This window comes from Microbacterium lacus (assembly GCF_039531105.1).
Taxonomy (GTDB): domain Bacteria; phylum Actinomycetota; class Actinomycetes; order Actinomycetales; family Microbacteriaceae; genus Microbacterium; species Microbacterium lacus.
Genome location: NZ_BAAAPK010000001.1, coordinates 114,029 through 171,699, shown reverse-complemented (window position 1 = coordinate 171,699; position 57,671 = coordinate 114,029). Strand labels below are relative to the sequence as shown.

Genomic DNA, 57,671 nt, shown 5'->3' with positions numbered 1-57,671 from the left:
TAGTACGACAGCCGGCCCGTCGGGCCGGGATGCGTTCTGTCCGCGCCTGCAGGCAAATCGACGGCGCCCGCAAGCCGGTGGCTTAGAGCACCTCAACTCGTCGAATATCCGTCTTGGACTCGCCGCCGCTGACCGTCACATCTCGTCGGTGCAGCCTGCCCGTTCCACAGAGATGCTCGCGATGACCTCAGGCTTGAACCATTGCGAATCCCAAGAGAAGTCCCACGCTTTGCCTGCGCCCTCGGCCGCTGCGGCGAGCTGATATCGCTTCAGCTCATCACCCGAAGCGTTTCGCTCAACGAAGGTTAACAGCGCATACGGATCGCAGCCGCTCTCCGACATCACAATGACCGACCAGCAGTCGAACAGGACGCCATCTCCGCACTCTGTGCCTCCGCGGACCGGCTTGGATACCCACAGATCAGGGACGTACAGATCATCGATCTCGAAACCGGGGGGCACCTCGACTGTTTCGGCTTCCGTGGTCGAACTCGGGTTGGAACACGCAGCCAGGATCAGGACGGGCAGGGTCCACACCGTGATCAGGAGGCGTTGGCGCATGGGCGAACTTTATCGTCGAGTGACGAAGTCTCGAAGCTAATCAAGCGCCTGACCGGGTACTCCAGTTGCCGCAGTCGGCACCCTTCGTGCACCAAACGGTGCCCGCCTGGGCACTTGCCGAACTGGCGGGAGCTGCCGCCGAACGACAAGACCTGCAGTTTGACAACTGCTTCCGCCGCGATCCTCCTCACGTGGAGCACGTCGTGTTCGCGGGTAGGAACGGCGATCATGTCTTGTCAGAGCCGGAGGAAGTTTCGCAATGCGCGCAGGGCGTCTTTTCTTTCGCCGGGCAAATCGGCGGGAGGCGTGTATTTGCGTTGTCGGCTCCAGTACTTGATGTGAGACAGGACAGGGATCTTCCGCATCCACCACGCGCGGCGGTTCGAATAGCTGAGCTTCACCGGTATGTCCCGCACCCCAGGACCGAATAGCGGCGCAAGTGGTCCGCCAACAAGATCACCTCCTGGCCACCACGTCATCGGAAAGTAGAGGTTCGTCCACCGGGTAGGGCCGAACACAGCAGCGGCATGAGGCTCCCAGCGGCGATCCGCATTCAGAAAGGCAGATCGAATCTGTGTCTGATCGCGTCGGTCGGCGTCACAACGCGGGGGGCACGCTGGAAACTCCCTCTCGTCGAGCTTCCGAGCGAACTCAAGGTCGCTCCGCGCCCAGAGGCTGTCGGCATGGGTCAATGGCGAACCGAAGGTCACGAAGTCCGTGATCAGCCAGTTGACACCAGCTCTCCCGAGCTCTTTCCCCAGTTGTGTTTGCAGCTCCTGAAATTTCTGTAGCTCTGCGAGCGTCGGTTCAGCGCGAAGTAGTTCCTTCGCTGACGCGTCAAAGCCGGCCAGCAACGGCTGAGGGGTCGCGTTACTCGGGTCCGGCTTGCGAGCCTCGTCCCAGTACAGGCGCAGGATGTCGTAGCCGATCACTGAACCGAGGCTGTGGCACGCAAGGATCACGCGATCGTAGTCGCCGCTCTTGTGGAGATTGCGGAGAAGATTCACTCCAGCGTCGCGAATCGCGTTCCGGCGGTCGATGTCTGGAGGTCGTGGCGCGAAGTAGCGTGACGCATCGGCCAAGTAGCCTGCGATGAAGTGATTGACGATTCCGGCCACGGCACTCGCGGCAAGAAGGATCGCCCCTGACCAAAGCGCGTTCAGGCGTGCGAAGTCATCCCACTCGTCGTAGAAGACGCCGGCGACGCCAGACACCACGAGCCATCCTGCGGCCACGACGATCACGCCGCTGAGAGCGCGCCCACACCACCAAGACTCGCATCTGTCGGTGGTGGTGCCGCTTGAGATTGATCACGTGCCCCAGCAGCCAGAACCAAACAGCCGCAACTCTTCCCTCGTCGAACTTGTTGGCCCAGTACAACTCGTAGAAATCGGTTGCCCGCCGATGCCGCGTGCGTGGCATGACGAGACGTCGTTGGTCCGTTCCCTCGGACAGCCGGTCCGGCTTGTTGTAAAGCAGTTCACCGTCGAGAAAGCTTCCCGCGAAGTCGCGCAGCGTCTCCATCGGGAGTTGCTCGCCAATGCCGTGAATCACGATCACTGCTTGTCGCTTGGTGGCAGCCATCGCTAACGGTCTCATTCCAGCGCTAAGTCGCGCAACGAGCTTCCTCGCCGATCACCGGCCGGGCCAGGCACGTTACGACCAATGGTCGCAGAGTTCGGCGCCGACGGCCGCTCAGGGGTGGGCGTCCGTTTGTGCACGGTCGCGAGCGGATTCGCTTTTTTGTCCGCAGGATGTCGTCGTCAGGAGACCCGCCCGCAACGATGCCCGGAGAGCGAGCGCCAATCGCAACCCCGAACACGCCAGTTGTGAGTCGGAGTCGCGGGCACGACCTAAACGACACAACAGCAATGCACGCAGGCACTTCCTGCAGAAGTCGTAGAGAGTTACGCAATTGTGGCGTAGCCTGAGCATATGCGCGGGGGGTTGGAGCGGTGGAAGCGGGGTGTTGCATCGCAGGGTGTCCGGCAAGCGCTCGCCTACGCATTCGATGGGTCCTGCGACTCCCGCCTGCGCACCCCGGCGGGCGTCGAAGCGTCGGCCGGGTATAGCGACGCGGACGCGGGGACGGTGACGCGGTTCGTCGTGGACGGCGGAGTGATCTCGTTGGATCTGCTCGACGAGGTTCAGTTGCGGCAGTGGGTGGACGGGCGTGATCCGCAGACTGGTGAGCTGCGGGGGCGGAATCTCAGCTCTCCGGATGCTGACCTTCTTCTGGATGGGACGATCAACGCTCCGAAGTCGTACAGCATCGCCGCGCTGATCAACGCGGACCTCGCGGACGAGTTTGAAGCATTGCAGGACCGGCTGCGCGACCGAATCGTCTTGCTGTGGCAGGCGGAGTTGAATGCGCGTCGCGGCGCCGGGGGCTGTTTCCGTGAGGCGCTGAAGCGGGTGGAGGTTGTCGAGTTGCGCCATGCTCGTTCGCGCGCGCTCGACCCGCACATGCACCGGCACCTCTGGTTGAACGTGAAGGTGCTCGGGGAGGACGGCAAGTGGTCCAACGTTGACTCGCGCGTGGCGATGAAGCTTCACACTGTGGTCAACGCGGAGGGGGAGCTCGCTGCGCGCACTGATCCGGGATGGATCGCTGCGCTCGCGCGACACGGGTACACCCTGAATGAGGATGGGGAGATCGCGGAGTTCGCCCACGTCGTTCGACCGCTGTCGCGGCGCTCCAACCAGATCGAGCGGAACCGCGCGGTACTGCTTGCGCAGTGGTACGAAGCGAACCCCGGTGGCGAGCCCTCGCCTGATGTCATGCACCAGATCGACAGGCGTGCGTGGGCCACCGGGAGGCCGAATAAGCCAGGGCTCATTGACGAGGCTGGCTGGGAGGAGATGATCCGCGCCGAGCTCGCAGCGATCGACCCGCACATATCCGCCCCCCGAGCCCGGGCTTGGCGATCCGGCCGTAGTCTCAATGGAGTCGATCGGCAGGTGCTGGCGGCGCGCGCGGTCGTGGACGCGGACGGGCGGTCGACCGCCTGCGGTGGACGATTTAGCCAGTTCGATCTGCGAGCCGGCGCGATCCGGGCCGTCGCCGGTTCTGGCGTCGTTGCCACGCGTGAGGAACTGCAGCCGCTGATCGATGAGGTCGTCTTGCGCGCTCTGTTCCTGACCGAGGATCTGCTGCCAGAGGTGCCCGATCGGCCGGACCACGTCAAGGGGTACATGGCATCGACAACTGCTCGGATGAAGGTGCAGCTCGCCGCACGGTTCGACGCCCTGAGCCGAAAGGGTACGCCCGCATCTGCGGGCTTGGTCCGGGCGGTTGGTCGCGAGATTCTCGATCCCGGCGTGGAGATGGCGGATCGGCAGGTCGATGCGGCCGCGGCGATCGCGGGTAGTGACCGGCTGGTTTCGGTGACGGGTCCCGCCGGCGCAGGGAAGACCACGATGCTCCGTGTCGCTAAGACGACCCTCGCCCTCGAGGGCCGCCGGATCATCGTGGTCGCTCCGACGAAGAAGGCGGCGTCGGTTGCCGGTCGTGAGATCGGAGCTCGAGCGTCGAGCTTGCACGCCCTCCTCGCCGACCACGGCTGGCGGTGGGGTCGCGACGACGCCGGCGCCGAGGTCTGGCACCGACTCGTTCAAGGTGAAACCGACGAATGGACCGGTGAAGCGTACGCGGGCCCCCGCTCGTTCCCGCTCCTGCCGGCGGACCGAATCGTGGTCGACGAGGCTGGCATGGTCGACCTGCATACAGGTAACGCCCTCGCCGAGCTTGCCGAGCTCACCGGAGCAGGGATCGCGATGGTCGGCGACCCCTTACAGGCAATGCCGGTCGGACACCGAGGTGCCATGGCAATCATGACCCGGCGCAGCACCGCCACTGTCGAGCTCACCGCCATCCATCGCTTCTTCGACCCCAGCTACGCCGACCTCACCCTCCGCATGCGCGAACCGCGAACACGAGAAGAGGCCCTCGCAGCGGCTTCTGAACTCGACGCTCGAGGGCAGATCCGCCGCGTCGCGAATCACACGGAAGCGCGCGACGCGATGGTTGACGCGTACTTCCAGTTCGCGGGGCGGCACAGCCGCGTCGCGCTTGTGACGAGTACGAACGAGGAGGCAGACGCGATTAACGATGCCATTCAGCAGCGGCGTCTGGACCGTGGCGAGCTGGGCCTGACCCGGATCGCTCTTGGTCGACAAGAACAGCGTCTCCTGGAGGGCGACGTGGTCCAGACCCGGCTCAACGACCAGCAGAGCGGTGTGGAGAACCGAGCGATCTGGACGGTACATCGAATCAGCGCAGCGGGCATCGATTTGGTCAGCGTCAACAACACTGGCGAGAGTTCTCGAGTCACGCACGCCTACGCTGCCGACCACCTTCATCTCGCCTACGCATCAACGGTGCACGGTATCCAAGGTGAGACAACCCAGGCGTCCATCGTGGGTCCGGGCGTGGACGCAGCAGGACTCTACGTCGGCATGACACGCGGCCGCTTTCACAATGAAGCGATCGCTGTCGCTTCCACAGACGAAGCAGCCCGCGCCGCCGTTGCCGACGCCATGCGGCGTGGTCAGCCCGAGCTGAGCGTCGAGGACTCGGAGCGCGCTGCCCGGGCAGAGCTCGACCGCGCCGCTCGACCGGCCCTACCGCTGTGGAACGATCGCGTCCGGCGGCCGCTCGGTCGCGTAGTTGACATACAGCAACTAGCCACCGCGCTCCAACGCGAAGCGAGCCAAGCAGCTCGGCAACTAGCACGCATCGACGAGTGGATGGGATCCACAGAAGGAATCCTGCTCGCGGCCGACGCGCGGATCGCAGGTGAGCTCACGAAGGCTCGTGATGGCAATGCAGCTGATGGGAGACGCGCCGAGAAGGTTGCCACACTACGAGCTCGATACGTGGCGCGACATTCCGAGCACTTTGCCTTCCAACGTACCCTGGCGGACCTGGTTGAAGCGCGCGACATCGCAGATGCAGAAGTGCTCACCCGCAGACTCCTGACCGCAGACGCAATCGCCTCAGAGCGCAGCCAGCGAGAAAAGAGCAGGGAGGCTTCGGCGCACGCGAACTCCGGCGAGCAAATCGGCATTGGAAGGTAGCCGGACAAGAGCAATTTCGGAGCATCATCCCGGCGACGGTTGATTGCGACAACGCTTCTCTGCGATGCACCGCCCTCCGTCGGTCGCGATCACTGGTCTTGGCCGAGTCCGCTACTCAGACTTGGACGTACCTCCAATCCGTATCTACGCGTAGGCTACCCGCGCGGTGCGGACCGTCGCGCCGCGCTCCGGTTGTCCCGGCAACGGAGCGTAACCGGCGCGCTCGGCGACGTCTGGTGGCGCCGCCAACGTGTCGGTCGGCGCAGGGGCGGCGTGAGAAGAGAGGAATCCTCTTTCAGCTCTATAGATCGAGCTTGATGGTCGCCGTGCACGCCCGTGAGACGCAGATCATCATGCATGTCTGGGCGCGCCGCTCCTCTTCACTGAGCACGCTGTCCCGATGCTCCGCTTCGCCCTCGAGGATGGGCGTTTCGCACGAACCGCACGTGCCTTCCAGGCACGACGTCACGACGTAAAGGCCCTCATCCTCCACGACGTCCACGATGGATCGATCGGGCGGCACCGTCACCCACTTGTCCAGACTGTCGATGTACAGGTCGAATGACGTGTCGCCCGCGGTATCGACCTGCATCGGCGCGAAGTGCTCGACGCGCGGAGCCGCGATGCCGAGCGCCTCACATCTTGCCGTGACCTCCTCGACGAGTCGGTCAGGCCCGCACACGTAAACGGCTGCACCTCGTGACGCAGCCGTCAGGATGGAAACGACAGTTGCCACTGGACCATCGTCTTTCGCCGCGATCGTCACCCCGGCTAGTGAGGCCAGCTCATCCGCGAAGGCCATGGATGACACCTCACGTCCGAAGTACGTCAAGGACGATCGCTTGCCCTGCTCGCGCACGGCCGTGAGCATCGGCACCATCGGTGTTATCCCAATCCCGCCCGCGATGAAGACGTACTCGTCCGCGTCAACCAGCCCGAAGTGGTTACGCGGCGATCCTGCGCGCACCGTGGCTCCAGGAACGAGGCCGTCGAAGATCGCCCGCGAGCCTCCCCTGCCGCCTTCTTCTCTGAGGACCGCGATCCGCCAGCGCTGGCGGTCCGCGGGAGAGCCCGAGAGCGAGTACTGCCGGGTCAGGCCATCGGCGATGTGGATATCGATGTGGGCACCGGGCGCCCATTCGGGCAGAGGGCTCTCGTCCGGCGCTCGCAGTTCCAGAATGGCAATGCGACCCCCTACGTCGCGGCGACTCACCACCTCGAGGTCGAGTCGGTCCTCGGTCATCGCACCGACAACTCCAGTCGAGCAGGCCCCCGGAACTGTACGCGCTCCTGCCACTCGATCGACGGCGGGTCTATCTCTGGCGACGGGAACGCATCGAACAGGGCCTCCAGCATGATCCGACCCTCCAACTTCGCGAGGGGCGCGCCGAGGCAAAAGTGGATGCCGTTGCCGAAGGTGACGTGTCCCTTCGGGTCTCTTTCGATCTCGAAAACGTCCGGGTTCTCAAACTTCGCGGGGTCGCGATTCGCCGACCCGATCAACTGAAACACCATCTCGTTCTCCGCAAACTCGACGCCCTCGAACACGTGGTCGCGCTTCACCCTGCGGAAATTGCGCTGCTTGGGGGCGTCGAATCGCAGTGTCTCCTCCGCGGCCAGAGCACGAAGCGCCGGATTGCCGCGCGCCGACCTCCAGCGCTCAGGGTCGTCCAGAAGGTGGAAAACCATCGAGCCAAGGAAATTTGTCGTTGTCTCGTGACCTGCGGTCAGGATGGTGTTGCACGTCGAGAGGAGCTCGTCGCGCGTGAGTCTGCCTCCTTCATCCTCCGCCTGCGCGAGCGCAGTGATGAGATCGTCGCGCGGAGACAGGCGCCGCGCATCGATGATCTCGCTCATATAGGCGAACATCTCGAGTAGCGCGTTCTGAGACGTCGACGCCGCGGCGAAAGTCGTGGTGCCCGTTCCTTGGAAGGCGAGGATGTCGGCCGACCACCGCTTAAAGAGGTCTCGGTCCTCGGAGGGGACCCCGAGCACCTCGGCGATGAGGACTACAGGCAGGGGGTGGGTGACGGAATCCACGAGATCGAATCGCTCGAGATCGGCGACGTCGGCGAGCAGCTCACCGACGAGAGCCTCGATCCGCGGGGTGAGTCCCGTGATGATCTGCGGAGTGAAGGCGCTTTGAACGAGGCGACGCATCCGCGTGTGATCCGGCGCGTCCGACCCGATCACATCCTTCTGCGCGAAGTAGTGCCGAAGGGGCTCGAGAGCCGCGCGCTCGTCTGCCGTGAGACCGTCAAACAGCAGACCCTGACGATCCTCGTTCGACAGATTCTCCCCATCGCGGAGGGACTTCGCAACGTCGGCGTGCCTGCTGATCACCCACGCGTTCCACGAATCGCTCCACGCGACGGGGTGCTCGCTACGCAGAGACCGGTAGATCGGGTACGGGTCGTGCATGATCTGCTCGTCGACGAGCAGGCTGTCGATCGCGGGATCGATCCTGGGGCGGGCGTTCATGGTGTCTCCTCGGGCGTTTACTCGACTCCACGCTAGGAGCGGTCAGGAGACGAAGTCGTCCACTAATCTGGCGACCACAAACATTTTTCTCTCTAAACCGAGAGGTTAACGATGCTCATAACACGAGATCCGGGGCTCAGGTCCGGATCGAACTACGTGCTCGAGCCTGATCGCTTCCCCGCCATCACTCATTGCGGAGAGGGCGAGGTGTCGGATCGACATCTCATCGCAATGCACACACACGCATCGACGGAAATCATGCTCGCGACGAGCGGCGCCTACACGTGGACCGTGGAGAGTCAGGAGGTTCGGCAGCGGGCGGGCGAGGTGATCGTCACTCTCGCGGGAGAAGTCCACGGAACGAGCGACCGGGGGCACCCGGCGTGTCGACTGCTCTGGGTCGGCGTGAATCTCGACGAATGCGGCGGTGACGGCCAACGGATGGGCGAACTCGTCTCCGCGCGAAACCCGCGGACGTCGATCACCTGCACCGCGGCGGAGCCCCTGATCCGCGGGATCGTCCTGCAGGTGATCTCGGACCGAGCCGGCGCGCGGGACATCGTCCGCGGGTACGTCGAGACGCTGGTGCGAGTGATATGCCAGCAATTGGATACCCCCTCTTACGGGAGTGAGCGCTCTCCCCTGGTTCTGGCGGCCATCCACATGCTTCGCAACAACCTGTCACGCAGGGTCTCCATCCGAGAGATCGCGCTTGCGTGCGGCGTCGGAGACTCGACTCTCGCCCGTCGCTTTGTCGAGGAGGTCGGGCAGTCCCCGGCCGCGTTTCATCGGCTCCTTCGACTGGATGCGGCCCGAGAACGGCTCGCCGCACGCGATGCGAGTGTCACCGACATCGCCCTGGCGTGCGGATTCAATTCTGCCCAACACCTCAGCACGGCGTTGAAGCGCGAGACCGGCTTAACCCCGAGTGAATGGAGACGCAATGCGAATGCGCACGTTCCTTGACCCGAGCGCCCTGGATCTTATGATGTGTGAACCGGTTCACTCAACGAAAGTCTCATGACATGGACAAGAAGCGTCGCGTACACATGATCGGGCACGCCCACCTCGACCCAGTCTGGCTCTGGCGTTGGGGCGAGGGAGTCGCGGAGACGCGAGCGACGTTCAGATCGGCGCTCGATCGCATGACGGAGTACGACGACGTGCGCTTCACGTCGGACCAGATTGTGATGCTGTCATGGCTCGAGGACCTGGATCCGGAACTCTTCGAGCGCGTTCGCGAGAGGGTGGCGGAGGGCCGGTGGGAGATCGCGGGCGGCTGGTGGGTCGAGTCGGACTGCAATCTCCCCAACGGCGAGTCCCTGGTCCGCCAGGGGCTGGTCGCTCAGCGGTATCTCGCCTCCCGCTTCGGCCGGATCGCGACCGTGGGCCTTAACGCGGACCCCTTCGGTCACAGCGCCGCTCTTCCCCAGATCTTGGTCGGCCAGGGCATGCGCGCGTACTGCTTTATGCGGCCTCAGCGCCATGAGACCCTGCTGCCCGATCGCCCGTTCCGCTGGAGATCCCCCGACGGAACAGAGATACTCGCCACTCGCATGCCGCGGGCGTACACGAGCCGCGGAATGGACATGTTCGAGCACGTCAGCGGAGCGGCAGACGAAACCGCCCCGGACATCGATGACATCGTGCTCTTCTACGGGGTCGGCAACCACGGGGGTGGCCCAACACGCGATAACATCGACGACTTTCATCGCTTCGCCGGCGAGTCGTCGGCGCTTAAGCCGGTGGCCAGCACGCTCGAAGCCTACTTCGACGCTGTACAGGATGTGAACACACCGGTCGTCGGCTCCGATCTGCTCAGCCACGCGCGGGGATGCTACACGACGCAGTCACGTGTGAAGGCGGCGATCCGACGGGCTGAGAAGCGCGTCCTCGAGGCAGAGCGCTGGGCCACGGTAGCCTCGGCTACGACCGCGCGTCCATATCCCCGCGAGGACCTTGAGAGAGCATGGGCGGCGCTGCTGTTCAACGACTTTCACGACATCCTTCCCGGGTCGACGGTCGAGTCAGCCACAGCAGACGCGCTCGCCGAGCTGGGGGGTGCAGCGGCGACGGCGGATCATGTCGTCGTGATGTCTCAGCAGTCGATAGCCCGCCGGGTCGACACCCGAGTTGGTCCCGGAGAACAACCCATCCTCGTGTTCAACCCCCTGCCTTACTCCCGCGTCGAACAGGTCGAAGTCGAGTTCGGGGGAATTGGCGAGCCGCTCGGCGGAGAACCTCTCGCCATCGTCGATTCGAGCGGGACTTCCATCCCGTTCCAGATCGTGGGCTCCGAGGCCACCGTCGGTGCTGACATCGGTCGCCGCCGCGTGGTGTTCTCCGCCGAGGTACCGGCTCTCGGCTATGCCATGTTCGCGTCCGTCCGCGGCGAGGCCAGTGCGGTGGACCCGATCGTCCAGAGTGACGAGATAAGGGTCGGCGCGCTATCCGTGCGAGCGTCCGTCGGCGGTGAGGTCACCGTCACTCAGGCCAGCCAGGGCGTCGATGTGCATCTCACGCCGCGCCTGGTCGCGGTCCAGGACGATAGCGACACGTGGTCGCATGACGTCGTCGCCTACGGTCGTGGCGGTCGCGCATTCGACATCGTTAAGGTGAGAGTAATCGAAGCGGGAGCTCTGCGTTCCGTCCTCCGCGTCTGGAGTGAGCACGCGGGATCCAGTCTTGTTCAGGACTTTGTGCTCCGCGTCGAGTCGCCGCGCGTGGAGGTCCGATGCTGGCTCAACTGGCAGGAGGAACTAGCCATCGCGAAGCTGCTCGTCCCCTTCGCCGCAGCCAGCGACTATCGGTGCGGCGCTCCGTTCGGATACGCCGAGCGGAGCACGGACGGAGCGGAGATGCCGTTCCAGCGATGGGTTGCGTGCCCCACCGCCGGCGGTGATCGCACTCTCTGCGTCTGGATTGACAGTGGGAAGTCCGGCGTTGACGTCGATTCGTCGGGCGTCGCGATCTCCGTCGTTCGGAGCCCGGTCGCCGCGTGGGACAATCACGCGCAACTCGACCTCGATTCAGCCCGTTATGACTACCTCGACAAGGGGGTTCAGCGTTTCACGTACGCCCTGCAATGCTTCGATGGTCCGCAGTCGAACGATCGGTTTGAGACGGTCGCGCAGGAAGCCGTCCACCCCCTCGAGGCCGTGCTCGAAGGGGCGCACGCGGGGGAGTGGCCGCGCTCGTGGTCCGCGATTGACATCGATCTGCCGTCGGTGCAGATTTCCGCGGTGAAGCTCTCGGAGGATCGATTGGACGTCATCACCCTCCGGCTTGTCGAGACGGCCGGATCTCTCAGCCGGGGCGAAATGAGGGTGCTCGGCCGCCCCGTGCCATACGAGATCGCGCCGTTTCAGGTCCAGACCGTTCTGGTCCCGCTCTCGAAGGATGAGGAGGTGCGCGCCGTCAGTCTCCTCGAATGGTCGGAGGAGGAGATGGCAGCGGTCGCGCTGCCTTGGAAGGACAGCAGCGTGTGACAAACGAGTCGCCGTCCCAGATCCCCGCGCGCCGCGCGGATCTGGGACGGCGACTCTCCGGAGCGAGCCGGTTCAGCGCGTCGACGTCGGCTGAGGCTCTAAAGCGGCTCCCACGGCGCCGATCGATCGATCACCCATCAGCGCCCAGTCATCGACGATCTCGCTGATCATGTGGAGCAGCATGACATGCACCTCCTGAATCCTCGCGGTATTCGATGACGCCACCCGCACCACGACATCGGCCACATGCTCGTCGACCGCTGACGAGTTGCCGGTCATCAGAACGGTTATCGCTCCTTTGCGCCGGGCGGTCTCGAGCGCGTCCACGACATTTCGGGATCTACCGCTCGTGGAGAAGGCAACCACCACGTCGCGGGGGCCGGCGAGAGCTTCGATCTGGCGGGCGAAGACGTCTTCGAATCGGTAATCGTTCGCTATGCACGAACTGACCACGCCGTCGGGCGATAGAGCCACAGCCGGAAGGGGCCGTCGATCGTGGCGGTAGTGGCCGATCAGCTCGCCGGCTAGGTGCTGCGCGTCGGCCGCGCTGCCGCCGTTGCCCAGCGAGTACAGCGTCCCGCCGTTCTCGAAGGCCTCGCACAGACGCTTAGCGATGTCGGATGCCTGTGCGAGAAGGTCTTGCGCGCTCGCGACGACTTCGAGATGCTCGGCGAGCTGGTCCTGGATGGGGGTCATTAGCGGTACTCCTGATCGATGAGGGCAATCCCGACCGCACCTGCGCCAATGAGGGCTGCGCGATCGGGCCGTTGGATGATGCAGACGGGGGTCTGGCGGTTGCCTGGAAGAGCCGCGTCGTGCGCTGCGGCGCGAACCGGCTCGATGAACTGCTCGCCGGCGAGTGTCACTCCCCCGCCGAGGAGAACGAGGTCCGGTTCGAACGTGTTCAGCGCGTTCGCGACCAATTCGCCGATGAGGCGCGTCGACTCGTCCCAGAGGCGAACAGCGACAGGATCACGGTCCTGGGAGGAAGCCAGATAGACGTCCTTCGCCGTGATCGGCGCACCTCGTCCGAGAGTCGGGGCCACGCCCGCGGAGATCAGCTCTTCCGCTCTGCGTGCGATCGAGTGCCCGCTTACGTAGGCCTCGGCGCACCCGGACCGGCCGCATGCGCACAGGCGGCCGCCCACGACGAGCACCGTGTGACCGAGTTCCGAGGAGTTCCCGCTTCGTCCTGTGATGAGTCGTCCGTCCATCACTACTCCTGCGCCGATACCCGAAGAGATCGTCAAATAGACGACGTTGCGCACGCCGGCGTAGCGGCCCCAGCGCGTCGCTCCGAGAACAACCGCGTCGGCATCGTTGCGCAAGGCCGCGCGCACGCCGATGCGCGATTCGACCGCGGCTCGCACGTGGACCTCGTCCCAGCCGGGCAGGTTCGGGGGGCTAAGGATGACTCCGGCGTGTACGTCAAGCGGGCCTCCGCACGCGATGCCGGCGGAGGCCAACGTGCCCCCCGTGGAGCGGAACTCGTCGGCGGTGACCTCACAGAGGTCGAGGAGCACGCGCTGTGCTGCGGTCGCGTCCGCAGGTGTGTCGACGGCGAAGACATGTGAGAGCGCGCCTTCGCCGTCGCACACGGCCGCCGCCAGCTTCGTTCCTCCGATATCGACGCACAACGTGCCAAGCACTATGACTCTCTTTCGATGAGATCGGTCTCAGATGCAAGCACGTGCATCGCTAATGGTGGCCTGTGATCGCAGTAGAACCCCCGGAGAATCAGGTTTCCGGAGGGCCTAGACATGACTATAGCGGGTGGTGCATGCTAAGTGAACTGGTTCATTCGATCGAGGGAGACCGTATGCTTTCGCCGCGTCCGCGCCGCACGCTCGAGGGACGAGCTCGAGCCATGCAGCGGCTCCTCGCGATGGTCCTCGGGACTGTCCTCTTCGCCGGTGCCCTCGTCGCCGGTCCGGTGACCGAGTCTGCGCAAGCTTCCGAGGGAAGCGGCTACGCGCCTCGTCCCGATGGCTTCGCGGTCGTCTCCGTCGGGGCGTCCGTGTCACCCGCCGATGGTGCGAGCTTCAACGCAGGGGAAGGCCCGGCAAGCGCCATGACCGATGGTGACCCTGCCACGAAATCCGGGGGATTCGGTCCGTTCGATGCCATCGTTGACTTGGGCAGGGTCACCGATGTCGCTCACGTCGAGATCGACTTCGAGCGGTACTGGGACGGGCCCAACGTCGTACAGGTCTCGGTCGACGGAACGACCTGGACCGACGTCGTCTCGTCGACCGGCGACGACTACATGGAGACCGCAGGTGCCGACCCGAACGGGCCGAACACGCTGGGTGTCGCCCTCGTATCGGGAACCACGGCCCGCTACGTGCATGTGGCGGCACGCGCGTGGGCCAACGTCTTCGAGATCTCCATCTCCGCGGACGCGTCATTCGAGACGCAGCCCGCAGGCACTCAGAATTTGGCACTGGGCGCGGCCGTGACCGCGCTGAACGGGACGAGCTTCAATCTCTCGGAGGGTGTTCCCGAGAACATGGTGGACGGTAGCGGGACGACCAAGTCGGGCGGGTTCGCCACGGTCGACTTCATGGTCGATCTCGGCAGGGTGGCGGACGTAAACTACGTCCGGATCGACTTCCAGCGCTACTGGGACGGTCCGAACCGAGTTTCCGTCTCAGATGATGGGGCGAGCTGGACCCAAGTCGCTGTCGGGACCGGAGCGATGTACATGAACGCGCCGTCGGTCTCCACGGACGACCCGAACTCCCTCGGCGTCCGGCTCCCCGACGGAACTTCCGGGCGATACGTCCGATTCGAAGGTCGCGCATGGGCGAACATCTTCGAGTTCGGCGTGTTCTCCTCGAGTGCTGTACCGGTGGAATCCATCACGTTCGGCGCGACCGGCGGATCGGCCATCGTTGGCGTGCCGACGGTCCTCGCCACGACCGTCGCCCCGACCGCGGCATCCAACCAGGACCTCACCTGGTCGGTGGCCCCCGCCTCGACCGGGGGAGGAAGCGCCACGATCGACCCGGCGACGGGCGTTCTGCATCCGGCGGACCCGGGGACGGTCGTCGTCACCGCAACCGCCGCGGACGGCTCGGGAACCTCCGCCTCGCGGACGATCGACATCGTGTCGGCCGCCCGGACGTGGCGGGAGATCGAGATCGCGCTCGTGAGTTCGGTCAACTACGCGAACCCCTTCCTCGCCGTCACCGCGACCGCCACGTTCACGTCAGCGGGCGGGAAGACAATCACGCGACCAGCCTTCTGGGACGGCGGCGACATATGGCGCGTTCGATTCGCGCCGACTGAGGTGGGTGAGTGGGAAGTGTCCATTACCTCATCCGATCCGACCAATACGGGCCTCGCGCTCACGGGTGCGGCGTTTGACGTCGACGCCTATGCGGGACCGCTCGAGGTGTACCGCCATGGATTCCCGAAGGTAGCGTCGGCCGGGAAGTACTTCGAGTACGCCGACGGCACGCCCTTTTACTACCTCGGGGATTCGCACTGGACTCTCCGCGAGGAGAACTGGAGCGGCTCGAACGTCGAGGGCATCGATTCTCAGTTCCGTTACGGAGTGGATCATCGGGCGAGTCAGGGCTTCACAGTCTTCCAGTCGCAGCCTCTGGCCATGAACGGTCAAGGGATCGACGTCAGCTCGGGGGTCGCGGCCACGACGCTGCCCGCTCTTCGAGACCTGGACAACAAATTCGCCTACGTCGCGGACGCCGGCCTCGTGCACGCGAATGCGGCGTGGCAGTTTACCTCCACCCTGGGAGTGACGGATCCGGCCACTCTGACGGCGCTGGGCAGATACTGGAGCGCGCGTTACGGGGCCTACCCTGTCCTATGGACGACGGCCCAGGAGGTCGACAGCGACTTCTACGGTCAGATCGATCCGCAGTACTGGAAGCAGCTTGCGGCGGGGATCAGCAACTCCGACGACTACGACCACCCGCTGACGGCGCACATGCAGACCCAGACGGCCTCGTTGGAGTCGGGTTGGGGCGGAGAAGCATTTCACGAGTGGTACGGCCTGCAGACACAGACGGCTGACCGTGGGCTCTATGAGGACGCCTACACTGCCGCTGTCGATCAGCCCGTCATCACCTACGAAACGTCCTACGAGCTGAACAACACGACGACGGATGCGGCACGACGGTTCGCGTACCGGGCATTCCTGAGTGGTTCGTACGGGTACGGCTACGGCGTCCAAGGCGTCTGGGCGACACATCAATCACCCGATGAATGGTTCAAGTACGGGCCGTACTTCAGGTGGTTCGACGGGTTGAACTCGGCCGGCGGTAAGCAGATGGCACACGTATCAGAGTTCTTTGAGTCGCTTGCGTGGTGGAAGCTCGTACCGCAGTTCGATGGCTCGACGCGCTCGGACTTTGGGGGCTCGCCGGACGTCACGCTCGCGGTGGACGGGGACGAGACGTATGTGGCCTACTTCGCCAGCGGTTCGTCCCAGCCGCCCGGGCACCTCCGAGGGATGGGGGCGTCGGAGTATTCGGCGAGATGGTTCGATCCACGGACCGGCGAGTACACGACAATCGACGCGAGCATCGAGGCGGAGGACGGCGAATGGGCCGTGCCCGCGACGCCTTCTCTGGATGACTGGGTGCTTCTCGTCACCGACACGCCCCTCGATGACTTCGATGTCTTCGCTGCCGACGGCGACACCACGATCACTGCTGACGGAGGAACCCTTCAGTTCGAGGCGAGGACGGCGGGCGCTGCATTGGCTACGCCGATCTGGTCGGCCATTGACCGCGACGGTTCCCCCTCCGTCGTCGCCACCGTCGACGCCGCCGGCCTCGTCACCGCGGAAAGTAACGGCGTCGCCCTGATCTGCGCGACCTTGGACGGGGAACGCAAGTGTCGGCCGATCATCGTAATCCGACAAGGCGAGGCGGGACCACCTCTGTTGGCCACGGGCATCTCTCTCGAGGACGCCGGAAACCGTCAGATCATCGCAAGGTTCACGCCGCAGGACTCCTACGACCAGCGAGTTACGTGGGCCGTCACCGAGACGGATGGCTCCCCGACGACGAAGGCGCAGATCTCGGAGGTGGGTGTTCTCTCGCTTCGAGAGCCCGGTACCGTTCGCGTGACGGCGACGGCCATGGACGGATCCAACGTGTCGGGGACGCTGGATTACGACATCGTCTTCAATGACGTGATCACGAATCCCCTGCTCGAAGGAGCGATCGCGACAGCGTCCTCGTCTGACTACGCCAATGACTACCGCCCGCAGAAGGCATTGACGAGCAATCACGGCAACTTCGCCGGTTGGACGTCCGCGACAGATCGCCACGTGTCCGGCTCCGCCCCGGAATGGATACAGGTGGATCTGCCCGAGCCCCGCGAGTTCAACGAGCTCACTGTGTACTCGACGGCGCTCGGCTACCAGCTACGCTCCTACGACGTCGAAGTCTGGCAGAGTGGTGAATGGGTGACGGTGGGAACCCGGCGCAATCTCACGGACAGTGAGTCGACTGTGGTCTTCGCGCCGGTCACGACGGACCGGTTCCGTGTGGTGGCGCTAGAGGGCGATGCAATCGGGATTGCACGGGTCAGTGCCCTCGAGCCGGGTTACGATCCGGATGCCCCCGTGCCGCCCACGGCGACCACACCCCCCACCGTGACTGGAGTCGGGACCGTGGGGGGAACGCTGGTCAGCTCGATGGGATCGTGGGATCGCTCTGACGTAGATCTGACCGTCCAGTGGTATCGCGATGGCGAGCCGATCAGCGGAGCCACGGCCGCCGCATACGTCGTTACCGCGGCGGACCAGGGGTGCGACCTTCACGCAGTAGTCTCCGCCACGAGTGGCGGGCTCGCCGGTACGGCCGCCGGCCCGAACGTTCATGTGCGGTATCAGACCCATCTGACGCTGACTCTGAGTCGACCGATCGCCACCAATAGCTACCCGGTGGTCGCCAAGGTACGGGTTACAACTGCCGGAGCGGCGATGGGACGGGAGGTGACCATCACGGTCGACTCGAAGCCGATGACGATCGTGCTGGATGCCGATGGCCGGGGAAGACTCACGCTTCCGACCGCCGGATTCGGCGTGCGGAAGGTCACGGCTTCCCTGCCACAGGACGATGATCTGGAGGCTGCGACGAGTACCTCGCTGCGGTACATCTCGATCCCGCTGTGATCAGCTCTCCCGGAACGGAGCTATCGAGCCCCGGCGGTTCACCGTGGGGAGCACCCGTATCTCGACGGGTGGGGCCGGTGCATCGCCCCGCAGTCGCGCGACAAGCGTCTCGGCGGCGTGCCGGCCCATCGCGTGGGGGTGGAGGTCGACGGCGGAGATGGGGGGATCGAATGCCGTCATCCAGTCCAGATCGCCGAGTGACACCACCGACAGGTCCCGGGGCACGCAGACGCCGCGGTTTCGAGCCTCCTGCAGCAGTCGACTCGTGATGCCCGCGTCGCCGGCGATCACGGCGGACGCGCCATCGAGATGCGGCAGCCACGAGGTGATGCGGGGGTCGGTGTGCGGAGCCACGAGTCGGCCAGACACTGTGGATGGCGCCGCATCGATGGCGGAGAGGAACCCGGCGGCCCGACCCCGCGTTGCACTCGTCTCCGGCGAGCGCAGGAGCAACGCTAGTCGCTTGTGACCGAGGGTGATAAGTTCGGCCGCGATCCCGCGCACCACCTCGTAGTCGTACCCAGTGACGCAGTCGGAGACGAGAGAATGGTGCGTCGTGTGCACGTGGACTGCGACCAGTTTCGCGGCTCTGATTGCGCTGATGATGGCGGTGGAGGTGGGAGCGACGATCACCGATCCCACTCGGTGCGAGCGTAGCCGCTCGATTGCGGCAACTTGATCGCCGCCGCGTCCCATGATCATGATCATGGCAAATCCCTGGTCTTGGAGAACTTCGTCGATGCCCGCGGCGATGTGCGCGTAGAACGGATCTCGCAGGTCCGGCAACACGACTCCGACCAGTCCGATCCGCCCGGACTTCAGGCTTCGGGCGGGCTGATTGAGGGTGTAGCCAAGCATGCGAGCGGCGTCAAGAACGCGCATTCTCGTGGCCGCGGCGATGCTGGAGTGGTCGGCGAAGGCGCGCGACGCTGTCGCACGTGAGACCTCGGCTAGCCGAGCGACGTCCTTTAGCGTCGGGCCACGATCCGCGCTGTCCACCGTGCGATCAGCCGACGCCACGTCCGGGCACCGTTCTCAACTGATCTGGCGGCGCGTAGTGGATGACCGGACGACAAGTTCAGGGGGGAACTCGATGTTGCGGGGCTTGCCATCCGCGGCAAGTGGATCGAACACCAGCTCCGCAGCGGCTACGCCGATTTCGTGCTGCGGTTGCCGGATGGTCGAGAGGGGTATGGGCGACTCCGCAGATGCCTCGGAATCGTCGTAGCCCAGGATGGCGAGGTCCTCCGGTATGCGGATGCCCTCCCGCAGGGCGGCGCTCAGCAACGCCACGGCGAGCTGATCATTCGCGCAGAACACCGCCCTGGGGCGCGGCTCGAGAGCAAGGATCTCCGCCGCCGCTTGCATGCGATCTTCGGGGCTACTCCCGGCGGCGTCGAGACGGCGAAGTGCAGTCGACGGCATCCCTTGTTCACGAAGTGCGCGCGTGGACCCATTGAGTCGTTGTGTGAAGGGGCGTTCGCCTCTCGGTCCCCCCAGGAATAGGACGTCCTCGTAGCCCTCCTCGAGAAGATGGCGCATGCCGAGGTATCCACCGAGCTCATCGTCGACGGTCACCCACGGGTGACGGGCGTCCCCGAGCGGTGCGCCCAGGAAGACGACGGAAGCTCCGGTCTGCATGAGGCGATCAAGCGTGTCATCACTCATGCCGGTGGCCAACGCCACCGCACCTCGGACCCGCATCTCGGCGAGCGCCTGCGAGTAGTGCTTCTCGCGCGCCTCGTCGCCCTCGGTGTTGCAGATCACGACGACATGTCCGCGCGCGATGGCGACATCCTCAATCCCGCGCGCGACTCCCACGAAGAAAGGGTTCCAGGTGTCTGGCACGAGGAACGCTAGAGCATGACTGGGCGCACCGCGCATCACGCGCACAGCCATATTCGGAACGAAGTTAAGTTGCGTGATGGCAGCTTCGATGCGCCCGCGAGTCCCCGTAGCGACGGTCTTCTGCCCGGAGAGGTAATTGGAGACCGATCCCAAGGAGACGCCCGCCAGGCGCGCGACGTCACGGACCGTAGCGCGCCGCGCCGTGTCTGATTCGCCAGCCGCCATGCGCCCAGGATAGCCGTCGACGCCTATTCGGTCTGCAACTTGACCTGACGGCTTGGTCGCTCCATACTGATTGAACCGGTTCACTTTTTCCGGTTTATCACCCGATTCAATCCCTTCAATGGCGACTGGAGAATTATGGTCAATCGAGTTCGGCGGCTGAGTCTCGCCACTGTCGCGCTCACGTCCGCGGCGCTAGTGATCGCGGGCTGCAGCAGCACCCCCGACGGCGGCGCCGCCGCAGAGGACAAGGTCATCACGTGGACCAACTACCAGGGCGGTGATGCCAACGCGAAGTACAAGGAAGTCATCGCCGCCTTCGAGAAGGCGAACCCGGGCTGGACCGTAGAGCAGCAAAACCTCGCGGGGGATGGGACTTACAGCAAAATCGTGACATCGCAGATTCAGGCGAACAAGGCGCCGGACCTCGTCGACGTGATGGTGGCCGACATCCCGGCGATGGTCGACGCTGGCATGCTGACCGACCTTTCTGATGAGAGCTGGGCCGCGCGTCAGTTGCCGGCGGTCGAGAGCTACGCCGAATCGACGACGGGTGGCTCGACTTATGCACTGGTGACTGGCCTCGACGTCATCGGCGTCTACTACAACAAGGATCTCTTCAACGACGCCGGCGTGGAGGTTCCCACGGACTGGCCCTCGTTTGAAACGGCCGTGAAGACCTTCCGCTCCGACGGGATTACCCCTCTTGCACTCGGGGGCAAGGACGGATGGCCGATCAATGTCCAGATGCAGTTGATGGCCGCGAACCTGCTGGCGGGCACCGCGGAGCCCGATGAGCTCACGTCCGGCGAGACCCCGTACGTCGACTCGGTGGCGTGGAACGAGGTTCTCGACGACGCCATCGGGCTCGTCGCAGACCAGGCCTACGACCCCAACGTCCTAGGCATCGACTGGCCGACTAGCGCTGCGGATTTCGCGGCGGGCAAGTCGGCGATGTTGATCATGGGGTCCTTCGGCCTGCCGGCGATCCGTCAGGCCAACGAGGAGATGAACCTCGGAATGTTCGCGCTGCCGTACGGGGACTCCGGGTCGCCGCGCGCGGCGGTCGGATACGGCACGTTTATCGCTGTCCCCACCAATGCGACGCAGTCGGAAGGCGCCAAGAAGTTCCTCGACTTCCTGACGTCGGACGAGGAATATCCCTCCTTCCTGAAGGCAGCCGCGCAGTTCCCGTCGCTCGAGGGGGCACCCTTTGAGGCATTTGATGAGTCGGCCACGGAGATCGCGAAGACCGTGCAGTCCGACTCCTTCGAATACAACTCCAGCGGCGGCCTCAACAACGCGGCGGTCCAGGCGATCGCCTCGCAGCAGTTCCAGAGCCTCTTCAACGGGACGGGCTCACCGCGCTCGGTCCTGGAAGCATTCGACACCGCGATCGCACAGGCGAAGTAGGACGACTGCCTGGACACGCGCAACGCGGGCCGTCGCCGCTGGTTCGGCGACGGCCCGCGAGGCAGATGAGGTAAGAGGATGACAATCAGCGAGATCGAACGTGCACATGAGACGCTCAGCCGGCAGTCGGACCCGCGTCCACGCAGACGCGGATATCGCCGGGGCAACACGGCTCTCGCGTTGTTCATCCTGCCCGGTCTGGTCGTCTTTACGATCGTCGTGACGGTGCCGGTCATCCAGAATTTCTACTTCTCCTTCACCGACTGGAACGGCTTCTCCCCGAATCCGGACTTCGTCGGGCTCAAGAACTTCGCGTCGATGGCTGGCGACAGCGCGCTAGTCAACGCGGCAAAGAACACCCTCATCTTCACGCTAATCACCGCTCCGGTTCAGTTCTTCATAGCGCTGGCGCTCGCAGTGTCGCTCTCCGGCGCGGGAAGAGTGAAGCACTTCCTGCGAACGGTCGTCGTCCTTCCAATTGCCATTAGCGGGACGGTTCTCGGTTTTCTGGGAACTCTGATCTTCGACCCGGGCCGTGGGCTGCTCGTCGGAGCGTCGCATATCCCAGGACTCGCGTTTCTCGATCAGAACTGGCTCGGCGATCCGACCCTGGCGATGTTCTGTGTGGTCGCGATGTCAGTGTGGCAGTACGCAGGCCTCAACACCATCATCTTCATTGCGGCCATCGCGACCGTGCCGCAGGAACTCGGTGAGGCCGCGACGATCGATGGTGCGGGTCCGTGGCGCTCGTTCTGGAGCGTGACCTGGCCGATGCTCGCGCCGGCGGCGACCATCAACCTCGTCCTGAACGTGATCGGCGGGTTGAAGGTCTTTGATGTGATCTACGTGCTGACCAAGGGCGGGCCGGCGGGCGCCACGGAGAGCGTCGTCACCAGGGTGGCGACATCTTCATCCATCAACGGCGGTTATTCGGCGGCAACGAGCTTCGTCCTGACGGTTCTGATAACCCTGATCGCGTTCGTCCTTCTCGCGATCCTTCGTCGGCGGGAGTTCGCCGCATGACCGTAACGAAGAGCGGCCGGGCGGCCCTGTCCGCGCGGGCCACGTCAATCCTGAGGCTGCTACCCGCTTTGGTGTGGGCCATCGTGATCTTGATCCCGCTCGGGTACATGCTGATGATCTCCTTGTCCACGCGGGCGCACTACGCGCAGTCCCCCACCGTTCTCCAGTGGCCCCCCGTTCTCGATAACTACGTGTCCGCGTGGCAGCAGGGCAGTCTGCCGCAAGCCTTCGTCAACAACACCGTCGTGACGGCGGCTGCCGTGTTGCTTGTCGTGCTTTTAGGGTCCGCCGCAGCATACGGGATCATCCGTTGGCGCGGCCGACTCAAAGGGCCTGTGTACGGCTACTTCGCCCTCGGTCTCATCGTGCCCTTCCAGCTCGGACTTCCGATGCTGTTCCAGCTGTGGGCGCAGTGGGGCCTTGCCGATTCGCTCGTCGGAGTCACGATCGTCCACGTCGGGGCGGGACTGCCGTTCGCGGTCTTCGTCTTCAGCGGCTTCCTGCTCACGGTGCCGCGTGAACTCGAGGAGGCGGCGATGCTCGACGGCGCCAGCACGCTCCGGGTGTTTGTGAGCGTGGTGCTCCCTCTGCTCAAGCCGGCCACCGCGACCGTCGTGGTATTCACGGCGATCGGGGTATGGAACGACCTTCTGATCTCGCTGTTCTTCCTGCAGAGTCCCGGGAATCTGACGCTCTCGCGCACGGCTCTCGCATTCCAGAGCACTTACAACAGCGACGTCCCCTTGATATTTGCGGCAGCGATCTTGATCGTCATCCCCGTTGTGCTGGTTTTCGTGATCCTGCAACGGAGCATCCTCTCCGGACTGACTCAAGGCGCCCTACGCGGATGACCCCGCGCCGTCGCCGCCGCCGTCGACGAGCTCGGCTCGACGGGTGTGCGGGTTCTCCCGTACCTCTGACAACGAACGAAAGGTTGAATCATCCATGCACGACTCGAACCCTGCTCCGCGCCCAAAGGTCCTCGCCTACTACTTCCCGGACTGGCACGTTGACCCCAGGAACGAACAGTGGTTCGGCCCAGGCTGGACCGAGTGGGAGTTGGTGAAGGCGGCTGGACCGCGATTTGATGGGCACAGCCTCCCCCGAGTGCCCCGGGACGGCTACGTTGATGAAGCGGACCCGGAGGTCGCGGCGAAGCAGATCGATCTCGCGCGCCGCAACGGCATCGACGGATTCCTCGTCGACTACTACTGGTACGACGACGGCGGCTATCTGAATCGCGCCCTCGACGACGGTCTGCTCGGGGCCGCGAACACGCAGGACATGACCTTCGCGCTCATGTGGGCCAACCACGAGCTCGTCGACATCTTTCCCCTCAGCGAGCCTCGACCCGAAGCCGTTCGACAGCTCAAAGCGGGCTCCATCGATCGCCCCGCTTTCGAGCGGATGGCGAAGCACGTCATCGAGCACTACTTCTCGCGTGACAACTATCTGAAGGTCGACGGCAAGCCCTGGTTCTCGGTTTACGAGGTCGGCGGCCTAATCAAGGGCCTTGGAGGAGTGAAACAGACGGCCGATGCTTTGCGGTGGTTCCGGGAGCAGACGGTCCTCGCCGGCCACCCCGGGCTTCACTTAGACATCGTCGTATGGGGCTTCGCCGTGCTGCCAACGGGCATCGCCGTGCCGGATCCGGGAGAGCTCATCGATCGACTGGGATTCGAGTCGGCGACGTCCTATGTCTGGGTGCACCACGTTGATATCGCGTCGTTCGACTTCCCCAGGGCGAGCGTTCCCGCACTACGCCAAGCCGTGTTCGCTGAGTACGAGAAGTACGCGCAGTTCAAGATCCCGTTCTACCCCAACGTCACCGTTGGATGGGATTCATCCGCACGCACCGATCAGGCGCGATCGTTTGAGCGCGGGCGCTACCCCTGGTTCCCCATCTGGGAGATCGATCCCGACGAGTTCAGGAAGGGCCTGGAGGCGGCGCGGGACTTCCTATCCCGTCACCAGCCGGAATTCCCCGTCGTGACCATCAACGCGTGGAACGAGTGGACCGAAGGGTCGTACCTGTTGCCCGACACGCAGCACGGTGATGCGGTCATCCGGTCGGTCCTCGGGGTGTTCGGCCCGATTGAATCGCATTCGCATGAGCCCCGCGACGCGGGAGAGCGCGCGTGACGTCCGTCAAATGGACGACTCTCTGGCCGGGTCTCGGCGATGAGGGAGAGTGGTCCCACTCTGGCGTGGGCGTCTTGCGGGATGGCCGCGTGGTGTTCGCGCCGCCGGGCCGGAACGGACTGGTCCTGCTGGATGCCGAGAGCGGCGCCTGGACGACGAGGTCTGCACCGGTGTACCTGAGCCACGGCATTGAGGTGGCCACGCGGGGTGGAAACGAGGGGGTCTGGCTCGCCGACCCGGGAGACTCAGAAGCCCACGGCGAGGTGGTGTGGCTGGATCTGGGTTCGGGCGCATCAGAGCGCCTCCCGAGGCCGTCCGAGCGGTGGAGGCCCACGGCCACCGCGACGGTGCGCCGCGGAAACCACGCGGGCGACGTATGGGTCGCCGACGGGTACGGGGAGAGCATCGTGTACCGCTTCGACGACGACAGACGCTGGATCGGTTTCGACGGCTCCCACTCAGGTCAGCAGTTCTCCTGCCCCCACGGCGTGGCGATCGACACCCGAGGCGAGGACGATGTGGTCGTCGTCGCCGACAGGTCGAACCGTCGGCTGGTCTTCCTCGATCTGGACGGAGAGTTCATCCGAGCAGTCGCAGACGACGCGATGACGAGCCCGAGCTCCATCGCCGTACGAGGAGACGAGCTCATCGTCACGGACCTCTTTGGTGCGATCCTCGCGGTCGGGATGGATGACCAGGTGCGACGGATTCTTGGAGACGGGAGGCGCGACCGCTCCGAAGGTTGGCCCAACGCGGTGCGGGAGTCTGTCGACGTGCGGCCGCCACTGGTCGACGGCGTGCTTAACAGCCCTCACGGTGTCGTTATCGGCGCGCGAGGCGAGATCTATCTCACCGAATGGGTACTGGGGGGTCGACAGGTCCGGCTCGAGGCCGATCGCAACTCGCGTGACAGAGGAAGGATTCGATGACTCACCGAAACCGGCCGCCCGTCGCCGACGTCGAGATGCTGATAGAGCGCAGCAAGGACATCCGGATCGCGGTGCTAGACATGCTGGCAACCGCGGGGACGGGGCACACCGCGGGACCGCTCGGGATGGCCGAGATCATGGCCGTCCTGTACTTCCACGAATTGCGCCACGACTCGACCGATCCGGAATGGCCAGACCGAGACGTCTTCTTCCTCAGCAACGGTCACACAGCCCCCGTCCTGTACGCGTCGCTCGCGATCGCCGGATACTTTCCGACTGCGGAGCTGTCGACTCTTCGGCGACTCGGCTCGCGCCTTCAGGGACATCCCGAACGGACCGCTCTGCCCGGCCTTGAGAGCACGAGCGGTCCTCTAGGAAGCGGGCTGTCCCAGGCGGCCGGATACGCATACACGGTTCAGCGGCTGGATCGCACCCGTCATCGTTTCGTCTACGTGTGCATGGGTGACGGGGAACTAAACGAGGGCAACATCTGGGAAGCAGCAATGTTCGCGAGCAAGTACCAGCTCGGCAGACTGATCGCGATAGTGGACCGCAACTACATCCAGATCGATGGTGCCACCGAGGACGTGATGCCGCTAGCCGATCTGCGCGGCAAATGGGAGTCCTTCGGTTGGGACGTTTGGGAGGTGAACGGGCACAGCGTCCGCGACCTCGTCAACGCGTTAGACACGGCCAGAGCGGTGTCGGACCGGCCGAGCGTGATCATCGCTCATACGGTTCCCGGTAAGGGCGTACCCGAGATGGAGTACGACCATCTGTGGCACGGCAAACCGCCGACACGGGAGCAGGCGGATCGATCGATCGCCGGGCTGATGCGAGAGGGCGGCGATGCACGCTAAGGAAAAGGGCACGTCGTACGAAATGGAGCCCATCCGCGTCGGATTCGGTCGCGGGCTCGTCGAGGCCGGTCGTCGTGACTCGCGTGTCGTGGCGCTGTGCGCAGACCTCACGGAGAGCACACAGATGCATCTCTTCCGTGAGGAGTTCCCCGATCGCTTCATCGAGGTGGGGATCGCGGAGCAGAACCTCGTCACCGTTGCGAGCGGGATGGCGCACGCCGGACGGATTCCCTTTACGAGCAGCTACGCGGCATTCAGTCCCGGACGCAACTGGGAGCAGATCAAGACAACGGCCGCCCTTAACGATCGCCCCGTGATCGTGGTGGGGTCTCACGCCGGGCTCAACGTCGGCCCCGACGGGGCCACCCACCAGATGCTCGAGGACATCGCGCTAATGCGGGTGCTCCCCAACATGATCGTCATCGCGCCCGCCGATAGCCACGAAGCGGAGCAGGCCACGATCGCCCTGGCGGCTGCGGAAAAGCCGGCGTATCTCCGCCTCGCACGGGACGCGACTCCCGTCTTCACCACCGCCGACGAACCGTTCCGCATCGGTGTCGCGCACATCCTTAAAAGAGGTGCGGATGTGACCCTCCTCGGAACAGGCACCATGACTTATGAGCTGCTGCGATGCGCCGAGGTTCTCCACACCGCCGGGATTGCAGCCGAAGTCGTCCACGTCCCCACCATCAAGCCTCTCGACACGGAGACGATTCTCTCTAGCGTGGGCAGAACTGGGCTCGCAGTGACCGCCGAGGAGGCGCAGATCGCCGGAGGTTTCGGCAGTGCCGTCACCGAACTCGTGAGCTCGCACGCAGCGGTGCCCGTCCTGAGGCTCGGCGTGGATGACAGATACGGGGAGAGCGGTGCGCCCAGGCAGTTGCTGGAACACTTCGGCCTCACGGGATCCCAGCTCGCGGCGCAGATCGCAACCTTTGTGAGACGCGTCCGTCCGTGACGCATCCTCGCTCGTGCGGGTCACTGTCTGGGGGCGCAACACCCGTTCAACGTGCGACCGGCGTCGGGGCGGGCGCCGGTCGAGTTGCCTTCGAGTCCCAACGTGGGCTCCTCGTGCCGAAGCTCCGGATATTACGGTACGGATACGCCATGATCTCGTCGACCGTGCCGGCGTGGAGACTGCTGCCGACGTCGGCAGCAGTCGGGCAGCAGAGCCAAGCCAGAGTGCGATTATTTGTCGAGGTCCCGCGTCCATCATTCGAACTCGTCTACGGTCACCACTCCACCCTCACTGCGCCGGTCTTGTACGTGGCCACAGGATGCGCGAACGGCATCGGTCGTAGCTGATCCGCGTCGACCAGCTCTAGCGTCGGCAGACCACGCAGAAGAGCGCTGATCGCCTCCGTGATTGCGACGCGGGCGACCTGCTGCCCTGCGCAGCCGTGGATGCCGTATCCGAAGCCCAGATGCCCGTAGGCGTCGCGTTGAACGTCGAACGTGTCCGGACGGTCGAACCTCCGCGGATCGCGGTTCGCCGCGGGCAAGGCGACGGAGACCGACTCGCCCGCTCGCACTGTGAGCGAGTCATAGACCACGTCCTCCTTCGCCGTGCGGCTGAAGAGAGTAAGGAAGAGTGAACCGACGCGAACAAACTCTTCGACCGCCCGCACCATCCCCTCAGGGTTGGTGCGGAGCCACTCCCATTGGCTGCGGTCTTCCCGCAGAAGTGCGACCGTCGAGGTCGAGATGAGGTGCGCCACGGAGTCTCGGCCGGCGCTCAGCATGACGAGCGCGAGTCCCTCTTTCTCGTGGCGACTGAGGTCGGATGAGGCCAGGTCGCTCAGAACGTCCACTGATGGAGCCCCCCTTTTCTCCGCCAAGCGGGCGCGCGCGAAGTCGAACTTGTCCTGGAGTGTCGATGCGCCCACGAAGACATCGAAGTACTCGTCCTCACGGTCCGCCGGGACACCCATAACGAGGCAGTGGACACGCGCGGAGATAGGCTCCGAGTATGCAGCCGTCAGGTCGATGGGGCGAGCTTCTGCCTGCTGAAGCGAAGCGAGTTGCTCCTGCACAATCTCCTCGATCCGGGGGCGGTAGGAACGGGCAGCCTTCACGCTCAACCTTCCCGTGATGGCGCGTCGGAGCCGGGCATGGACGCTGCCGTCGTTGTCGAGCGGTCCTCCGACCCGGATGGACTCGGTCGCGTCAGCGTCAATGTTGGCGTGTGGTTCCCCCGACATGGGGAGCCTGGTGAACTCCCGCGTGAATCTTGGATCCCGGAGGATCTCCGTCGCCAGTTCGTGTCGGGTCACTATCCACCCAACGTGTCCGTCCGCGTACTCCAGCCGAGTCGCCGCGGACTCCTCGCGCCACGCCAAAAGCGTGGGGGATGGGCTCAACTGGGTGCCGTCCGTTGGCAATGTCTGTCCATGGAGGATGGGGCATCGTCCCGGCACGGCGGCGCAAGATGCAGTTGGATTGTCAATGTTCACGATGGGACCCGCTTCCTTGCGGCCTCGACGGCCATCCGTGCTCTGGCCTCGCGGAACTCGCGAGGCATGTTCCAGCCGATGAGGCCGACACTGCGGCTCGATCGGAAGTACTCCGCGACGAATCGGTCGCCGTCCAGGTCACCCGCAACGCGGATCATCGCGTCGGCATCGTGCGTGGCACCGACCGCCGTCACCCTAGTGCCGAACAATTCCGTCCACATCAATGGACTGGGAGAGGAAGGGGCGGGCTGACCAAGGATCGCCGCGGCAGCGGCGGCGGCCTGGCTAACGGCGGACGATTGAATCTCGGACCGCCAAGAGTTCCCCGTCTCGGGGTCGTGCCAGCGCGCGACGTCACCGACGGCGTAGATGTCGGCGGCGGCCCGCCCGCGCTCGTCGCAGGCTATCCCATCGCGCAGATCCAGTCCGGAGCCGACCAGCCACGACGTCTCTGGGCGGGCGCCAATCGCGGCGATGACGAGATCAGCGTCAACGACCCCACCGTCGCTCACCTCGACATAAGTGCTGTGCACCCGGTGCACGTTTACGTTCGTCCGTACGAGAATGCCGTTCTGCTCGAGAAGACGCCGGATCTTTGCATTGACCGGAGATCCCAAAGCGCGAATGCCAACCTCGGCGTTCCGAGTGATCAGCGTTGTGTAGTGACCCTGGTTGCGCACGGTGGCTGCCAGCTCGCAACCGAGTACGCCGCCGCCCACGACGGCCACCCGCGACTTGGAGCGGAGAGCTTGAAAGATACCGATCGCATCGTCCAGGGTGCGCAGCGTCCTCACCCGGCTTGCGCCGGGTACATCACCCAGCTCCCGCGCCCTGACCCCGGTGGCGATCACGAGCGTTCCATAGGAGGTCCACTCTTCGTCGAGACGGATGAGATGATCGTCGGCGTTGAGGGCCGTCGCCGTCCGGTTCGAAAGGAACGATATCTCGGACTGAGCTAGCCGGATTCGGTCGGTGAGAAATACGCTCTCGCCCGCACCTGCGAGCAGGCCCTTGGAAAGCGGCGGTCGATTATAGGGAAGGTGAGCCTCCCCGCTGACCAATGTGAGCGGTCCGTTGTATCCAAGGCTCCGTAAACTCTCCGCCGTACTGTAGCCGGCGATGCCCGCGCCGACCACGACAACGGATTCGGGCCAGCTCACGTCACGAGTCGACATCGATCGCACGCGCGGGACACAGAGCCGCTGCCCGCTTCACGTCCGCGTCCAACTTGCCGTCGGGCCGCTCCTGCAGTAGAACCACGATTCCGTTGTCGTCCTGGTTGAACACATCGCCCGCGACGAGAGCGCATTGACCCGCTCCAACACACGTCTCTCGCCGGACCGAAACACTAGTCATGAGATTCTCCCTCTTCTTTATTCACGCCATCCTTCCTATAAGCGTGCATCGGCGAGAATGGCGTGAATGGGCGAGAACATGGATATTTCGATCAACCCGAACGATCTCACGGGCGACCCGGACGCTGCCGCCGGTAGCCCCGCCGTCGTCGCGGCGAACTGGTATCAGTTCCGCCCCGGACAGCGGATCCCCGTGCCCCGAGTGGATGCTGTGTCGTTAATCTGGATACTCGAGGGCTCGGGCGAACTTCGGACGCGGACGACGCGGCACAAGATGACTGCAGGCATGGCAATGCGCGTTCCCTGGCGCAGCGCCATCGAGTATCGAGCGGACGCGTCCGCCCCCTTTCGGACCGGAGCAGTCCATATCGTGCCTTGGCACTCCAGCACTGCGGCCGTTACGACGGAGGTCGCGGTTGAGGGCCACGAGCTTTTCGGTTCCCCCTCGAGGCGCGGCATCGACGGGGAGCCACCCCTGCTCGTTGGGGTCACCAACCGAAGTGAGACGGGTAGACGACTGATCTCGATCGGCAGCTTCTGCGTGGAGCGCTTTCTCGGGGCGCCGATCGGTGATGATGTCACCCGGGCGCTTGGGGTACTGATGCTGGACGGGTTGGCGGCCTGGGACGACTCGAAGGATGACACAGAAGTGCCGCGCGGCATTGCCCGCATGGTGGACTTTGTCTCACGGAACATGGACCAGCCGCTCCGCGTCCAGGATGTGGCTCGTGCAGGTGGCGTCAGCGTCGCGACGGCGCAACGCCACTTCCGGCAGTGGGCGGGTGAATCCATAGTGGTGTGGCTTCGCAATCGCCGATTGCACGAGGCCGCCCGTCTTCTTCGCACCACCGGGATGCGCGTTAACGAAGTTGCGAAGTACGTGGGGTTCTCCGATCCGCTCTACTTCTCCCGAGTCTTCTCTGCTGCGTACGGCACCCCCCCGAGCCGCTACGCGGGCACCTTGTATACGCGTCCCGACGCCTCGGGCCATTGATCGGGCAAGCCCGAGCCAACATGTGCCTGACGATCGCCGGAAGCCACTCATCCCCTCCGGTGGCGACGCGGGCGCGAGGGGGGTGTTAGAGGCTGCTTCCGGTCTTTGCGGGACTGATCCTCGAGCGAGCGCTGCCTAAGGCTGCTTGATCGCGGCCAAGCTGAAGTCGCCGATGGAACGAGTGCTGTGCCGACCGAGTTGGTGCCGGACGCGGGAACGATTCGAGAACGGATGAACCGAGTTGGCCACTGGCGCCGCACCCGAGGTCGGTGAAGAGAGGGTTGCGGACACCGAGCACGACCAGTCGGACTGTGGAGTTGCGACTGACCCGGAGCTGGCGGGCCGCGTCGTTGCGCACGTAGTCCAGACTCTCGATCGCCTCGTTCGGCCTATGGACGGCATCCGCGAAGACCCTAACCAAGCGGGCGCGTAACCGGATGCTCGCGGTCAGCACTTGGACCCCTTTACCGTATCGAGTATGGTGAGTGAACCGGTTCATTTTTGCGAGGAGTACGACCGTGGCCACCCTCACGCACGACATCGAGGCGACACTCGCCGCGCAAGGCATCGAGCTCCCGTCGTGGGCGTTCGGCAACTCCGGAACCCGCTTCCGCGTGTGGACGACCGCCGGCACACCTCGCGATCCGTTCGAGAAGATCGCCGACGCCGCCGAGGTGAACCGGCTGACCGGACTCGCCCCGAGCGTCGCCCTCCACATCCCGTGGGACAAGGTGGCGGACTTCGGTGCACTCCGCCGGCACGCGGAAGAGCTCGGGGTGAAGCTCGGCACGATCAACTCCAACACGTTCCAGGATGAGGACTACAAGTTCGGCGCCCTGACTCATGAGGATGACCGCATCCGCCGCAAGGCGATCGACCACCACCTCGAATGCATCGACGTCATGGACGCCACGGGCTCGCGCGACCTGAAGATCTGGCTCGCCGAGGGCTCGAACTACCCGGGCCAGACGGACATGCGCGCGCGTCAGGACCGGCTGAACGACTCGCTGCGGACGATCTACGAGCGCCTGACGGGCGAGCAGCGACTCGTGCTGGAGTACAAGTTCTTCGAGCCGTCGTTCTACCACACGGACGTTCCCGACTGGGGAACCTCCTACGCGCAGGTGGCGACGCTCGGCGACCGGGCGATGGTGTGCCTGGACACCGGGCACCACGCGCCGGGGACGAACATCGAGTTCATCGTCATGCAGCTCCTCCGTCTCGGAAAGCTCGGGTCGTTCGACTTCAACTCACGCTTCTACGCCGACGACGACCTCATCGTCGGCGCCGCCGATCCGTTCCAGCTCTTCCGCATCATCGTCGAGGTCATCCGCGGCGGCGGGCTCAACAACCCCGACGTCGCGTTCATGCTCGACCAGTGCCACAACATCGAGGCGAAGATCCCGGGCCAGATCCGCTCGGTGCTGAACGTCCAGGAGATGACGGCGCGGGCTCTGCTGATCGACCAGCCGGCATTGGCCGCGGCCCAGTCCGCGAACGACGTGCTCGGCGCGCAGGCGGTGTTCATGGACGCGTTCTACACCGACGTGCGACTGGCTCTCGCCGAGTGGCGCGAGGGTCGCGGACTGCCCGCCGACCCGATGGCCGCGTATGCGGCATCCGGATATCAGCAGAAGATCGAGACCGAGCGCGTCGGCGGCGCGCAGGCCGGCTGGGGGGCCTGATGCAACGGGTCTGCTTTCACCTGGATCTCGAGCCTGCTCTCGTCGACGAGTACGTGGAGGCGCACCGCGCTGTCTGGCCGGACATGCTCAGGGCCATCCAACGAAGCGGCCGACGAAATTACTCGTTGTTCCTCGATCGTCGATCGAGCTCGGTGATCGGTTACTACGAGACCGATGACGACGTCGCTTCCACAGCTTCGCTGCGCAGGGATCCGATCGCCACCGAGTGGGAGCGCCGGTCTTTGCGTTTCTTTCGTGACGTCCGGACACGAGCCGACGAGGCGTCGCGTCCACTTCCAAGCATCTTCCATCTTGAGCAGCAGCTCGCACAAACGCAGGGACAAGAGTGAACACCACAGCAGCCGATCTAATTGCCCGGTCGAACCGCCTGGGAGCGGACCCGAAGAACACGAACTACGCCGGCGGCAACACGTCCGCCAAGGGCACCGAGATCGACCCGGTCACCGGTGAACCGGTCGAGCTGCTCTGGGTCAAGGGCTCCGGCGGCGACCTCGGCACACTCACCGAGGCGGGGCTCGCGGTGCTGCGCCTGGACCGCCTGCGCGCACTGGTGAACGTGTACCCGGGGGTGGAGCGCGAGGACGAGATGGTCCCGGCCTTCGACTACTGTCTGCACGGCAAGGGGGGTGCTGCCCCGTCGATCGACACGGCGATGCACGGCCTCGTGGATGCCGCGCACGTGGATCACCTGCATCCCGACTCCGGCATCGCGATCGCGACGGCCGCCGACGGCGAGGAGCTGACCGCGAAGGTCTTCGGCGACAAGGTGGTGTGGGTGCCGTGGCGTCGCCCGGGCTTCCAGCTCGGGCTGGACATCGCGGCGATCAAGGCCGCCCACCCGGCCGCGATCGGCTGCATCCTGGGCGGCCACGGCATCACCGCATGGGGCGACACGTCCGACGAGGCCGAGCGGAACTCCGCGTGGATCATCGACACCGCCGCGGAATACATCGAGAAGCACGGAAAGGCCGAGCCTTTCGGTGGAGTTCTGCCGGGCTTCGAGGCGTTGCCGGATGCCGAACGCCGAGCACGCGCCGCGGCCCTCGCCCCGACGATCCGCGGACTGGCCTCGACCGACAAGCCGATGGTCGGCCACTTCACCGACGACCCGCGCGTGCTGGAGTTCCTCGCGTCGGCGAACGCCCCTCGCCTGGCCGAACTGGGCACGTCATGCCCCGACCACTTCCTGCGGACCAAAGTCAAGCCGATGCTGCTCGACCTGCCCTCGGGTGCCTCCGTCGAGGAGCAGATCGCGCGCCTGAAGGAGCTGCACGAGGCCTACCGCGCCGACTATCAGGCGTACTACGACGCGCACGCAACCGCCGAGTCCCCGGCGATCCGCGGTGCCGACCCGCTCATCGTCCTCGTGCCGGGCGTCGGCATGTTCAGCTTCGGAGCGAACAAGCAGACCGCGCGCGTGGCGGGCGAGTTCTATCTCAACGCGATCAACGTGATGCGCGGCGCCGAGGCACTGTCGACCTACACGCCGATCTCGGACGCGGAGAAGTTCCGCATCGAGTACTGGGCGCTCGAAGAGGCGAAGCTGCAGCGGATGCCGAAGCCGAAGACGCACCAGGGGCGCATCGCGTTCGTCACGGGAGCGGCATCCGGAATCGGCAAGGCGATCGCGACGCGCCTCGCGGCCGAGGGCGCGTGCGTCGTCGTGGCCGACCTCGATCTCGAGAAGGCGCAGGCCGCCGCGGCCGAGCTCGGCGGAACGGATGTCGCGATCGGAGTCGCAGCGAACGTGGCGGATGCCGAGGGTGTGCAGGCCGCGATCGACGCGACGGTCCTGGCCTTCGGCGGCATCGACCTCGTCGTGAACAACGCCGGGCTGTCGCTCTCCAAGCCGCTGCTGGAGACGACCGAGAAGGACTGGGACCTGCAGCACGACGTGATGGCGAAGGGCTCGTTCCTCGTCTCGAAGGCCGCCGCGAAGGCGCTCATCGAGCAGGGCATGGGCGGCGACGTCATCTACATCTCGTCCAAGAACTCGGTCTTCGCCGGCCCGAACAACATCGCGTACTCGGCTACGAAGGCCGACCAGGCGCACCAGGTCCGCCTCCTCGCGGTCGAGCTCGGCGAGCACGGCGTCCGGGTGAACGGAATCAACCCCGACGGCGTCGTGCGCGGCTCCGGGATCTTCGCGTCGGGCTGGGGCGCGAACCGCGCGGCGACCTACGGCGTCGACGAGCAGGACCTCGGAAAGTTCTACGCTCAGCGCACGATCCTTAAGCGCGAAGTCGTGCCCGAGAACGTCGCCGACGCGGTCTACGTGCTGACCGGCCCCGAACTCACCCGCACCACCGGCCTGCACATCCCCGTGGACTCCGGCGTCGCCGCAGCATTCCTGCGATGACCGGCGGCGCTGTCGCCGCCGTCGACCTGGGCGCGACGAGCGGCCGGGTCATGATCGGGCGCGTCGGGAACGGCACGCTCGAGCTGGAGACCGTCGCGCGCTTCCCGAACGGACCCGTCGAGGGGCCGGTCGGCCTGCACTGGGACTTCACCGCTCTGTATCGCCATGTGGTCGAAGGGCTTCGCGAGGCGGTGCGTCGGGAGCCGGGCATCGCGAGCGTCGGCATCGACTCGTGGGCGGTCGACTACGGGCTCGTCAGCGCAGGCGAGCTGTGGGGCGAGCCGTTCCACTATCGAGACGAGCGCGGTCTGCGCGGTGTCGAGCGGGTGCACAACTCGGTGCCGTTCGCCGAGCTCTACGCGCGCAACGGCCTGCAGTTCCTGCCCTTCAACACGCTGTACCAGTACGTCACCGACACGCGTCTCGTCGATGCGGATGCCGCGCTCCTCATCCCGGATCTCGTCGCCTTCCTGCTCACCGGCGCGGTCGTCGCCGAGCGCACGAATGCGTCCACCACCGGGCTGCTGCGCGTGGACTCCGGGGTGTGGGACGAAGAGCTCGCCGAGCGCCTCGGGATCCCGGCATCCGCTCTGCCGCCGCTCGTCGACCCCGGCACCCGGATCGGGCCACTCCATGGCGCGGCGCGCGAGCGCGTCGGTGCGGCGCTGCCGGTGGTCGCCGTGGGCTCGCACGACACCGCGTCCGCCGTCGTCGCGGTGCCGATGGTGGACCCGGCGACCGCCGCGTACATCTCGTGCGGCACGTGGGGACTCGTCGGGGTCGAACTCGAGGAGCCCGTGCCGTCGGATGCCGCGCGGGAGGCGAACTTCACGAACGAGGCCGGCGTCGACGGCCGGGTGAGGTTCCTGCACAACGTGACCGGGCTCTGGCTCCTCAGCGAGACCGTGCGCACGTGGGAGGCGGAGGACGGGGCGCCGATCGCGCTCCCGGACCTGCTCGCCGAGGCGGCACTCGTCACCGGCGAGATCCCGCTGTTCGACGCGAACGACCCGCGCTTGTCCGCACCCGGGGACATGCCCGCGCGAGTCGCAGCGGTGCTCGCCGAGTCGGGGTCGGTCGTGCCCCTCGGTCGCGCCGGACTCGCCCGGACGATCGTGGAGAGCATCGCGCAGGCTTTCGCCGATGCGGTGCGCACGGCGGCCCGGCTGTCCGGTCGCGATCTCGGCACCATCCATCTCGTCGGCGGCGGATCCCTCAACGGCCTGCTCTGCCAGGCCACCGCGGACCGCTCGGGCCTGCCCGTGCTCGCGGGCCCGGTCGAGGCGACCGCGCTCGGGAACGTGCTCGTGCAGGCCCGCGCGCACGGCTGGCTGGGCGAGGGTGCTTCGCTCGCGACGATGCGCGCGCACGTCGCGCGGGCCTTCCCACCCGTCCGGTTCGAGCCTCTCGACTAGGCGCTGTCCAGGAAGGCAAGGTTGCGCTTCCGAGACAGTCGTCGCCGGAATTCGCTCGCGATGGAAGCCATGCGCGGATCACGTATCTGCGAGGGGCATCGATCCGATCACCCCACAATCTCCGTCTTGTGTAGTGGATTACCGCGTCATTGTTCATGCTCGTCGGCCCCGGTGGTTGGGCGGCTCAAATCAGTAGCCGAGCTTTTTACAGCGCGGTCGGCAACTTCCGGAAAAGAAGCGCTGCCGCGGGGGTTCACGCGAAAGGCTCGCGTTCCGGTCGGAGTAGCGTCTCGCGATCGTGTCGTTCACCCCCATGCGTCCAACGCGACTGCTTGACTCAATGATGAGACCATGTCCACTGGTCTTGACGCTGGATGTAGGCGAGGGCCTTGCGGACGATCAGGCGAGAGCCACACGTGGCGGGGTTGTGGAACGATTTGCTCAAGCGGATGGTGAGACCGCGTTGGCCCATACCCAGCACTTCATAGGCACCTCTTGAACGGTGAACTGGATTCCACACCTGCGTCTGACAGGCCTCCCCAGACGAACAGAGAGGCGGGGCGGGAGTACAGTGACTCTCGCCCCGCCCTGTTGGTCAGGTCAGCGGGCGACTGTTGCTCCGGCGTTCCAGGCCGGTGTTGCTACTGGCCCCGTGGCGGATATGTCCGCTGCGGGGCCGTTAGCTTTTGGGGCGCGGGCAAGGTCGACGCTGACGAACTTCAGGGAAGCTCCGACGTTGTCCGCGACGATGTCGCGGGTCTCCCGGCTCTGCCCGGTCTCCTTGTCGATGTAGGTGCCGAATCGGAGGTCGCCGGCGACGAGGACGGCGTCGCCCTTCTTGAGTGAGTCGGCCACGTGCCGGGACTGCTGATTGAAAACCACGACGCGGTGGAAGACGGTGCCGGCGTCCTCCCACCGGTTGGTGGTCTCGTTGAGGCGGCGGTCGTTGACGGCGACGGTGAACCGGGCGTATTCGTTGCCGGATTCGGAGGCGCCGTGTTCGGGGTCGCCGGTGAGGTTGCCCTCGATGGTGACCGGGATTCTGGTGGTCATTGTTCTTCCTTTCGATGGTGAGACACCGGGGTGTCTCGGTGGGCGTGGGCCTGGGTGGTCCACACGTCCCAGTCCTGCTCGTCAACGGGTTGTTGCGGGCGGGAGATGTGTTCGTGGTGGCCGTTGCTGCATCCGCCGGCGTAGGCGCGATTCAGACGGGGGAGGGCGAGCGAGAGGCGTTCGTGCCAGCCGATGGGTCCAAAGCCGGCGTCGCTGGAATCAAACGCGGCGGTGTGCGCGGTGTGCAGGGCGGAGAGCTCTTCCACGAGCTGCCCGTGCTTGTACCAGCAGCGGGGCACGGTGGATTCGGGGATGCGGTAACGGTCGGTGAACCATTCGACCCAGTCTCGGAGTGTGTCCCACGCGGTCCGGGCGTCGGCGTCGCGGAGGGTGCGCCAGTCAACGATGGTGGCGCCGATCGGGGCGGAGGTACCGTACCTGTCCGCGGGGGCGAACGCGGTCATCTCGCCCGCGATCTGCGCTTCGACGTCGTCCGCTTCATCACTCGTGGTCATGAGGCGTCTCCGGTGGTGAGTTTGCCCCGGAGTCGTTGCAGGGCGAGGTGACTGGCGGCTCTCCGGTTGCGGTTCTTCGACAGGACGAAGTCGCGGTCGATCAGCCGGTGCAGGAGCTCGTGACAGTACGGGTGCATGGGGACCAGGTCGTCGTGAACCTCGACAGCCCGCCAGGTACCGTCCTGCAAGATGACACCGGAGTAGTCCAGATGGTGCAGCTCGAGCTCGCGTTTGTCGGCGGGGCGGGCGCACCCGGCGCATTCCAGGGAACGGCCGGTGGCGTGTTCTTCGCGGAACCACCGGTCGCGGCGGGCGAACCACACCTTCGTGTGCAGAAACTCACCCCGGTACACGTTCACCAGCCCGGGCCGGCGTCGATTGGTCACCCGTCCTCACCTCCCGGAACGGAGTCGGGTCGCGTGGCGGTGCGGGTGCGGGGGTGGAGGGTGTCGGTGAAGACGGTGTGCTGTTCCGCTTCGGTCGCGCGTTTGCCGGTGGCGATGTGACGGGCATCGGCGCGTTCGTCCCACCCAGCGAGGTCCAGAAGCACGCCGCGACGGTTCCGGTAGGCGAGGAGCCCGAGATCTTGCGGCATGCGGCGGATCTCGTCGACCGACATCAGCGGGCGGCGTTCGTGCTGTTCGCTGGTGTTGTGCCCTGCCTGGTGGGCGGACCAGGAGCGTTGGGTGCGGTGGGTGTCGCGGGTGCCGAGTAGCGTCTCGATGTCGCGGAGATGGTCGACGTGGCTCGCGCCGCCGAGAAGCACTTTGGCGGTCGCGGCCGCCCAGATCGTGTCCGCTTCCGCACGTGACCAGGCGGTCTCTGCTTGGGAGAGGGCTTGCAGGACAACAAAGGTGCAGATCCCACGTCCGCCGCCGTCGGCCATGATGCGGGGCAGGTTCCCCCACCGGAACATGTTGACGATTTCGTCCAGGATCAGCCCGAGCGGGTGGGTGAGTCGGGAGCCGGGGGTGGCGAGCGCGCGGGTGCGGGCCACCTCGACGATGTCATCAAGTAGGGCGCTCAGCCACCCGCCCATCGCCGCCGCCCCGGAAGATGACCCGATCAGGTAGAGGGTGTTCGCGGCGTCCAGGAACTCTTCCGGGTCGAAGACGAGGTCTCCGGGGCCGGGCAGGAGGGCGTCGCGGATCTGCGGGACAGCGAGGGGGGCGACGGCGCCTTGCACGCCGAACCAGATGGAGGAGACGAGTTTGTCATCGCCGGCGAGGACGGCTTCGAGGTTGTCTCCCCACCCGGGAGCGCCGGCGCCGCGGAGGATGTCGACGGCGTCACGGGCTTGCCCGGGGCTGGTGCCCCAGTTGTACACCTCTCCGATGCTCATGCCTCCGACGGCGGCGGCGTGCAGCAGCCGGCCGAGGACGACACCGGAGGCTTGCGCCCATTCCCCGTTTGTGGTCGACGCACCGAGGGCGGTGCCGGTGATGATCGCGGAGCCGCGTTGCATTGCCACCAGCGGGTCGTCGCATCCGGTGATCGGGTTGACGCGGAGGGGGTGGCGGATGCCGGAGAGGCGTTGCGGGTCGAAGACGTGCACGTCACCGCGGCGCTGCCGCATCCGCAGGGTGGCGGTGAGATTATCGTTAGTGGTGGAGGTAGTGATCAGGGGGCCGGACCAGTCCACGATCGCGGAGATCAGCACCCGGTATCCCTTCCCGGACCGGGGTGGCCCTTCGAGGGCGACCGAGTCTTCGATCGACACGTACACGTCCGTCCCTCGCGACCGCCCGACCCGCCACCCGACATCAGACGGGGCAGGGTGGGTCAGGTCCGGCCGCAGCTGCCGGGCACGCCGGAGGACGGCTTTGCCGGAGAGATGCTCCCGGATCTCCCCGACCCCGGCAAACCCGGGACGGGTGCGGAGGTCAGCGATGAAGGACCGGTCCGACTGCCGGTACCGCCGCACCGCCACCACCACCCACACCACCGCACCGGCAACGAGCAGCAGTGCGACCAGATCCGCGACCCGGATCAGCGTCACCTGGAACCCGCACCCGTCGGGTGCGGTGTAGGCGGCCGGGTCGCCGGTGGCGGCGAGCCACAGCCCGGAGAACAGGTTCACCGCGTCCGGTCGGGTCCCACAGACCAGGAGCGTGACGGCGTCGGTGAGAAGCCCGAACAGTAGGGATAGCACCACCGCCGCCGCGATCCCGACGGCAACCGCCTTCCCGAGCATCCCCTGGTTCATGGCGCTGCTCCGTCAGAGGGTTTCGGCGGTGGCCGCGGCGGCGCGAACCCAGGCGTCCTGGGTGCGTCGGTGCAGGGCCTCGAACCGGAGCGGGCCGGATTTCAACGCGGGGTCGAACGGGATGATCTCCACCTGCCGGACATGCCCGGCGAACTTCTCGGCGATCCGGCGGGCGGCGATCGTGGAGGGTTCGGATTCGGTGACGATGACGACGGCACGGTCGGCGAGGGCGGCGGAGCGGGCGTCGCGGGCGCGGAGCGCATCCAGCAGGAGGGCTGCGGATTCGGCGGATTCGGGGGCGGCGAGGGTCGGGAGGACGAGCTGGTGGGATGAGTCGATCATCCGCAGCCACCGGTCGGCGGACTCGTCGTTGCCGGAGTCGAAGATCACCAGCCGGTAGTAGCGGGCGGCGACCTTCATGAGCAGGTCGAACTCTGGCGTTGCGATCCGCTGGTCGGTGGCCAGCAGTTCGGGGTTGGAGCGGAGCACGTCGTACCGGTCGGCCGGCTGGTGGTGGACAAACCGGGTGATCTCCGACACCCCGGCGGTGGGGGAGAGCAGGTCGGGCGCGGCGGGGAGGAGGTCCCGGAGGGTCGTGTCGTACCGGCCCTGCTGGGTCCGCCACCCGAGGGTGCCGCGGGTGTCGTTGTTGTCCCACGCGAGCACCCCGCCGCCGCCGTGGCGGGCGAACACGGCGGCGAGCATCGCGGTGGTCATCGTCTTCCCGACCCCGCCTTTCCCGTTCACCACCGCGATGGTGCGGCATCCGGCCCAGTGCCGGGACACCACCTCCACCCGCGCGCGGCGCTCCTGCTCCGCCCGCGACGGCGCTGTGCGGATCCCGAGCCGGCACAGCACTCCCCGCCACCCCCCGGTCGGCGTGGTCGATGCGGGGGTGGGGGTGAGGAAGGTGGGGCGGGCGGGGAGCTCCGCAGCGGGCGTGCTCGGAGTGGTGTCCTGTGCGGGCTGCGGAGCCCGTTCCCTCACCTCCCTCCTGAGCGCGTGGTCGGCCCCGGAAGCTTCCGCCGGCACGCCTTCCGCCGGCGCCGCGTGCGCTTCCCCGCTCGTGAGTTCGGGTGTGTGGGTGGGTGTGGTGGGTAGGGGGCCGAGGGGTCCGGTGATGCCGATGAGGAGGTGGTGTTCGCCGCGGTCGCCGGAGGTGACTAGTTCCACCGGGGCGCCGGTGCGGCGTGCCTCTCTTGTGGCGAGGCGGACGATTGCGGTGCGGATGTCTTCGCCGCTGTGTGCGGTGACGGGTTCGGTGCGCCCGTCGGGGGTGGTGAAGGTGGCGGTGGGGCCGGTGACGGTCGCGAACGCGCGGGGGTGGGTGAGGGTGGTCATGACTCTTCCTTCTCGAGCGAGCGGAGCCACCCGTCCAGGGTGTTATCCGGCTGGGCCGGTTCCGGCCAGCACGCGTCCATGTCCGTCAGAGCGGGGATGGGGGTGTCGTCGCGGTCGGCGGGGGAGACCGCGTCGTCGGTTTTGAATAGGTCGTACTCCCACGCGGTGGTGGTCGCGAAGCAGTCGACGAGGTAGGAGAACTGGCCGACGTACGCGAGGAACTCGCCTTTGCGGAGTTGCCGGGCAAGGTCCACGTGGGCGGGGGGAAGGCTGAGCCGGTCGCGGAGGGCGGGTTGTTCTTGGTGGTTGACGCGGAAGATGAACTTGTTCTCGATGTCGCCGACGATCGAGTAGGCGAGGGACCGTTCGAGGGAGTCCGCGTCGCCGACCGCGTCGAGGTCGCCCATCTTGTGCAGGATGACGATGTTGCTGATCCCGTAGTGGCGGGATAGTTTCAGCCACTGCTGGAACATTCGCAGCGACGCCAGGGAGGTCATGTCCCGCCAGCCTTCTTCTCGGACGACGTAGCGGGTGCGGCGGGCGGCGCGGTCGCTGATCACCGCCTGGATCCACGCGGTTGAGCACACCTGCGTGAGCTGAGCGGCGAGGTCCCCGCGGGCGAACAGCTCGGAAGTGTCGGTGACGACGATCGGGGCGTCCTGGTCGAACTCGACGGTTGACTCGTCTTCGAACAGCCCCGACAGGTCTCCTTCGACGAACCGGCGCAGCACGAACCGGGGTTGCATGGCCCCTTCCGCCGCCCGGAACGCGGCGGTCTGGTCGGCGGCGAGCCGGCCGAGTTCTTCGTACACCCCACGGAGGGTGGGGTGATCGTCGGTGCGGGCGACGCACCGGTCCAGCGCGTCCAGGATCGCACCGTGCTCGACGGCGGTGAGCCTGCCCCCGAGGGTCATCTCCACCAGGGCGATCAGTGTGCCGATGCGGCGTTGCTTGACCATCTGCTCGTGCTGCTCATCGGTGCTATCCGAACGTCGGGGGCCGCGGTCGAGGGGGTTCAGGCGTGTGCCGGTGCCGCCGCCGAGGCGAATCACTCTCCCCCCAGGGATCGCCTCGGCGACGGTGACCCATTCCCCCTTCGGATCAGACGGCACCACAACCTGGTGACCGAACGCGATCGACCGGGTGGTGAGTGCCTTGATCGTCCCCGACTTCCCGGACCGGTACGCGCCGAGGACGAGGATGTTGGTGCTGAACGTGCCTCTTGTGGAGGAGTCGATGTAGGACTCCCAGGGGGAGAAGTGCCAGAGCGCGTCCGCGTTCAGGTCCACCCCGATCACCGGGCCACGGTGCCCGAGCCCGGAGTCGGCGACGAACGGGTAGATCCCGGCGATGTGCTGCGAGGTCGCCTGATGAGCCGGGATCAGCGTGCGGGCGAGGTTCCAGTAGCCGCCCTGGATCAGCCCCGGGCCGAACGGACCCCCGATCGCGGGTTCGGGGAGTGAGCGGTCTTTGCGGGTGGAGCGGACCGGGCGGTCCTCGAGGCGGGCGCGGGCTGCCTCGAGGCGGGCGGCGCGCTTTTCGGCGCGGCTGGCGGTGCTGGGGGTGAAGGTGACGGTGTGGCGGGTCATTTCATCCCCAACCCGATCGGCAGCGCGTTCACCATGAGCGCTTCGGCCTGCTGGCAGTACAGGGTCTGCGCTTCCATCCCGGCCCGCGACAGGGCGTTGCGCATCCCGGCGATCGCCTGATTCAGCTGCTCCTCGTCCGGGGCGCTGATGGTCAGGTAGCCGCCGTACCGGAATTCGCCGTGACCGTTGGCGATTTCCTGCTCCTGCTGTTCCAACGCTTTCCAGTCTGCCGCGTCCGCCGCCGACCCGTCCGCACTCCGCTTGGCGCGGAGCTTCTCGTTGCCGCGCCACACCTTCTTCTCCTCCCGGATGCGCTTGAGGGCTTTGGCGACGGGGACGGGGGTGAGGACGATGGAGAAGATGTGGGTGATCGCCTCCCCGGTGTGGGGGTGGCGGGCGAACACGATCGGGGAGAGGAAACCGACCGGGGCGTCCGCGCGCGGCCACTCGTGGACCCACATGGTCGTGTGCACCCCGGAGTCGGTGACCACGATGCTGTTGCGACCTCTTGGTTCCTCCAGGAACATCGGCCCAATCCCGACCGGGTCCACCCCGGTCAGCTCGTCTGGTCGGTTCTGCACGGTCGCAGCGAACTCCGGGTCGAACGCCAACCGCCCCAGCGCGGCGACATCGCGGGCGGTCAGCCACCGGCGGACGGTGATCTTCGCCGCCGACAGGGCGTCGGCGAGGTTCGCGGACTCCAACGCCGCCAGGGCGAGGATCGCCTCCCTCCCGCCGCCGAGGGACTTCAGCTGCGCACCGAGGGTGACGAGGTCCAGGGTGAAGGTGATGTAGTTGCGGTGCGCGACCTCGAACCGCTCGGACCGGTCCATGACCTCGTCGTAGTTTTTCGCGACCGGGGAGTCGGGGTCCAGGTCCCGCAGGATCCGGACCGTGTCGTAGTGCTCTCGGGCGGCGCGGATCGTGGTCGGCAAGGTCCGCTCCTGCAGAGTGACCCGTTTGATCCCGGGCCGCTGGGTGAGGGGCCCGAGGACCCGGTCGAACTGCTCGGCGAGGTCGTACCGTTCGGTGACGTCGTGCATGAGGAATCCCTGCACTTCGAGTTCGGCGATCACCGACACGGATCGGTCGTGCGGGTTGTACACCGCCGCGACCTCATCGACCTCCCACAGTTGGATCGACGCGCGCGTGCCGGGGAGGTTCAGCGTCGCGGCGAGCTGGGTGCGTTCCGGCCGGTACGCCTGCCGGGTCGCGCCGCCCAGGTGGCGGACCTGCTTCATCAGCCACAGGCCCGCCATTTTCGGCGTGGATACCCCGTGGATGCTCGTCAGCGCCGTCACCCCGAACCCCAAGTAGAGAGGTGCCGTCCACAGCAGTCCGACGGGCCCGAACCTGTTCACGGCGACCAGGACGATCAGGCCGGCGAGGGCGAGGAAGACCAGCTGCCACGGGTCCAGACCCATCACGACGCCTTGCCGGGAACGGCGGGGCAGGCGGACGGGGCGGGCGATGTCGGGGGTGTAAGTCATGACGGTTTCCGATCAGTGGGCGCGCCGGCAGGGGTCGACGGAGGTTGCGGCGGCGAAGCGACCGACGCGGGAGAACTCCCTGCGGAGCGAGAAGGCATGGGGGTCCGGGCCTGTGCGGGGGAGTTCGCGGCTCGGCGCGCCCCCGAAACACGCGTCGCCGTGGAGGACGACGGGCGAGTGGCGGTGGGGGAGCTGCCGCCGGGGCGGACGCCGGAGGGTAGGGCTCCGATGCGGGACGGGATGCTCACGGCGGACCTGGCGGCGCGGGAGGCCACTTGCCCTCCGCGGGTGCCGAGGTGGGAGCCGACCCCGTCGGCGGCAACGGCGCCGACGAAGCTGAACAGCCCAAACAAGGCGAACGGCGCGAACGCGACCAGGACGAGGCCGATCAGCAGCGGCCAGGACTGCGGATCCCAGATTGTCTTCACCCCGGCGAGGCCGTTGACGATCAGCATCACGAACCCGACCGTCAAGGGCCCGGTCAGCAGCAGCACCACGATCGCGGACACATATCGGACCACCCACTGGGGGCCGATGCCGCGCAGGGGGAACATCATCCACGCCACGGGTCCGACGGCGATCAGCGCGGCAAGGACGATGTTGCGGAATGCGAACACCAGCATCAGCAGCAGCATCCCGATCATCAACATCCCGTGGATGATGAACGCGAAGAAGTAGTTCGCCTGCCCACCTGCCCACATCACTGATTGCAGGGTCGCGAAAAGCCCGCCGACCCCGTCTCGGTGCAGGATGTACCAGGTCATCTGATCGACGGAGTTCAGCAGGTGCCCGGTCAGCCACAGGCTGATCGGCACCGCAGGAATCGCGATGAAGGACCGCACCAGCGCGCCGACCAACTCGTCACGGTCACCGGAGACGACGGCCGCAGCAACCGCCCACACCATCGCCCCAAACGTGACGATCAGGATCGCCCACTGCCAGAACGACCACTCACCCACCGCCGCCGTCCACAACAGCGTCGACGTATCGAACTGCATGTTCGCCGCGACGACGAACATCATCGCTGTCGCTGACATCGCCAATCCGCGCCCCGCGCTCTCGAACGTGACGCACACCGCGTCGCCGAGACTGCACCCGTACTTCACGAGGAGCTCTCGTCCCCCGGCTGCCTGGATCGCATTAATGTGCCCCTCGTACGTCGTGCAGATGATCGATGGCCCTCCGTTCAGGACGACTCCCGTAAAGCACCGCTGCGCCGTGACACTCGTCGCGTCGACCGGAGTGCAGGAGATCTGCCGGTCTACTTCCTCGCAGTCCACGGGGTAGGCGGGTGCGGACCAGGTTGCGCCCGCGACCTCTACTGCTGCCGCGTTAATCGACTCGTTTCTGACGGCCCCGGCCGGCTCCGCTGCAGATGCCGGCGCGATTGTGCTGATGGCGATGGCGGCGCCGATGAGGGTGCCAAGGATGAGAGCGCGGAACGTGGGCATTAGAAGCCGAAGTCGAAGTTGACGAACCAGCCGAAGAGGCCGGATGCGGCACCGAGGACGGCGGCGGCGATGAAGATCCAGAGGATGTTCTCACCCGCCCACGTGCGTATGCGGTCGGAGGCTAATCCGCGGAAGGCGAGGGCGGCGCCGGCGATGATGAGCATGATCAGGACGACGAGCAGTGCGCCGGCGAGGATGTAGGACGCGACGGTTTGGAAGCCGGCAAAGAATGGGGCGCTGAAGTCCGGTTGGATGTCGGGGATGGTGACGTCCGTGGGGGATGGGCGTGTGGGCATGGTGCGCTCCTTATGGGTGACTACTTCAGGGGGAGGCCGCGGGCGGCCATGAAGGGCTGCGGATCTATCGGTGTGCCGGAGTCGCGAAGTTCGAAATGCAAGTGGCAGCCGAAGGAATTGCCGGTGTTACCTTCCGCGCCGATCGGCGTTCCTGCGGTGACGGACTGTCCTTCCGCGACGCGGAGGGAGCCCCATTCCATGTGTCCGTAGAGACTGGTCAGGTTGTTGCCGTGGTCGATGCGGACCGTGTTCCCGTATCCCTGGTAGGCGCCGGCGGTGAGGACTGTTCCGGGGCCGACGGCGTAGATGGTTGCGCCGCAGCCTTGGGCCATGTCGTAGCCCTTGTGGTCGGTTGAGCAGAACCCGCAGCCCTCGACGGGGTTGTATCCGTATCCGCGTCCCTTGGAAAAATCACCAGAGAGCGGGTATCCCCATTCGCCGCTCACGACGGGACCACCGCCGGCAGGCGATGACACAGCATTCGCCGTTGCACTGCCGGCAACCGCGAGGGGGATCGCGATGAGCGGCGTGAGAATCAGCGCGTTGATGAGGAGCACAAAGGCAAGAGCGCCGGTCGCAATCTTCCGGCCCGTTCTCGTCTTGACGAGAGCGGCGGTGGCGGCGACCGGGGCACCCATCTCAGGGCTCCAACGGCTCCGTGAAGTACCGCACCACCTTGCAATCCCCGGACCGTTGCCTAGTCCCCGAGGTGGGGACCGAGCCCGGGCCGCAGAGCACCTGCACGCTGACCCGGACCTGCTCCTCGTACGAAACCTCACCGTCCGCACCGTCAGAGCGGGTGAACGTGAGCGTGACGTCCGCGGTCCCGATCGACATGTCGCCCGACGGATCCTCTGTCACAGGTACAAGCGCGATCTCGCCGACACTGGCGGTCACCCTCCCGTCCTCACGAGCCAGGTCGTCCCATTGCTCCTTGGGCAGAACAACGCCCTGGCGAAGCTCAACCTGCGAGGCTTCCATCGCGGCGAGCTGATCAGCCCCGGCCGTGTATCTGGTGTCGGGGGTGAACCAGTTATCGAGGTAGCCCAGCCAGTCCTCGCGAGGCGCCTTCGTTGTGTCGAACGTGGATGCCGCTTGCAGCGCTGCCACCATGTACGTCTGCGCGTCGGAGGTGATCGGCTCCGCGATCCACCCACGTTCCCGTACGGAGGCGTCGACCATAGTGCCCTCTGCGACGGGGCTTTCGGAGGTAGCGGCGGGCGTGGAGGAACTCCCTCCCCAGCTCTGTGTCGGTGCCTCCTGTGGTGAGCTCTGCGACGTCAGGGCGGCGACGATGATGGCGACGATCCCGGCAATCAAGACGACACCGCCCGCGATCGCCCACGCGATTCCACTGCGGTTCGACCCCGGTGTCGACATCATTGTGCGCCTTCCCGCTGCAACAGGGCGGCGACATTCCAAGAGCGGGCGAGCACGATCGAAGGTCGCTGTCCGGGCATCCTAAGCACGAACTCGGCCAACCCAAAAGGTTCGACCGCAAGACTGTGGATAATCCGTTGCGCTCGACGTGCGGGGGGAAACGTGGCTCGGCCCGACTGTGCCAGAGATCTCATTACGCCCGAAAGGGGGGCGTTGTCTGTAGGAACTTCGGAGGACAGCGCGCGCCCGCGACCGGCAGAACCAGCCGTTCTCTGCACCACCGCCATGCTCATGAAGAAAACGCTATAGGAATATTGGAGAGGAGTAAACGGCTAAACAAGATTGGCTGTCTCGACGCTCTAAAGTCCGACTGCCACAATGGGGGCCATGCCCAGAGTCGCTCAACCCAATGGGTCCGAGGAGGCCCAAGAGCCGGTCGCTCTCCTCGGAAACCTCATCCGGACCAGCGTTCTCCGCTTCCTGCGCGCCAATCCAGACGCGACTTCGGCCTCCATTTCCGAGGCTCTCGGCGTCCGGTCAACAACGATTCACGCCTACCTTTCGGATCTCGAACGAGCCGGCCTCGTTATCGCTGACCCCCCTAACATGGGCGAGCGGCGCGGTATTTGGGTCAAGTACCGGGCAAACGACGAAGCCATCACGGACCTCTACCTGCGACTCGGACTCGCGATCGGCGAGTTCTAACCGACAGCGCTCACAGCTCGACACAGAGCTGCGGGACAACCCGCCGCGCGATTGTCGGCAGACTTGACCGCGGATCAAACAACCTTGGCGAAGAGTCCCGCCCCGATCCGACTGACGACATATCCATCTCCGCGTCCTGAAGCTGCTGCTCGAGTTCGCTTGCCGGCCAGTCGCGTCGGGATGCCATCACCGAGTAACAGTGCTAAGCCGTCTCAATTGATCTTCCCAGCTGACGAGCGGCCGCCCGCGCTGCGCGGACGCCACTCGTCAGCCTGCTCGTCGCTGCTCACGGTGGCCTGAAAGCACACGCGAGTCCGCAGCGGCTATCTGATCGCTCCACCAGGCTCATGCCGTGACGGTACGTCTCAGGATTGCCGCCCATAACCGGGCCGCCGAAGCCCGGCAGTCGAAATGTTCAGCGGTGTAACGCTGCTCCGGGGACCTTCGTAGGTCGGCGCCAACGAGCATTCGCGTCTGCGAACGGTCCGGTTGCGTTGAGCCCCCGGCACAATCCCGGCACAAGATTCTGCTTTCGCGCAGGAAAGGCCACTGACCGCATCGCGACTGCGCGTGGGCGATGAGTCTCGCGTCTCGGGAAATGGCTGTTGATCAGGGCATGAAGAAACCCCCGTGTGTAGAAGTCACACAAGGGTCCCAGTGGCTCCGACGGGCGTCGATCCCGTGACCTCAAGATGTTCAGTCAGCTGGTTGGTCCTCAGTCCGCGTCGAGCCACGCTGCCAGGCTCTCAACGGCCTGCCGGCCTTCTGTGGTGAGAACATGGCGATACGGATCGGAGGCTTCCGGAGTGCTGTGGCCGCTCACGCCCGAGAACGCAGCCCAGGGAATTCCCGCGTGCTCCGAAAGCGTCACATAGGAGTGACGGAGCCAATGTGTGGTGGCGGTGGGGCGGTCGACTCCGGCTCGCGCGAGTGCCGAGCGCAGGTCAATGTTGTCGTCTGCATTCGTCTTGGGGCTTCCGTTTTCACGCGGCCAAACCAAGTCATGATTGTTTGGCCCGCTCCGGGCGGAGTGCAATTGCTCGAGCTGCCGTCGCATATCTGCGGTAAGAGGGACTTCGCGCGCGGAGCTGTTCTTCGGACGCACGATGACGTGGCGACCTTCAAGGTGTTCGAATTCCAAGTCGGGAGCCAGCACGAGTTGACGCTCCGGGCACGCGCCAGGAATCTTTCGCCCGCACGTTCCGGCGCAGCCGTGCGCGTACTCCGCGTCGGTCAGCGACCACGAGACTTTCGCGACTCCGGCGTCTAGATCAAGCTCTGACCATCGGAGTGCACGTGCCTCTCCGCTGCGCAGCCCGGTGAGCAGGGCCGTCGTCCACCGGGCGTCGCCCAGTTCGAGCAGAGACTTCGCTTCGGCACGGGAGAGCGAGGATCGGGACTTCGATGCGCGCGTCCTCCGGGGCGGATTGAGGGCTGCGATGTTGTCAGCAATTATCCGTTCGGCTCTGGCGTGCTCCAGCAGGGTGACGAGGGTGCGATGTGCGCCGGCGACGGTCGCGTCTTCGACGCCGCGCCGGCGCATCGCCGCGTGCATGCGCCGGATGTCCGCCGGCGTGAGGTCAGCGGCGATTCGGTTCCCGAGGGTCGGGTTGATGTTGGCCTTCACGTGCGACCGGTAATTGGCGATTGTGCGCGGGCGCCCGCGCTGCCCGACATCCTCAAGCCAGGCGTTGGCTAGTTCGCCTACGCGTACGGAGCGATCGAGAACGATTCCGAGCGACTCCTTCTCCCGAAGCATCTGATTCAGCTTCTTGACGGCCCCATCCTTCGTTTTCGACATCCGGGCCTTCTGTAGCCGCCTTCCGGTGGCCGGATCGAAGCCGATATCGATGACTGCGCGCCACATTTTCCGCGACGGAACCCAGTAGAGCGCCCCCTGGCCATGCTCACGAGCCTTCGGCATCGCTACAGACTACGCCTGCGCGGTGTACACATAGGTGTACACATAGCTGTGGCGCGACATGGCGTGACGTGTTGCCGGAAACGAGAAAACCCCCGGAAAACCGGGGGTTTTGTGGAGGGGATGACGGGAATCGAACCCGCGCTATCAGCTTGGGAAGCTGAAGTTCTGCCATTGAACTACATCCCCGGAAACACCCGGAGGCGTTCAGACCAGCATAACAACAACCCGCCACCGCCTACCGGGGCGGCCCTACACTGACCGTGTGAGCCGCCCTGAAGGCGACGGCGCCCCCTCGCGCCGCATCCCGATCCGTCCCCCGGCGACGTCCCAGTCCGCGAGCCGCGTGACGACGTTCGAGCTGTTCTTCGACCTGGTCTACGTCTTCGCCTTCACCCAGGTGTCGCGCCTCATGGCCGAGACGCACAGCGCGATCGGCATCCTCCAAGCGCTCATCATCCTGTCGCTCATGTGGTGGACCTGGGTCGGCTACAGCTGGATCTCGAACCAGGCCTCGGCCGATCAGCCGTTCCTGCGCACGGTCATGACGCTCGCGATGATCGCGGTCTTCATCGCCGCACTCACGATTCCGGAGGCGTACGAGGACCTCGAGGGCGGCTGGAACGGGCCCATCGTCTTCGCCACCGCCTATGCGGCCGTGCGGATCATCCACGTGACGTTGTACCTCGTGGTCGCGCGCGAGGACAGCGGGGTGCGCCGGCAGCTGCTGATCTTCCTGATCGCTCTGATTCCCGCGGTGACGCTCATCTTCGTCGGCGCACTCCTCGGAGGGCAGGCCCAGCTCTGGCTCTGGCTCGCCGGCATGATCTACGACCTCGGCGCCACGTGGGTCGGGTCGGCGCTCGGCCGCGGCTGGCGACTGCCCTCCGCCGAGCACTGGGCAGAGCGCCACGGTCTCGTGGTGATCCTCGCCCTCGGCGAATCGATCGTCGCGATCGGCGTCGGAGTCGCGCGCGAGCCGGTCGACCCGTTCATCATGCTCGGGGCGGCGGCATCCGTCGTCTTGTCGGTGCTGCTGTGGTGGTCCTACTTCGCCCGCCTTGCCGCCGCGGGAGAGCATGCGCTGACCGCACGCGACGAGTACGCGCGCGCGAGGCTCGGCGCGGACGCATATTCGTACGCGCACTTCGTGATCATCGCGGGCATCATCGTGACCGCGCTCGGTATCGAGGACGCGATGAAGCACGTCGGCGACGCCGAGCCGTTCGGCTGGTTCGGAGCCACGGCGCTCGGGGCGGGCATCGCGATGTTCGCCGGGGGAACGGTCGTCTTCGCCCTGCTCGTGGGCGTGCGCCGCCCGATCATGCGGGCGGTCGAAGCCGTGGTGCTGCTCGCGGCGCTCCCGGTGCTCGCCGTCGTGCCGCCGCTCGCCGCGCTGGTGATCGCCGTCACCCTCACCGGCGCGATCGCGCTGACCGAGAGCGCGCTGCACCGACGGGCCGAGGCGATGCGCCGCTCATAACTCGTGCATCTGGGAGGCGGCGGGCGGCGACTGCCGCGGAATCCCGGGGGTCGCCGGCGCCCGCGCGCCCGAAATGCAGGAGTTGTGCGCAGCGATGCCGCCTAGGCTGGTCGCGTGCTGCTCTCAGACCGCGACATCCGGGCCGAAATCACTGCGAATCGCATCGGATTGGACCCGTGGGACCCGGCGATGGTGCAGCCGTCGAGCGTGGACGTCCGGCTCGACCGGTACTTCCGGCTGTTCGACAACCACAAGTACCCCTTCATCGACCCGGCCGAGGATCAGCCCGAGCTCACGCACCTCATCGAGACGCCCGCGAACGAGCCGTTCATCCTGCACCCGGGGGAGTTCGTGCTCGGCAGCACGTTCGAGCTCATCACCCTCCCCGATGACATCGCGGCGCGGCTGGAGGGCAAGTCCTCGCTCGGGCGCCTCGGGCTGCTCACCCACTCGACCGCGGGGTTCATCGACCCCGGCTTCTCGGGTCACGTGACCCTCGAGCTCTCGAACGTCGCGACGCTGCCGATCAAGCTCTGGCCCGGCATGAAGATCGGTCAGCTGTGCTTCTTCCGGCTGTCTTCGCCGACCGAGAACCCCTACGGATCCGGTCCCTACGGCAACCGCTATCAGGGGCAGCGCGGGCCGACGGCGTCGCGCTCGTTCCAGAATTTCCACCGGACCGACGTCGGCACGACGGATGCCGGGGCCCCGGGTGCCTGAGGCGGATGCGCTCCGCGCGGTGCGTGAAGCGAAGTACGTGCAGCTGACGACGTTCAAGCGCGATGGGACAGCCGTGCCGACGCCGGTGTGGTCGGTCGAGGATGCGGGCGCGCTGCTGGTGTGGACCGCGCGCGAGAGCGGCAAGGTCAAGCGCATCCGCCGCTCGGGCGAGGTGACCGTCGCGCCGTGCACCATGCGCGGCAAGGTCACCGGCGCGACGGTGTCCGGTCGGGCGGAGCTCCTCGACACGGCGGGCACGATCCACGTGCAGGACGCCCTCGGCCGCAAGTACGGCTGGCTCGGGAGGCTCTTCGTCCGCCGCGCGGTGCGCCGGGGCGGGCAGGACGCCGCGGTCGGCATCCGCATCACGCTCACCCCGTGACGTGACCCTGCTGCGTCGCGAGGGGACGGGGCGGTCAGGGGCCCACCACCAGAGCGAGCGACGTGTCGCCGCACGCGATGACCTCCGCACCGTCCGCCAGGTGCGCCTGCACCGCCGCCGGCACGGGTGCGCGTAAGGGCTCCAGCGCGTCGACGAGTCCCTCCCGGCGCAGGATCGAGCCCGGCTCGAGCCGCGTGTCCGTCGCCGTCACCACCCGGCCCGAGGCGTTCACGACCGCGACCGGCGTTGCGGAGGACCGCAGGAGCGGCAGCAGCTCCCGCTCCAGACGGTCCACGAGCATGTCCATCCCCACCACGCCGAGCAGCCTCCCCCCGACCGAGACCGGTGTCGTGATCGTCACCGTGTAGTCGTCCGTGCACACGTAGTCCACGTACGGGCCGGTGACATGCCTCGTCCCGGTGCGTGCGGGCAGCCGCCACCACTCCAGGCTCGTGTAATCGCGGAACTGGTCGTTCGAAGGGTCGTCGATCGTCGCGAGACGCCGGATGCCGAGCACTCCGCCCAGCCACCACGCCAGGTGCCAGTGCGCGTCGGAGAGCAATCCCGGCGCGGCGACGAAACCGCTGCCGGTGACGAGTCCGTCCGCGGCGAGCGCGGGTTCGGCGAAGGACTGCACGATCGGGTCCAGCTCGGCCGCGCTCGGGGACGGATCGGCGGTGAGGTGCTCCTCGAGCGTGTCACGCCAGCGGTCGACGCGTGCGAACAGCTCGTCGATCGTGCTCGCCACCCGATCGGCGATCTGCACGGGAGTGAGCGCTGCGGTCGTGGTCACGGGTCCTCCTTCGCGGTGCGGTCCGCCGACGCCTCGAGCCGCACCTTCTCATCGACCAGCCACTCAAGGGCGGCCGTCGTCTGCGCGATCGTCGCTGCGCGGGCGGCGCCCGGGTCGGCGGCGCGGATCGCGTCGATCACCTCGAGCCTGCCGGCGATGCTGAGGTCACGGTACTCCCGCTCGCGCAGGCACAGCCAGAGCAGGGGACCTGCTTCGCTCTGCAGCCGCACTTCTTCGCGCACGAGCCGGGGTGACTGGCTGATCGCGGCCACTTCGAGGCGGAAGCGCCCGAGCGCGCGCCGGGCACCGCCGGCTGTGGAGGAGTCCGCGCCCTCGTGGACGGACAGGAGCGACTCGATGTCGTCCGCGCTCGCGCGGTCAGCGGCGACTTCCGCGGCCGTTCCCGCGATCGCCCCGACGTGCAGAGCGAGATCGCGCAGCTCGATGCGGGAGTGCCCGCGCAGACGCGACTCGAGCAGTCGGGCCGCGGCATCCCGGTCGTACGTGACGAAGCTGCCGCCGTCGCGTCCCCGGCGGGTGCGCACGAGACCGCGATCACGCATGCCCTCCAGCGCTTCGCGGGCGGTGACGACGGCGACGCCGAGACTGCGCGACAGCTCTGACTCACTCGGCAGGCGTTCGCCGTCGCGGAGCACGCCGGACACGATCGCGTCCGTCAGTCGCTGCTCCACGAGCTCGGCTCTGCCGGAGCCGTCCAGGGGAGCGAACACGACGGAGCGGGCGGCGTCCTGGTGGCCCGTCGGGTTCGGCATGCGTGCGGCGCTCCCTCGCGTCAGACAGTGGACCCGGCATCCGTGACACGACCGTAACACGCAGACCCACTGTTAGACATATGGATCCATATGATTTAGTAGCACCGACGTCGAAGGGGATCGTCATGACGGATCAGACAGCGAACACGCGCACGGACGCCGCCGCGCCGGCCATCCGCTTGCGCGGGCTGACGAAGCAGTTCAGCGCGGTGCACGGCGCGATCACGGCCGTCGATCACGTCGACCTCGAGATCGCTCCCGGCGAGTTCTTCTCGATGCTCGGCCCGTCGGGTTCGGGCAAGACCACGGTGCTCCGGCTCATCGCCGGTTTCGAGCGGCCGACATCCGGCACGATCGAGCTGTTCGGACAGGACGTCACCGGCAAGGCGCCGTTCGACCGCGACGTGAACACGGTCTTCCAGGACTACGCGCTCTTCCCGCACATGAGCGTGCTCGACAACGTGGCGTACGGCCTGCGCGTGCGAGGAGTGGGTCGCAAGGAGCGCCGGGAGCGCGCAGCGAAGGCCCTCGCGGGCGTGCGGCTGGAGAACATGGCCGATCGGAAGCCCTCGCAGCTGTCCGGGGGGCAGCGGCAGCGCGTCGCACTGGCCAGGGCCACGGTCGTGCAGCCCAAAGTCCTGCTGCTGGACGAGCCGCTGGGTGCCCTCGACCTCAAGCTGCGCGAGCAGATGCAGGTCGAGCTCAAGCAGATCCAACGCGACCTCGGCATCACATTCATCTTCGTCACGCACGATCAGGAGGAGGCCCTCACGCTCTCGGATCGGATCGCGGTGTTCAACGCGGGGCGCATCGAACAGCTCGGCAGCCCGCGTGATCTCTACGAGCGCCCGGCCTCGCGCTTCGTTGCGGACTTCGTCGGCACGTCGAACCTGTTCGACGCCGAGCGCTCCGGCAGCCTGATCGGCCGGGAGGGCGAGCACACGATCCGTCCCGAGAAGCTCTCGCTCTCCTCCGAGCCGCGCATGGGTGACGGCCTGCGCTCGGCTCCGGGAACCGTCGTCGAGACGATCTACGTCGGCAGCGGCATCCGTCGGGTGATCGATCTGGATGCCGGACTCCGTGTGACCGTGCTCGAACGGAACGACCGCTCGCGGTCGGAGGAGACGGATCGCGGCGACCGCGTCCACGTGAGCTGGCACGACGAGGACGTCGTCGCCCTGATCCCCCCGGGAACCTGACCCGGGATCATCCGCCGAGGCGTCCGCCCCGGCTCGCAGCACCGAGAGGAAGAACTATGAGGCACATCACACGGGGAGCGCGCGGCGCGGCCGTCGCCACCCTGGCGATCGGCGCGGTCGTCGCGCTCACCGCCTGCGGTACGAGCTCGGGCGGCAGCGCCGGTCCGACCGAGGCCGCCGACGAGCTCGGCGAGATGGAGGGCACGGTCTCGATCCTGGCGTGGCCCGGCTACGTCGAGGACGGCAGCAACGACCCCGCCGTGGACTGGGTGTCCGGCTTCGAGGAGCAGACCGGATGCATGGTCGAATCCAAGACGTACGGCACCTCCGACGAAGCGGTCAGCCTCATGAAGACAGGCGACTACGACGTGGTGGCGGCATCGGGCGACGCGACGCTGCGCCTGATCGCCGGCGGCGACGTCGCCCCGGTGAACACCGACCTGATCCCGAGCTACGCCGGCATCTTCGACTTCCTGAAGGACCAGGCGTGGAACTCGGTCGACGGCGTCTCGTACGGCGTCCCCCACGGCTACGGCGCGAACCTGCTCCTGTACAACACGGAGGTCGTCACCCCGGCCCCCACGTCCTGGGACATCGTGTTCGACAAGGCGTCGGAGTACACCGGCAAGGTCACCGCGTACGACTCGCCGATCTACATCGCCGACGCGGCGGTCTACCTGATGACCCACCAGCCCGAACTCGGCATCGAGAACCCGTACGCGCTGGACGAGGAGCAGTTCCAGGCGGCGGTCGACCTCCTGAAGGCGCAGCGCCCGCACATCAGCGAGTACTGGTCGGACTACCTGAAGGAGATCTCGGCGTTCGAGACCGGCGACTCGGTCGCGGGCACCACGTGGCAGGTCATCCAGAACGTCCTGGAAGGCGAGAGCGCGCCGACCGCTGTGGTGCTGCCCGAAGAGGGTGCGACCGGCTGGTCCGACACCTGGATGATCGCGTCGGCGGCCAAGAGCCCGAACTGCGCGTACGCGTGGCTGGATTGGATCGCGAGCCCCGAGACGAATGCGGCGGCCACGGCCTACTTCGGCGAGGCGCCCTCCAGCCAGGAGGCGTGCAACTTCCGTGACGACTGCGAGGCGTACCACGCCGGTGACGCCGAGTACGCGTCGCAGATCTGGTATTGGACCACGCCGATCGCGGAGTGCGTCGACGGTCGCACCGACGTGGAGTGCGTCGACTACTCCACCTGGACCGAAGCCTGGTCCGAGATCAAGGGCTGACCCCTTCCCGCCACCGGGGGCGGCGGACCCGAACCGCCGCCCCCGGTTCCCTCCCGGAGCACACATGACTTCCACCCCCGTGGCAGAGCGAGCGCCGCGCGCCGTGCCCCCGCCGCGCGACACCCCGCCGCGCCGGCTCTCGTCCTTCCTCACCGCCCACCCGCGGACGCGCCTGGCGCTGCTGCTGTCGGCGCCGCTGTTCTGGCTCGGCGTGGTCTACATCGTCGCGCTCGTGCTGCTGCTGGTGACGGCGTTCTGGAAGGTCGACGCCTTCACGGGCGAGATCGTCACCGAGTGGACGCTGGACAACATCATCACGGTCCTCACCGGCGCGCTCTACCAGACGGTCACACTGCGCACGCTCGGCGTCGCGCTGCTCGTGACCCTGATCGACGTGCTCCTGGCGCTGCCGATCGCGTTCTACATGGCCAAGGTCGCCTCGCCGCGGGCGCAGCGGATCCTGCTGATCGCGGTGCTCATGCCGCTGTGGGCGAGCTATCTCGTGAAGGCGTACGCGTGGCGTTCCGTGCTCTCGCAGGACGGCATCCTCGAATGGATGCTGGCCCCCCTGGGTCTGCACACGCCCGGTTACGGCCTCACCGCCACGATCATCACGCTGTCCTACCTCTGGCTGCCGTACGTGATCCTGCCGATCTA

49 protein-coding genes and 1 tRNA gene (1 of these 50 cut by a window edge) are annotated in these 57,671 nt (G+C 66.2%); 23 read left to right on the top strand and 27 right to left on the bottom strand.

The window, feature by feature from the left end:
• Positions 1–135: 135 nt before the first annotated feature.
• From ABD197_RS00775 to ABD197_RS00765, 3 genes are all read right to left on the bottom strand, one after another.
• Positions 136–561 (bottom strand): hypothetical protein, encoded by a 426-nt coding sequence (locus ABD197_RS00775; protein ID WP_344050606.1) that lies wholly within the window; start codon positions 559–561, stop codon positions 136–138.
• 236 nt (positions 562–797) lie between these two features.
• Positions 798–1,775: a hypothetical protein gene (locus ABD197_RS00770; RefSeq protein ID WP_344050604.1), complete on the bottom strand. Its 978-nt coding sequence runs from the start codon at positions 1,773–1,775 to the stop codon at positions 798–800.
• Positions 1,735–2,145 (bottom strand): hypothetical protein, encoded by a 411-nt coding sequence (locus tag ABD197_RS00765; protein WP_344050602.1) that lies wholly within the window; start codon positions 2,143–2,145, stop codon positions 1,735–1,737. The genes ABD197_RS00770 and ABD197_RS00765 overlap by 41 nt, the downstream gene beginning before the upstream one ends.
• A gap of 507 nt (positions 2,146–2,652) precedes the next feature.
• On the opposite strand from ABD197_RS00765, the gene ABD197_RS00760 reads away from it, so the two are divergent.
• Entirely contained in the window at positions 2,653–5,640 is a 2,988-nt protein-coding gene (locus ABD197_RS00760; RefSeq protein WP_344050600.1) for an AAA family ATPase, read from the top strand.
• Positions 5,641–5,941: 301 nt separating this feature from the next.
• On the opposite strand, the gene ABD197_RS00755 is transcribed toward ABD197_RS00760, so the two are convergent.
• A complete protein-coding gene (locus tag ABD197_RS00755; RefSeq protein ID WP_344050598.1) occupies positions 5,942–6,883 on the bottom strand; it encodes a PDR/VanB family oxidoreductase in 942 nt (313 codons plus the stop codon).
• Positions 6,880–8,061, bottom strand: coding sequence for a cytochrome P450 (locus ABD197_RS00750; RefSeq protein WP_344055768.1), 1,182 nt, complete (start codon positions 8,059–8,061; stop codon positions 6,880–6,882). The genes ABD197_RS00755 and ABD197_RS00750 overlap by 4 nt, the downstream gene beginning before the upstream one ends.
• A gap of 216 nt (positions 8,062–8,277) precedes the next feature.
• Here ABD197_RS00750 and ABD197_RS00745 point away from each other — a divergent pair, with 216 nt between their 5' ends.
• Together ABD197_RS00745 and ABD197_RS00740 are read left to right on the top strand one after the other, a co-directional pair.
• Complete coding sequence (locus tag ABD197_RS00745; RefSeq protein WP_344050595.1) at positions 8,278–9,087, top strand: helix-turn-helix domain-containing protein; 810 nt, start codon at positions 8,278–8,280, stop codon at positions 9,085–9,087.
• A gap of 59 nt (positions 9,088–9,146) precedes the next feature.
• Positions 9,147–11,609: an alpha-mannosidase gene (locus ABD197_RS00740; protein ID WP_344050593.1), complete on the top strand. Its 2,463-nt coding sequence runs from the start codon at positions 9,147–9,149 to the stop codon at positions 11,607–11,609.
• Between the two features lie 72 nt (positions 11,610–11,681).
• Here ABD197_RS00740 and ABD197_RS00735 read toward each other — a convergent pair whose 3' ends face one another.
• Both ABD197_RS00735 and ABD197_RS00730 read right to left on the bottom strand, forming a co-directional pair.
• Positions 11,682–12,305, bottom strand: coding sequence for a D-sedoheptulose-7-phosphate isomerase (locus ABD197_RS00735; protein WP_344050591.1), 624 nt, complete (start codon positions 12,303–12,305; stop codon positions 11,682–11,684).
• Positions 12,305–13,258: an ROK family protein gene (locus ABD197_RS00730; protein WP_344050590.1), complete on the bottom strand. Its 954-nt coding sequence runs from the start codon at positions 13,256–13,258 to the stop codon at positions 12,305–12,307. The genes ABD197_RS00735 and ABD197_RS00730 overlap by 1 nt, the downstream gene beginning before the upstream one ends.
• Positions 13,259–13,389: 131 nt before the next feature.
• Between ABD197_RS00730 and ABD197_RS00725 the strand changes: the two genes are divergently transcribed.
• A complete protein-coding gene (locus tag ABD197_RS00725; RefSeq protein ID WP_344050588.1) occupies positions 13,390–17,760 on the top strand; it encodes a discoidin domain-containing protein in 4,371 nt (1,456 codons plus the stop codon).
• Here the strand turns inward: ABD197_RS00725 and ABD197_RS00720 are convergent, their stop codons facing one another.
• Together ABD197_RS00720 and ABD197_RS00715 are read right to left on the bottom strand one after the other, a co-directional pair.
• Positions 17,761–18,759, bottom strand: a complete 999-nt coding sequence (locus tag ABD197_RS00720) for a LacI family DNA-binding transcriptional regulator (RefSeq protein ID WP_344055767.1) — start codon at positions 18,757–18,759, stop codon at positions 17,761–17,763.
• A 36-nt stretch (positions 18,760–18,795) separates the two neighbouring features.
• Positions 18,796–19,833 carry a LacI family DNA-binding transcriptional regulator gene (locus ABD197_RS00715; RefSeq protein ID WP_344050587.1) on the bottom strand — a complete coding sequence of 346 codons (1,038 nt, stop codon included), beginning with the start codon at positions 19,831–19,833 and terminating at the stop codon, positions 18,796–18,798.
• Between the two features lie 135 nt (positions 19,834–19,968).
• Here ABD197_RS00715 and ABD197_RS00710 point away from each other — a divergent pair, with 135 nt between their 5' ends.
• The 7 genes from ABD197_RS00710 to ABD197_RS00680 all read left to right on the top strand — a co-directional run bounded on the left by ABD197_RS00710 (position 19,969) and on the right by ABD197_RS00680 (position 27,155).
• Complete coding sequence (locus ABD197_RS00710; protein WP_344050585.1) at positions 19,969–21,243, top strand: ABC transporter substrate-binding protein; 1,275 nt, start codon at positions 19,969–19,971, stop codon at positions 21,241–21,243.
• A gap of 78 nt (positions 21,244–21,321) precedes the next feature.
• Positions 21,322–22,266, top strand: a complete 945-nt coding sequence (locus ABD197_RS00705; protein WP_344050583.1) for a carbohydrate ABC transporter permease — start codon at positions 21,322–21,324, stop codon at positions 22,264–22,266.
• Positions 22,263–23,117 carry a carbohydrate ABC transporter permease gene (locus tag ABD197_RS00700; RefSeq protein WP_344050581.1) on the top strand — a complete coding sequence of 285 codons (855 nt, stop codon included), beginning with the start codon at positions 22,263–22,265 and terminating at the stop codon, positions 23,115–23,117. The genes ABD197_RS00705 and ABD197_RS00700 overlap by 4 nt, the downstream gene beginning before the upstream one ends.
• Before the next feature lie 94 nt (positions 23,118–23,211).
• Entirely contained in the window at positions 23,212–24,408 is a 1,197-nt protein-coding gene (locus tag ABD197_RS00695; protein WP_344050579.1) for a glycoside hydrolase family 99-like domain-containing protein, read from the top strand.
• Positions 24,409–24,578: 170 nt separating this feature from the next.
• The gene (locus ABD197_RS00690) at positions 24,579–25,337 is read left to right on the top strand and encodes an NHL repeat-containing protein (protein ID WP_344050577.1); all 759 of its coding nucleotides are present in this window, start codon (positions 24,579–24,581) and stop codon (positions 25,335–25,337) included.
• Entirely contained in the window at positions 25,334–26,197 is an 864-nt protein-coding gene (locus tag ABD197_RS00685; RefSeq protein WP_344050575.1) for a transketolase, read from the top strand. The genes ABD197_RS00690 and ABD197_RS00685 overlap by 4 nt, the downstream gene beginning before the upstream one ends.
• Positions 26,187–27,155: a transketolase family protein gene (locus tag ABD197_RS00680; protein WP_344050573.1), complete on the top strand. Its 969-nt coding sequence runs from the start codon at positions 26,187–26,189 to the stop codon at positions 27,153–27,155. Before ABD197_RS00685 ends, ABD197_RS00680 begins: the two co-directional genes overlap by 11 nt.
• A 274-nt stretch (positions 27,156–27,429) precedes the next feature.
• Here the strand turns inward: ABD197_RS00680 and ABD197_RS00675 are convergent, their stop codons facing one another.
• The 3 genes from ABD197_RS00675 to ABD197_RS00665 all read right to left on the bottom strand — a co-directional run bounded on the left by ABD197_RS00675 (position 27,430) and on the right by ABD197_RS00665 (position 30,006).
• Positions 27,430–28,470 (bottom strand): cytochrome P450, encoded by a 1,041-nt coding sequence (locus tag ABD197_RS00675; protein WP_344050571.1) that lies wholly within the window; start codon positions 28,468–28,470, stop codon positions 27,430–27,432.
• A gap of 176 nt (positions 28,471–28,646) precedes the next feature.
• A complete protein-coding gene (locus ABD197_RS00670; protein WP_344050569.1) occupies positions 28,647–29,810 on the bottom strand; it encodes an NAD(P)/FAD-dependent oxidoreductase in 1,164 nt (387 codons plus the stop codon).
• Position 29,811: 1 nt separating this feature from the next.
• Positions 29,812–30,006 carry a ferredoxin gene (locus ABD197_RS00665; protein WP_344050567.1) on the bottom strand — a complete coding sequence of 65 codons (195 nt, stop codon included), beginning with the start codon at positions 30,004–30,006 and terminating at the stop codon, positions 29,812–29,814.
• 66 nt (positions 30,007–30,072) lie between these two features.
• Here ABD197_RS00665 and ABD197_RS00660 point away from each other — a divergent pair, with 66 nt between their 5' ends.
• The 5 genes from ABD197_RS00660 (at position 30,073) to ABD197_RS00640 (ending at position 36,479) form a co-directional block, all read left to right on the top strand.
• A complete protein-coding gene (locus ABD197_RS00660) occupies positions 30,073–30,999 on the top strand; it encodes a helix-turn-helix domain-containing protein (RefSeq protein WP_344050565.1) in 927 nt (308 codons plus the stop codon).
• 518 nt (positions 31,000–31,517) lie between these two features.
• On the top strand, positions 31,518–32,684 hold the full coding sequence (rhaI, locus tag ABD197_RS00655; protein WP_344050563.1) for an L-rhamnose isomerase: 1,167 nt from the start codon (positions 31,518–31,520) through the stop codon (positions 32,682–32,684).
• Positions 32,684–33,034, top strand: coding sequence for an L-rhamnose mutarotase (locus tag ABD197_RS00650; protein WP_344050561.1), 351 nt, complete (start codon positions 32,684–32,686; stop codon positions 33,032–33,034). Before rhaI ends, ABD197_RS00650 begins: the two co-directional genes overlap by 1 nt.
• On the top strand, positions 33,031–35,064 hold the full coding sequence (locus tag ABD197_RS00645; RefSeq protein ID WP_344050559.1) for a bifunctional aldolase/short-chain dehydrogenase: 2,034 nt from the start codon (positions 33,031–33,033) through the stop codon (positions 35,062–35,064). Before ABD197_RS00650 ends, ABD197_RS00645 begins: the two co-directional genes overlap by 4 nt.
• Positions 35,061–36,479 (top strand): rhamnulokinase, encoded by a 1,419-nt coding sequence (locus tag ABD197_RS00640; RefSeq protein ID WP_344050557.1) that lies wholly within the window; start codon positions 35,061–35,063, stop codon positions 36,477–36,479. The genes ABD197_RS00645 and ABD197_RS00640 overlap by 4 nt, the downstream gene beginning before the upstream one ends.
• A 600-nt stretch (positions 36,480–37,079) precedes the next feature.
• Here the strand turns inward: ABD197_RS00640 and ABD197_RS00635 are convergent.
• Genes ABD197_RS00635 through ABD197_RS00585 form a run of 11 tightly spaced genes read right to left on the bottom strand, consistent with a single transcriptional unit; the run spans position 37,080 to position 47,803 of the window.
• Positions 37,080–37,532, bottom strand: coding sequence for a single-stranded DNA-binding protein (locus tag ABD197_RS00635; protein WP_344050556.1), 453 nt, complete (start codon positions 37,530–37,532; stop codon positions 37,080–37,082).
• A complete protein-coding gene (locus ABD197_RS00630) occupies positions 37,529–38,047 on the bottom strand; it encodes a hypothetical protein (RefSeq protein WP_344050554.1) in 519 nt (172 codons plus the stop codon). The genes ABD197_RS00635 and ABD197_RS00630 overlap by 4 nt, the downstream gene beginning before the upstream one ends.
• A complete protein-coding gene (locus tag ABD197_RS00625) occupies positions 38,044–38,433 on the bottom strand; it encodes a hypothetical protein (RefSeq protein WP_344050553.1) in 390 nt (129 codons plus the stop codon). The genes ABD197_RS00630 and ABD197_RS00625 overlap by 4 nt, the downstream gene beginning before the upstream one ends.
• Positions 38,430–40,253, bottom strand: coding sequence for a type IV secretory system conjugative DNA transfer family protein (locus tag ABD197_RS00620; protein ID WP_344050551.1), 1,824 nt, complete (start codon positions 40,251–40,253; stop codon positions 38,430–38,432). Before ABD197_RS00620 ends, ABD197_RS00625 begins: the two co-directional genes overlap by 4 nt.
• 12 nt (positions 40,254–40,265) lie before the next feature.
• Positions 40,266–41,594, bottom strand: a complete 1,329-nt coding sequence (locus ABD197_RS00615) for a ParA family protein (RefSeq protein WP_344050549.1) — start codon at positions 41,592–41,594, stop codon at positions 40,266–40,268.
• Positions 41,591–43,183 (bottom strand): hypothetical protein, encoded by a 1,593-nt coding sequence (locus tag ABD197_RS00610; RefSeq protein WP_344050547.1) that lies wholly within the window; start codon positions 43,181–43,183, stop codon positions 41,591–41,593. Before ABD197_RS00610 ends, ABD197_RS00615 begins: the two co-directional genes overlap by 4 nt.
• On the bottom strand, positions 43,180–44,673 hold the full coding sequence (locus tag ABD197_RS00605; protein ID WP_344050545.1) for an SCO6880 family protein: 1,494 nt from the start codon (positions 44,671–44,673) through the stop codon (positions 43,180–43,182). The genes ABD197_RS00610 and ABD197_RS00605 overlap by 4 nt, the downstream gene beginning before the upstream one ends.
• Complete coding sequence (locus tag ABD197_RS00600; RefSeq protein WP_344050543.1) at positions 44,670–46,124, bottom strand: LTA synthase family protein; 1,455 nt, start codon at positions 46,122–46,124, stop codon at positions 44,670–44,672. Before ABD197_RS00600 ends, ABD197_RS00605 begins: the two co-directional genes overlap by 4 nt.
• On the bottom strand, positions 46,124–46,420 hold the full coding sequence (locus ABD197_RS00595) for a hypothetical protein (protein ID WP_344050541.1): 297 nt from the start codon (positions 46,418–46,420) through the stop codon (positions 46,124–46,126). The genes ABD197_RS00600 and ABD197_RS00595 overlap by 1 nt, the downstream gene beginning before the upstream one ends.
• A 20-nt stretch (positions 46,421–46,440) precedes the next feature.
• The gene (locus ABD197_RS00590; RefSeq protein ID WP_344050539.1) at positions 46,441–47,058 is read right to left on the bottom strand and encodes a M23 family metallopeptidase; all 618 of its coding nucleotides are present in this window, start codon (positions 47,056–47,058) and stop codon (positions 46,441–46,443) included.
• Position 47,059: 1 nt separating this feature from the next.
• Positions 47,060–47,803: a hypothetical protein gene (locus ABD197_RS00585; RefSeq protein ID WP_344050537.1), complete on the bottom strand. Its 744-nt coding sequence runs from the start codon at positions 47,801–47,803 to the stop codon at positions 47,060–47,062.
• Positions 47,804–48,187: 384 nt separating this feature from the next.
• Here ABD197_RS00585 and ABD197_RS00580 point away from each other — a divergent pair, with 384 nt between their 5' ends.
• Complete coding sequence (locus tag ABD197_RS00580) at positions 48,188–48,505, top strand: winged helix-turn-helix transcriptional regulator (protein WP_344050535.1); 318 nt, start codon at positions 48,188–48,190, stop codon at positions 48,503–48,505.
• A gap of 715 nt (positions 48,506–49,220) precedes the next feature.
• On the opposite strand, the gene ABD197_RS00575 is transcribed toward ABD197_RS00580, so the two are convergent.
• Entirely contained in the window at positions 49,221–50,429 is a 1,209-nt protein-coding gene (locus ABD197_RS00575; RefSeq protein ID WP_344050533.1) for a tyrosine-type recombinase/integrase, read from the bottom strand.
• Between the two features lie 112 nt (positions 50,430–50,541).
• Positions 50,542–50,615: transfer RNA gene (locus tag ABD197_RS00570), tRNA-Gly, on the bottom strand.
• Positions 50,616–50,691: 76 nt separating this feature from the next.
• Between ABD197_RS00570 and ABD197_RS00565 the strand changes: the two genes are divergently transcribed.
• The 3 genes from ABD197_RS00565 to ABD197_RS00555 all read left to right on the top strand — a co-directional run bounded on the left by ABD197_RS00565 (position 50,692) and on the right by ABD197_RS00555 (position 53,011).
• On the top strand, positions 50,692–51,909 hold the full coding sequence (locus ABD197_RS00565) for a low temperature requirement protein A (RefSeq protein ID WP_344050531.1): 1,218 nt from the start codon (positions 50,692–50,694) through the stop codon (positions 51,907–51,909).
• Between the two features lie 114 nt (positions 51,910–52,023).
• The gene (dcd, locus tag ABD197_RS00560) at positions 52,024–52,629 is read left to right on the top strand and encodes a dCTP deaminase (protein WP_344050529.1); all 606 of its coding nucleotides are present in this window, start codon (positions 52,024–52,026) and stop codon (positions 52,627–52,629) included.
• Positions 52,622–53,011, top strand: coding sequence for a PPOX class F420-dependent oxidoreductase (locus ABD197_RS00555; protein WP_344050527.1), 390 nt, complete (start codon positions 52,622–52,624; stop codon positions 53,009–53,011). Before dcd ends, ABD197_RS00555 begins: the two co-directional genes overlap by 8 nt.
• Before the next feature lie 34 nt (positions 53,012–53,045).
• Here the strand turns inward: ABD197_RS00555 and ABD197_RS00550 are convergent, their stop codons facing one another.
• Both ABD197_RS00550 and ABD197_RS00545 read right to left on the bottom strand, forming a co-directional pair.
• On the bottom strand, positions 53,046–53,804 hold the full coding sequence (locus tag ABD197_RS00550; RefSeq protein ID WP_344050525.1) for a cache domain-containing protein: 759 nt from the start codon (positions 53,802–53,804) through the stop codon (positions 53,046–53,048).
• On the bottom strand, positions 53,801–54,577 hold the full coding sequence (locus tag ABD197_RS00545; RefSeq protein WP_344050522.1) for a FadR/GntR family transcriptional regulator: 777 nt from the start codon (positions 54,575–54,577) through the stop codon (positions 53,801–53,803). Before ABD197_RS00545 ends, ABD197_RS00550 begins: the two co-directional genes overlap by 4 nt.
• A gap of 125 nt (positions 54,578–54,702) precedes the next feature.
• Here ABD197_RS00545 and ABD197_RS00540 point away from each other — a divergent pair, with 125 nt between their 5' ends.
• The 3 genes from ABD197_RS00540 to ABD197_RS00530 form a co-directional block, all read left to right on the top strand.
• The gene (locus ABD197_RS00540; protein WP_344050520.1) at positions 54,703–55,776 is read left to right on the top strand and encodes an ABC transporter ATP-binding protein; all 1,074 of its coding nucleotides are present in this window, start codon (positions 54,703–54,705) and stop codon (positions 55,774–55,776) included.
• 56 nt (positions 55,777–55,832) lie between these two features.
• On the top strand, positions 55,833–57,014 hold the full coding sequence (locus ABD197_RS00535; RefSeq protein WP_344050518.1) for an ABC transporter substrate-binding protein: 1,182 nt from the start codon (positions 55,833–55,835) through the stop codon (positions 57,012–57,014).
• A 64-nt stretch (positions 57,015–57,078) separates the two neighbouring features.
• Positions 57,079–57,671, top strand: the 5' portion of a protein-coding gene (locus ABD197_RS00530; protein WP_344050516.1) for an ABC transporter permease. Its footprint extends 331 nt past the window's final position; only the first 593 of its 924 coding nucleotides appear in the window; its start codon is at positions 57,079–57,081; its stop codon lies off the right edge, out of view.

What these genes read in the sequence shown, in the direction of transcription:
- ABD197_RS00775 (WP_344050606.1), bottom strand. Translation starts at nt 561, where the DNA reads ATGCGCCAACGCCTCCTGATCACGGTGTGGACCCTGCCCGTCCTGATC.
- ABD197_RS00765 (WP_344050602.1), bottom strand. Translation starts at nt 2,145, where the DNA reads ATGGCTGCCACCAAGCGACAAGCAGTGATCGTGATTCACGGCATTGGC.
- ABD197_RS00755 (WP_344050598.1), bottom strand. Translation starts at nt 6,883, where the DNA reads ATGACCGAGGACCGACTCGACCTCGAGGTGGTGAGTCGCCGCGACGTA.
- ABD197_RS00750 (WP_344055768.1), bottom strand. Translation starts at nt 8,061, where the DNA reads ATGCACGACCCGTACCCGATCTACCGGTCTCTGCGTAGCGAGCACCCC.
- ABD197_RS00740 (WP_344050593.1), top strand. Translation starts at nt 9,147, where the DNA reads ATGGACAAGAAGCGTCGCGTACACATGATCGGGCACGCCCACCTCGAC.
- ABD197_RS00735 (WP_344050591.1), bottom strand. Translation starts at nt 12,305, where the DNA reads ATGACCCCCATCCAGGACCAGCTCGCCGAGCATCTCGAAGTCGTCGCG.
- ABD197_RS00725 (WP_344050588.1), top strand. Translation starts at nt 13,390, where the DNA reads ATGCTAAGTGAACTGGTTCATTCGATCGAGGGAGACCGTATGCTTTCG.
- ABD197_RS00715 (WP_344050587.1), bottom strand. Translation starts at nt 19,833, where the DNA reads ATGGCGGCTGGCGAATCAGACACGGCGCGGCGCGCTACGGTCCGTGAC.
- ABD197_RS00710 (WP_344050585.1), top strand. Translation starts at nt 19,969, where the DNA reads ATGGTCAATCGAGTTCGGCGGCTGAGTCTCGCCACTGTCGCGCTCACG.
- ABD197_RS00705 (WP_344050583.1), top strand. Translation starts at nt 21,322, where the DNA reads ATGACAATCAGCGAGATCGAACGTGCACATGAGACGCTCAGCCGGCAG.
- ABD197_RS00700 (WP_344050581.1), top strand. Translation starts at nt 22,263, where the DNA reads ATGACCGTAACGAAGAGCGGCCGGGCGGCCCTGTCCGCGCGGGCCACG.
- ABD197_RS00695 (WP_344050579.1), top strand. Translation starts at nt 23,212, where the DNA reads ATGCACGACTCGAACCCTGCTCCGCGCCCAAAGGTCCTCGCCTACTAC.
- ABD197_RS00685 (WP_344050575.1), top strand. Translation starts at nt 25,334, where the DNA reads ATGACTCACCGAAACCGGCCGCCCGTCGCCGACGTCGAGATGCTGATA.
- ABD197_RS00680 (WP_344050573.1), top strand. Translation starts at nt 26,187, where the DNA reads ATGCACGCTAAGGAAAAGGGCACGTCGTACGAAATGGAGCCCATCCGC.
- ABD197_RS00665 (WP_344050567.1), bottom strand. Translation starts at nt 30,006, where the DNA reads ATGACTAGTGTTTCGGTCCGGCGAGAGACGTGTGTTGGAGCGGGTCAA.
- ABD197_RS00660 (WP_344050565.1), top strand. Translation starts at nt 30,073, where the DNA reads ATGGGCGAGAACATGGATATTTCGATCAACCCGAACGATCTCACGGGC.
- ABD197_RS00650 (WP_344050561.1), top strand. Translation starts at nt 32,684, where the DNA reads ATGCAACGGGTCTGCTTTCACCTGGATCTCGAGCCTGCTCTCGTCGAC.
- ABD197_RS00640 (WP_344050557.1), top strand. Translation starts at nt 35,061, where the DNA reads ATGACCGGCGGCGCTGTCGCCGCCGTCGACCTGGGCGCGACGAGCGGC.
- ABD197_RS00635 (WP_344050556.1), bottom strand. Translation starts at nt 37,532, where the DNA reads ATGACCACCAGAATCCCGGTCACCATCGAGGGCAACCTCACCGGCGAC.
- ABD197_RS00630 (WP_344050554.1), bottom strand. Translation starts at nt 38,047, where the DNA reads ATGACCACGAGTGATGAAGCGGACGACGTCGAAGCGCAGATCGCGGGC.
- ABD197_RS00620 (WP_344050551.1), bottom strand. Translation starts at nt 40,253, where the DNA reads ATGAACCAGGGGATGCTCGGGAAGGCGGTTGCCGTCGGGATCGCGGCG.
- ABD197_RS00615 (WP_344050549.1), bottom strand. Translation starts at nt 41,594, where the DNA reads ATGACCACCCTCACCCACCCCCGCGCGTTCGCGACCGTCACCGGCCCC.
- ABD197_RS00610 (WP_344050547.1), bottom strand. Translation starts at nt 43,183, where the DNA reads ATGACCCGCCACACCGTCACCTTCACCCCCAGCACCGCCAGCCGCGCC.
- ABD197_RS00605 (WP_344050545.1), bottom strand. Translation starts at nt 44,673, where the DNA reads ATGACTTACACCCCCGACATCGCCCGCCCCGTCCGCCTGCCCCGCCGT.
- ABD197_RS00600 (WP_344050543.1), bottom strand. Translation starts at nt 46,124, where the DNA reads ATGCCCACGTTCCGCGCTCTCATCCTTGGCACCCTCATCGGCGCCGCC.
- ABD197_RS00595 (WP_344050541.1), bottom strand. Translation starts at nt 46,420, where the DNA reads ATGCCCACACGCCCATCCCCCACGGACGTCACCATCCCCGACATCCAA.
- ABD197_RS00590 (WP_344050539.1), bottom strand. Translation starts at nt 47,058, where the DNA reads ATGGGTGCCCCGGTCGCCGCCACCGCCGCTCTCGTCAAGACGAGAACG.
- ABD197_RS00585 (WP_344050537.1), bottom strand. Translation starts at nt 47,803, where the DNA reads ATGATGTCGACACCGGGGTCGAACCGCAGTGGAATCGCGTGGGCGATC.
- ABD197_RS00580 (WP_344050535.1), top strand. Translation starts at nt 48,188, where the DNA reads ATGCCCAGAGTCGCTCAACCCAATGGGTCCGAGGAGGCCCAAGAGCCG.
- ABD197_RS00575 (WP_344050533.1), bottom strand. Translation starts at nt 50,429, where the DNA reads ATGCCGAAGGCTCGTGAGCATGGCCAGGGGGCGCTCTACTGGGTTCCG.
- ABD197_RS00545 (WP_344050522.1), bottom strand. Translation starts at nt 54,577, where the DNA reads ATGCCGAACCCGACGGGCCACCAGGACGCCGCCCGCTCCGTCGTGTTC.
- ABD197_RS00540 (WP_344050520.1), top strand. Translation starts at nt 54,703, where the DNA reads ATGACGGATCAGACAGCGAACACGCGCACGGACGCCGCCGCGCCGGCC.
- ABD197_RS00535 (WP_344050518.1), top strand. Translation starts at nt 55,833, where the DNA reads ATGAGGCACATCACACGGGGAGCGCGCGGCGCGGCCGTCGCCACCCTG.